The following is a 56,557-nucleotide window of genomic DNA, read 5'->3' as shown; positions in this document are numbered from 1 at the left end:
TGCAGAAATACCCGCAGCAGTTCAAACTCTTTCGGGCTCAGCGCCACCGGCACCCCGGCCCGGGTCACCGTATGGCTGCCCAGATCCTGCTGGATGTCCCGGTAGACCAGCACCTGCCGCCCCTTGCCCCGGCGGCGCAGGGCCACCTCCACCCGGGCCAGCAGTTCCAGCGCCTCAAAGGGCTTGGCTATGTAGTCCTCCGCGCCCAGCTGCAGGCCCCGCACCTTGTCGGTCACCTGCTGCATGGCGGACAGAAAGATCACCGGCACGTCCAGCCCGGCCACCCGTTCCATCACGCCGAAGCCGTCCAGCCCGGGCAGCATCACGTCCAGCAGGATCAGGTCGTATCCGCCGGAAAAGATCTTCTCCACCGCCTCGGCGCCGTCGGCGCAGTTCTCGCAGGTATAGCCGCCCAGCTGCAGGGTGGCTTCGATCATCTGGGCGATATGGGCCTCGTCCTCCACAACCAGGATGTGGGCCGTTTGCTGTGTGTTCTGATTCATGATTCGTACACCTCCGTGCCCCATTATCCCATACAAACCGTATCCAAAACCGCGCAAAGTTGTATCAAAACCGTAAAAACGGCAGGGTTCGTGGTATTCCCCCTTACTATACCACAGATATACGCAGGGTGCAAAGGCGGATATTGGCAGGACAAACCCGTCCGGATGTGATACAATAGGCACAGCAAGGAGGGATATCCATGGATCTGAAAGGCAAGACCGTGGTGCTGGCCCTGACCGGCGGCATCGCGGCATACAAAATCGCCACCCTGGCCAGTATGCTGGTGAAGCAGAAAGCCACGGTGCTGGTGCTGATGACTGAAAACGCCACCCGCTTTATCGCGCCGCTGACCTTTGAGGCGCTGACCGGTACCCGCTGCATGGTGGACACCTTTGACCGCAGCTTCTCCTTTGAGATCGAGCATGTGGCGGTGGCCGACCGGGCCGACCTGGTGCTGGTGGCCCCGGCCAGCGCCAACGTGATCGCCAAGATGGCAAACGGCATTGCCGACGATATGCTCACCACCACCGTGCTGGCCTGCCGGTGCCCCAAGCTGGTGGCCCCGGCCATGAACACCGGCATGTACGAGAATCCGGCCACCCAGGCCAATCTGGCCCGCCTGCGGGGGTACGGCGTGGAGGTGATCGACCCGGCCTGCGGGCGGCTGGCCTGCGGGGCGGTGGGCCCGGGCAAGATGCCCGAGCCCCAGCAGCTGCTGGAGCACATCCAGCGCCATCTGACCTGCCAGAAGGACATGGCGGGGCTGCATCTGCTGGTGACCGCCGGACCCACCCGGGAGGCGCTGGACCCGGTGCGGTTCATCACCAACCATTCCACCGGCCGCATGGGGTACGAGCTGGCCCGGGCGGCGATGCTGCGGGGGGCGCAGGTGACCCTGGTGAGCGGCCCCACCGCGCTGGAACCCCCGCCCTTTGTGGAGCTGGTGCGGGTGGAGAGCGCCCAGCAGATGCACGACGCGGTGATGGCGGCCGCGCCGGCGCAGGACGTGATCATCAAAGCGGCGGCGGTGGCCGACTACCGGCCCGCCCACACCGCCGGGGAAAAGATCAAGAAGAGCGGCGCCGATCTGACGCTGGAACTGACCCGCACCCCGGACATCCTGGCGGAGCTGGGCGCAGCCCGGCGGCCGGGGCAGTTCTTGTGCGGCTTTGCCATGGAGACCCGGGATCTTTTGGACAACGCCCGGGCCAAGCTGGAGAAAAAGGGCGCGGACATGATCGTGGCCAACAGCCTGCGGGAGGCGGGCGCGGGCTTCGGCGGCGCCACCAACCACGTGACCCTGGTGGAGCCCACCGGCTGCACCGATCTGCCGCTGGCGGGCAAGGACGAGGTGGCCCACCGCATTCTGGACCGGATCCTGGCCCGGCGGGCCGGGGCGTAAACGTTCTGTATCGAAACGGTGAAAACCGGCCCCGGGCGGTTGCGGGCCGCCGCGGGGGCGTGGTATACTGAAACACACGGAACGTATGGGGGGATGAGGATGAAACACTATGCGCTGCGCTGCGCCGCCGCAGCGGCGCTCTGCCTGGTGCTGACCGGCTGCGGCAAGCTGTCCGGCAGCTACAGCTGCGGGGAGGACGGCGCGGACATCTTTACCTTTACCGGCTCCAATACCCTGACCCTCACCTGCTACGATATGGTCTACGGCTGCACCTACCAGCGCAAGGGGGATCAGCTGATCGTCACCAGCGAGCTGTTCGGCACCGCCACCTACAGCTTTGAGACCAAGGGCGAGGACCTGATCATCGACGGGGTGACCTACTCGCCGGTAAAGTAACCATGGCCCGCACGCTGTACCTGGTGGGCGGCCCCATGGGGGTGGGCAAAACCACCCTCTGCCGCCTGCTGGAGCACCGGCTGCCCGCCTGCGCTTTTCTGGACGGGGACTGGTGCTGGGAGATGGACCCGTTCGTGGTCAACGAGGAGACCCGCCGCCTGGTGCTGGACAACATCGTGTATCTGCTCAACAGCTTCCTGCACTGTTCGGTGTACGAGAATGTGGTGTTCGGCTGGGTGCTGCACCTGCCCGAAACCTGGGCGGAACTGGAAGCCCGGCTGGACACGGCGGGCTGGCGGGTGGTGCGCACCGTGCTGGTCTGCACGCCGGAGGAACTGCGCGCCCGCCTGGAAACGGACATCGCCGCCGGGCGCCGTCAGCCGGATTGCATCCCCCGCGCCCTGGACCGGCTGGAAAGCTGCCGCCGCCTGCCCGCGGCCTGGCAGCGGGATACCACCGGCCTGTCCCCCGCCCGCGTGGCGGACCGGCTGCTGGCGGATACTTTGGAAAATCGGTAAAACAACGCGCCCGCCCGGGGATTAAGGCCCGGGCGGGCGCGTTTTGTCTTGTGTTATTCCCAGGGCGGCGCGTCGGGGTTCGGCGCGGCCGGGGCGTCCGGCTGGGCGGGCGCTTCGGGCTGGGATGCCGGGGCTGCCGCTTCGGGCGCGGGGGCCGGTTTGGCGGGCGCTGGGGCCGCCGGGGCCGGGGCGGGTTCTTCCGCCGCCTGGGGTTCTTCGGGTTCTTCCGGCTTCACCCAGGGCTCGGAATCCAGGATGTTCCAGCCGATGGCCTTCCAGTGGCGGGGCCGGGCGTAGAACTGATCCTCCACCCAGGCTTTTGCCGCCGCCAGCCCCTCTTCGTCCCGGGAAAAGCTCTCCCGCACTTTCAGTGCGTCGTCGGTCTTTTCCAGGCACCAGGGATTGGGCCACACCACCGCCCCGATGCTCTCGTCATCCATCGTAAAGGCATACCGCATGCCGCTGTGGCTGCCGGTGTAGATCTTGTTGCATTTCAGATACAGAAAGCCCGGCACAAAGGCAAAGGTCTCCCGTTCCATGGCATTTCCCCCTTTTTGCGTGTTCCTTTATTGTAGCGGCTTTTCCGCTTCGGGGCAAGGGCCGAAGGTCACATCCAGCACCAGCACCTCGCTGCGGGTGCCCACCCGCATGGGCGGGCCCCATACCCCCGCCCCGCTGGTGGTGACCAGCCAGCCGCGGCCCCGGCGGCGGATTCCGCCTGGATTGTGCCACAGCAGCCGCATCAGCCAGTTGGCGGGCCACAGCTGCCCGTCGTGGGTGTGGCCGCAGAGCACCAGATCCGCCCCCGCGTCGGCCAGGGCCCGGTCCTCCCGGGGCTGGTGATCCAGCACGAAAATGGGCGCGTCCGCATCCAGACCGGCCAGCAGTTCTTCCGGCGCGGCCCGGCGCAGCCCGGCCCGGCGGGCCATGCCCCGGTCGGCCCGGCCCGCCAGCTGCACCCCGCAGCCCAGACGCGCCGTTTCCTCGCAGAGCATCCGGATACGGGCTTTGTCCAGAAACGCCTCAAACCGGCCGTCCTGTCTGGGCCGCCCCACCGAGAACCCCGCCAGCAGTTCCTCCGGCAGGTCGTGGTTGCCCCAGCAGGCCCACACCCCCCACCGGGGCCGCAGCTGGGCCAGCAGCCGGGCGGCCTCGGCAGACTCTTCAATATCGTCAAAGCAGTTGTCGAACAGATCCCCCGCGATGCACACCAGATCGGGCTTCTCCGCCCGGATCGCCGCGCAGAGCCGCCGCAGCCCGGCCAGCCCCAGGTTGCTGCCCAGATGCAGGTCGGCCACCAGCGCTACCCGCAGCCGGGGCGTTTCGCAGGGTTTTTCTATGTGGATCGCCCGGCGGCGGATCCGCAGCTTCTCCGCCCGCCAGCGGCCCCACAGGCAAAGCAGCAGAGCCGCCGCCAGGGCCAGACTGCCGGCCGCCGCCAGCACCCGGGCGCGCAGGCTGTCCGGCAAAGCGGTGTACCAGGCACAGCGCACCACGGCTTCCCGGCACAGGGTAAACGCCCCCACCAGCAGAAAGCCGTACAGCATAAAGGCCAGCCAGATGCCGCAGGCCCGGTGCAGCCCGCGCCGCAGCGGGCCTTTGCGGGCCAGAAACGCCCACACCGGGCTGACTGCCCACAGCCAGAATACAACCAGCGCCGCCGCCCCCGCTGCCGGGGCGGTGAGCGGCCAGCCCCAGGCGGTGAGCCACCGCAGCAGCCAGACGCTCAGATACAGGTTCCCGGCCAGATAGGCAAGGCCGGCAAAAAACAAAGCCATAGGTTTCCTCTTTCCCGCCCGCGGCCACTGGCGCAGGCGCTGATTCTATGATACCATACTCTATGCAAAGAGCAAAGGAGGGGGAACGAAATGGAACCGACCCTGAGCCCGGCGGCCGCCGGGGTGCTGGCCGGGCTGGAAGCGGCGGGCTTCCGGGCCTGGGTGGTGGGCGGCTGCGTGCGGGACGCGCTGCGGGGCGAATCCCCCCACGACTGGGACGTGTGCACCGACGCCCGCCCCGAACAGGTGGCCGCCTGCTTTGCCCGCACCCTGCCCACCGGCCTTGTGCACGGCACCGTGACGGTGCTGTGGGAGCACACACCGGTAGAGGTGACCACCCTGCGGGCCGAGAGCGGCTATTCCGACGGGCGGCGGCCGGATCATGTGGAGTTTGTCACCGACCTGAACCGGGACCTGGCCCGGCGGGATTTTACCGTAAACGCCATGGCCTGGAACCCCCGCACCGGGCTGGCTGATCCTTTTGACGGCCGGGCCGATCTGGCGGCGGGGGTGCTGCGGGCGGTGGGGCAGCCGGAAGCCCGCTTTGCCGAGGACGCGCTGCGCATCCTGCGGGGGCTGCGGTTTGCCGCCCGGCTGGGCTTTGCCATCGACCCGGCCACCGCCCGGGCCATGGAGCGGCAGGCCCCGCGCCTGCGGGCCATCGCGCCGGAGCGGGTGCAGGCCGAACTGGACGGCCTTGTGCTGGGCGCGGCGGCGGAAGAGGTGCTGGCCCGCTGGCCCGCGGTGCTGGAACCGGTGCTGCCGGAGATCGCCCCGGCGGTGGGCTTTGACCAGCACAACCATCACCATTGCCTGGATGTGTGGGGCCATACCGCCCGGGCGGTGGGGTCGGCCGCGGCGGACCGGGCGGTGCGGCTGACCATGCTGCTGCACGATTTGGGCAAGCCGGATTGCTTTTCCCGGGGGCCGGACGGGGTGGGTCATTTTTACGGCCATGCCCAGTACAGCGCCGAACTGGCCCAGACGATCCTGACCCGCCTGCGGTACGACAACGACACCCGGGACCGGGTGGTGCGGCTGGTGCGGCTGCACGACGCGCCGCTGCCGGTGGAGGAAAAAACCGCCCGGCGGCTGCTGAACCGGCTGGGCGAGCGGGACGCCCGGGCGCTGATTGCGGTGCACCGGGCGGATACCCTGGCCCTGGCCCCCGCCTGGCATGACCGGCTGGCGGAGCTGGGCGCGCTGGAAACCCTGCTGGATGAGCAGCTGGCACAAGATGCCTGCTTTTCCCTGCGTCAGCTGGCGGTGAACGGCCGGGACGTGCTGGCCGCCGGGGCAGCCCCCGGCCCGGCGGTGGGCCGGGCGCTGGACGCGCTGCTGCAGCGGGTGCTGGCGGGCGAAATCCCCAACGACCGGGCAGTGCTGCTGGCGGAACTGAAAAATCTGATTCAATAAAAAACAGGCGTGCCGCCCGGCACGCCTGTTTTTTCTGCGCTGTGCGGAGAAAAAACGAGAATATTGCAAGTGGGAGAGGGCCCTGATGGTCCTCTCCCACACCCTCTCCCCTTTCGGTAAGAAAAGAGAGAAGCTTTTTCTGCACGCCTGTTTTGTATTGTTGGCAAGGGAATCAGCAGGTGGCGCCGCCCTTCAGATGCTTCTGGGCCGCCAGGTTTTCCTGCTTGCGGGCCAGCAGATCGTCGCTCAGCAGCTGTTCCTGCACCGACTCAAAGCCCAGCCGGGCGATGGTGTCGGCAAAGCGCTCGCCGGTGATGCCCTGTTCGCGGAAGAGCAGGATGGCCTTCTCCACCACGTTCAGCACCTCTTCCTTGCTGGTGAATACCTTGTCCAGCGCGTGGCCCTGGGCCACCTTCTTGCCCCAGCGGCCGCCCACGTACACCTTGTAGCCGTTGGTCTCGCTGGTCGGCGCGCCGAAGGGGCACTTGCCCACGCAGCGGCCGCAGTGGTTGCAGGCGTCCGGGTCGATCTGAATCTTGCCGTCCTTCATCTGGGCCACCTGGATGGGGCAGGCGCGCTCCACCTGGCAGACCTTGCAGCCGCGGCACTTGTCCGGATCGATCTGGGGTACCCGCTGGCCGATGATGCCCAGGTCGTTCAGATCGGGTTTGACGCAGTTGTTCGGGCAGCCGCCCACCGCGATCTTGAACTTGTGGGGCAGCTTTACGTCGTGGTAGCCGTGGTAGAACCGCTCGTGGATCTCCTCGGACAGGGCAAAGGTATCGATCAGGCCGTACTGGCAGGTCGTGCCCTTGCAGGACACCACCGGCCGCACCTTGCTGCCGGTGCCGCCGGTTTCCAGCCCGTACTGGGCCAGGTACTCCCGCAGCGGCTCAATGTTGGAGTAGGGCACGCCCTGAATCTCCAGGGTCAGGCGGCTGGTCATGGTGATGGCGCCGCTGCCGTACAGGGCGGCGGCTTCCGAGATGGCCCGGCTCTCCTCGGCGGTGATCTTGCCGTTGCGGGTGATCACGCGGCCGTTGAAGCGGTCCGGGGTGTTCTTGTCATGCAAAAAGCCCAGGGCCTTGACCCGGGTGATGTCCTCGGGGGAAACGGTGGTCTTGACACCCTCCACCTTCACATCGTTGAAGAAGGTGGCGCCCTCCAGCACGCGGGTGTTGGTGTAGCCCGCGGCCATCAGACGGCGCTGCAGCAGATAGGCACGGCGGCCCTTGGCGCAGACCAGCAGCAGCTTTTCGTCCTTGTCCAGCCCCTCCACCGGGCCGTTGACCTTGGTCAGGTCCACCCAGCGGGCGCCGGGGATGACCGGCTGGGCGTTGGCGTCCACCACCGTCCAGCCCTTGGCCTCGCCGGCGGCGTACTGGGCGGGGGTCATGCTGCACATGGCGCCGCACAGCTTGTTGCCCAGCACATACACCGCCTGCACAAAGGGATGGATGGCGGTGGAGAAAGGCGGCGCGTAGGCCAGATCCAGCCCGTCCAGATCCTCCAGCCGGGCGTTCAGGGCAATGCCGGTCACTGCCACGTCGATCATCTTGTCCACCGCGCCGGGGCCCAGCACCTGCGCGCCCAGCAGCTTGTGGGTGGCCTTGTCCGCCACCAGCTTGGTGACGAACCAGGCGGAATCGGGATAATAGTGAGCCTTGTCGTCGCTCACGGCCAGGGCGGTCTCCACATCGTAGCCCGCCTGCTTGGCCTGGGCCTCGGTCAGACCGGTGCGGGCGGCGTTCAGCCCGCCCGGCAGCTTCACCACGCCGGTGCCCAGCACGCCGGGATACCGCCCGGCCTCGCCCGCCAGCACCCGGGCCAGGGTGCGGCCCTCATAGTTGGCAGAGGAGCCCATGGCCGACCACTGGCGCTCGCCGGTGATGCGGTTCTTGACCATCACGCAGTCGCCCGCGGCGTACACGTCCGGCAGGCTGGTGCGCAGCCGCTCGTCCACCAGGATGGTGCCCTTGAACATCTCCAGGCCGGTGTCCGTCAGCCAGGCGGTGTTGGGGCGCACGCCCACGCTCAGCACCACCAGATCGGCGGGCAGGGTTCCGGCGGCGGTGCGCACACCGGTGGCCGCGCCGTCCGCGGTGAGGATCTCCTCCACCTTTACGCCGGTCAGCACCCGCAGCCCGGCCTCCTGCAGCTGTTTGCGGGCAAAGGCGGCCATCTCCGGGTCCAGCACATTGGGCATGATCTGGCCCGCCATCTCGGCCACCGTCACCGACACCTTCTTCTCCATCAGGTTTTCGGCAATCTCCAGGCCGATGAAGCCGCCGCCTACCACAACGGCCCGGCGCACCGGCTTCTCCTCCACGTAGCGGCGCAGGCCCTCCGCGTCGTCGGGGGTGCGCAGGCAGTATACGCCCCGGCTCTCCACGCCGGGCAGCGGCGGCACCGCCGGGGAGGCGCCGGTGGCGATCACGCAGGCGTCATAGGCAAATTCGCTCTCGGAACCGTCGCTCAGATCCCGGGCGGTCACGGTGTGGGCGGCGGCATCCAGACGGATGGCCTCCATGCCGGTGCGCACCTCCACCCCGGTCAGCGCCGAATAGGAGGCGGGGGTGTTCACGATCAGCTGTTCCCGGCTGGGGATGGCCCCGCCCACGTAGTAGGGCAGGCCGCAGCCCGCGTAGGAAATGTCCTTGTCCTTGGCCAGGATGGTTACCCGGGCATCGGGAACCAGGCGCTTGAGCTTCGCGGCCGTTTTGGTGCCGGCCGCTACACCGCCGATAATCAGTACGTTCATGGTCGTTCTCCTTTTTGTTGTATGGATCAGCCGCCGGACAGGCTTGCCCGGCGGCGCAGGGATCATGCCTTTATTATAGCGGATCTGCCGGAAAGTAAAAGGGGGAGTCCGGTTCTTTTGCGTCAAAAAAACGGGCGCGGGGCCGCTTGGGCCCCGCGCCCCGCGCGAGGAATTCAGTTGTCCCGCAGGCAGGCCAGGATGGTCACCGGCGCGCTGTCAATGCCCTCCACAAACAGGGGCATAACGAAAATCTTTTCCAGCCGGGCCGGATCTACCTGGGCCAGCGCCACGTCCTCGATGATCTGCACCGGCTGCCCCCCGTCCAGGCCCAGCATGATCTGATGGGCACGGATGCCGTCGGCCAGGTTCAGCGGCGAGGACAGGGAGATCCAGTCCATCCCCACCGCTTTCAGGTGAGGCCAGCGATCCACAATCAGCCGGGCGGCGGCGGCAGAGACGCAGGGCCCCCGGGAGGAGTAGCGCTGGTTATCCTGGGCGCGCACCGCTTCAAAGCCGCTGCGGATGAACAGCATGTCAGCCTTCTGCAGCGCCTCGTCGTAGGGCAGCAGATCCTCCGGGGTCACAGCCTCCCCTTCTCCTTTCGGGATATCCAGCAGCAGCGGCGCTTCCGACACAAAGGTGCTCAGGGGCAGCTGCCACAGCTGCCGGCCCTGGGGATTGAAATGATTGGGCCCGTCCATGTGGGTGCCGAAATGGTTGAACAGCTCCACCCGCCAGGTATTGCAGGCAGAATCGTTCTCGCCGATCACCTCAAAGGGGGTGAGTTTCAGGGTCGGCGCGCCGGGAAAGGCGTGGTCACGCAGATTGAGCGGATGGGACAAGCACAGATACATGGAACAGGCCTCCTTTACTTATACGAACAGGATCGCGTTGGCGGTGGAAACGCTGACCAGGGTGGAGACAAACGCCATCAGGAATCCGCCCAGCCAGATGGTGCCGGTGCGCTCATAGGCCTTGCGCAGAACCACGGTGCCAATGGCCATCATGGGGATGAACGGAATGATCAGGCAGATGTTGACCCAGGCCCGGTTCATATACCAGGCCGCCACGCCGGTGGAGAAGAGCACAATGAACTGGATGGCCACCAGACCGATCAGGCCCAGGGTATTTACCGCTATACACATTGCGGTGTTGGTCCAGGGGCGCTTGACCTGATACCGGGCGCTCACGTTGACCATGAAGGACGCAGCCAGCCAGAAGACGGTCAGGAAGGGCACATAATGCCACCACAGGCGCAGGATGTTGCCGTCGGCAGCCCGTACGGCAAAGCTCCAGAACCGGAAATCGGTCTTGAAGAACCGGTCAGCAAAGAGCACGGTGCCATAGGCGGCCACCATCACCAGGAAGGCCAGCAGCGCAGCCTTGCCCAGGTCGGCCCAGCGGATGCGCAACCCTTCCCCAAAGAGCTTTTCGCCCTTTTCGCGGCCCGCAATCAGGCGTCCGATCACATAGATCGCAATGGCCAGCACCGCGTTGATCACCGCCCAGACGATAATGGCGTTGGGGCCGGGCTGGGGGAAGAAGTCGGTGGAGTTGTTGGTGGCGGCGTTGGTGAAGATCATGCCGTAGGCGATGTCGGAAAAAGCGGGCATGACCGTCAGGCCGGGAATCACGGTGAGCAGCACCAGGCTGACTGCCATCACCGCCTTGCCGCGGCCGGTGGCGGGCAGGCTGTGGGCCGGGCCGGCAGACCGGGCCAGGCTGGCGAAGAAGGGCGTTTCCATCAGCAGGGTGGCCAGGGGGATCAGCAGCAGGAAGAACCCGGCCAGACCGACGGCATTGAATACCTCTTTCAGGAACCAGAGCTGGTTGTCCGCCGCGATGGGGTTGGGCGCGCCCAGGGTATCCATAAAGAACTGGTTGGTGATGGAGGCGTTGGTCGCCGAGAAGAACTGCCACTGGTGGGAGGTGTTCGGGTTGTACACCACCCGCAGGGTGCCCTCGTCGATGCTGCCGTAGTACTTGCCGATCTCTACCTTTTCGTTGTTGTCCCAGCCGGACAGGGTCACGTCATTGTGGCCGTTGTCCGGGTTGATGGCGCTTTCGGCGGTCAGGGTGAAGGTGTCGGGCGAGGTGGTGTTGATGAAGAACTTGGCCTCGGGCGAAACGGTCATGTCCGGCCACTGATAGCCGTCCACCTTGGTCACCTGTACGGTGGCGCCTTCGTCGTACCGGGCAAAGTTAATGCCCACGTTCACGCCGCTGGGCATATTGTTGAGCAGGTAGTGGTCCGGGAAGAAGGCCAGGATCAGCGCGCTGGAAACCTTGGTTTCGTAATCGCTTGCGTCATCCGGCTGGCCCACATATTCCAGGCCGTGCTCGTTGCGGCCGTAGGCGTCCAGGGTGAAGGCCACGTTGCGGCCGCCGGTGGAGTGACCGGTGATGCCGATGCGATCCGGATCAATGTAGTCGATGTTGTCGTGCACATAGTCCACCAGCTGCAGCATGCCCAGGCCATAGTAGCTGCGGCTGTCATTGTAGGACACCGTGGTGCCGGAGGAACTGCCCGCGCTGTAGGTGTCCATATTGAAGACCACAAAACCCCGGCGGGCCAGCTCGATGGAGGTGATATCCTGCGTCTCCAGCGTGGCATGATAGCCGTGGCTGGTGATGACACAGGGGGCCGGATTGTCCTGGGTGGCGGTGGACGGACGGTGCACCAGCACCCGCAGGGTCTCGCCGTCCGGCATGGGGATACGTACGTCGGTAATGGTCACGTTGCCGAAATCGGTCTGGATCAGGCCGGCGCCGATGCAGCTTACCAGGATGAGCACCAGGGCCAGGGCGATCCACGCCATCGGGCGGTATTTCTTATTCATGGTGGCTCCTTTCATGATCACTCACTCTTTATACGATACACAGAAAAATATTGTTACGGCCCGGTCAGGATCTCCACGGCCCGGCGCAGGGTATCGTCGGCACCCACGTTGCCGGGGAAGATCACATAGGGCATGCCGGGGAACTTGCTTTCCGGGCCGGTCATCCAGACCGGGATGCCGGGGGCGATCTGCCCCATGACCATGGCCTTGCGTACCCGCAGCGCCTTAGTGCCCACGTCGCTGGAGGTGATACCACCCTTGGCGATGATGAACCGGGGCTGCACGCTCAGCCGGGCGATCACGCTGGTCACCGCGTCCGAGATTTTCACCGAAATCTCCAGCTGCCGGTCGGCGTCGTCGGTATCCAGATCCAGCCGATCACGCCGGGTGTAGACCACTACGCTGCGGCCTTCGCGGATCGCCTGGTCCGCCAGTGCCGATACCCGGGCTGCCTCGCCCTCCAGGCCGCCTTCCACCAGCACCAGATGCTGGTCAAACTGGATGAATTCCAGCGGCAGGGCGCTTTGCCGCAGCTGTTCCATCTGGCGGGTGGTCTTGTTTACATGGGAACCGATCAGCACAATCCCGCCGGCGGTGCAGCCCGGCGGCACCAGATCCTCGTGGGTGAGCAGGGACCGGTCGGGTACGCCGCCCAGCACCTTGGTCACGGCGGCGGCGCTGCGGAACAAGAACCGCTTGCCCCGGGCCGCCGCCCGCAGGAACGCCACCGCAAACACCTTTACGTCCACATAGTCGATGCTGTTTACGATCACCTTGCCGAAATCCTGTACCGCCATCAGCTGCTGTTCGATCACGTCGTAGCGGGCCGCGCGCAGATCTTCCAGCGAGATGCAGGTTACCGAGGCCGGATCCACCCGGCCGCCGCTCTTTTCCCGACACCATTCGGTCAGGTCGGAGGCGGTATAGCCGAAACTTTTGTCCCGGGCAAACTCGGTCTGCCCGGCAGGGGTCAGCCGATCCCCTTCCTGTACATAGTGGGTGTTGCCGATGGTGTACCGGCCGCCTTCCCGGAAGAACGGATAGATCACCTCGCCGTCAAAGGCGGGCTCGCCCAGTTCTTCCAGTGTGCGGCGCAGCGTTTCGGTCTCCAGCGGATAATGCCCCCGCAGGGTGGAGTCGCTGCGGCTGATCAGGATATAGTCCCGCCCGGCGGCCGCGGCCGCGTCATGGATGGCGCGGGCCATTCGGATATGTTCCCGCTCGGTCTGCGCGGCGGTCATGCCCCGGGAATTGGTCAGCACAAAGAACATCCGGCCCGGATCATCGAAGGCTTCCCGGATGGTTTCCGGCTCCCAGTTCGTGAACACCGGCACGTCGTGTACTGTCTGTACGCCGGTGGGGTCATCGTCCAGCACCACAACCTTGCGGGTACTGGCGGCCAGTTCCCGGGCCAGCGCCTCGTCTACCGCCCGCTCATCCGGTGCGGGCCAGCGCGTCAATACCTGTGTGCTCAGCGCTTCGCTTTCCCGCATGATTTATTCCTCCGTTTCCCCGCTTTTTACCTCCACCCCGGCCAGGGCTTCAAAATACTGCACATAGCCGGCGTGGTCGTCGTTGAAATGGCCGCTGGCCTTGAGTGCCTGCTGCATCTCGAACAGCTGGGCCGTAAAGGGCAGGGGTACGTCCAACTCATGGGCGGTGGCCAGCACGTTCTTGATATCCTTGTGGTTGATGCTGATCTTGCCGCCGGGCACAAAATTCCGAGCGCACATCATAGGGGCTTTGGCGTCCAGCACCGCGCTGCCGGCCAGCCCGCCCCGGATGGCCTTGTACACCTTCATCGGATCGGCGCCCGCCTTGGCTGCCAGCACCAGCGCTTCGGATACGGCGGTGATGTTCAGGTTCACAATAATCTGGTTGGCCAGTTTGGTCACGCTGCCGCTGCCCGAGGGGCCGATCAGCAGCCAGCTGGAACCCACAGCGGCGAAATAGGGCTCCATCCGGGCGAAGTCCTCCGGTTTGCCGCCGCACATGATGGCCAGGGTGCCGGCCTTGGCCCCCGGCTCTCCGCCGGATACCGGCGCGTCCACAAAGCCTACGCCCTGTGCGGCCAGCTTTTCGGCGCACAGGCGGCTCTCCACCGGGGTGACGCTGGACATGTCGCAGACCAGCTTACCCTCGCTCAGGCCCTCGCTCACGCCGCCCGGCCCAAACAGCACCTGCTGCACGATAGGGCCGCTGGGAAGAATGGTGATCACAACGTCACAGCAGCGCCCGATCTCGGCATAACTGCCGCTCTCGGCCCCTGCCGCCACCAGCTCTTCCACCGCAGCGGGCTGGGTGTCGTTCACCATCAGCTCTGCCCCGGCCTTCAGCAGATTGTGCGCCATGGGCCGGCCCATAATGCCCAATCCAATAAATCCCACTTTTGCCATTTGCCAGTAACCTCCCTTTTCCGGCCGGGTCCGCCGGCCGCCGGTTTGATCGCCACGCTACCGCCGAGGGGAGCACGCCGCCCGCCTCCCTCCGGCGAGGCGCGTGCTGTGCGGTCTGTCAGCTTGCACCTTTAGTATACCGGTATGCCGGTATACGGTTCAAGAGGGAGATTTACTGAACTTTCGACAAATAAATTGTGATTCTGCACAAATACAATTCAAGATAGTTGTGAATATTTTGACGAATATGGCGATACGGAAAGAAGGAATGTTCCGGTCAAGGGATAAAGGACTGTTTCTGCGCCTTGACGGCCTGCCGGAAAAAAGTCTATAATTTAACAGAAAGATCATTTTATGCAGGCCGGCAGGGCGCCGGTGATCAAGACAGACAGAAAGGGTGGAACCATGGCGGGCTATACACCTTTGCAGCAGAAAGCGTATGAATATCTGCTTAACCTGATCCGAACCGGCGGGCTGGAACCGGGCGTAATCTATTCCGAAACCAAGCTGGCCGGGGAAATCGGGATCTCCCGTACGCCGTTCAAGGACGCACTGGTCCGGCTGAGCCAGGACAAATACATCGATATCCTGCCCAGCAAGGGCTTTTGCCTGCATGTGATGTCGCCGGAGGATATCTGGACCACCTACCAGGCACGCACCGCGGTGGAGGGCTACTGCGCCATGGATCTGGCCGCTGCCAAGGACAGCGAAGCCGGCAGGGCCGCGCTGGACCGGCTGGCGGAGAGTCTGCGCTGCATGGAACAGATGATTCGTGAAAAAGCGCCATTGCCGGATATTCTGGCCTGCGACCTGGCGTTTCACCAGACGATTGCGGAGTTTCCCCGCAACGCGGAGCTGATCCGCCTGTACGAGAGCCTGAATCACCGGGTGTCCTACATCGCCCTGGAGAGCTTTGCCAAGCAGGGGCGCCCTGCCCGGGCGCTGGAGGAGCACCGCAGTATCTACCAGGCGGTGTCCGGCGCGGGGGCGCAGGTGGAGATCGGGCCCTATCTGGCGGTGATGCGCCATATGGAGGCCTCCCGGGATATCGTGCTGGAACTGACTGAGAAGAAAAAACCATAAAAAATGCCCGGCGGGGAACGAATCTTCCCCGCCGGGCATTTTTCGGTTTGTGCTCAGTGCCGCTGATCGGTCAGGGAATACATCTCGCAGAAGCGGGCCGCAAAGGAGGGTTCCCGGCCGCCCGCGTACAGGTGGGAGGTATCCCCGAACGCCCCCATCCGGAAATAGGCCTGGCCCTCCCGGCGTTCCTCGGTCACCAGGGTGGTCACCGAGGAGGGGGCGGCGCAGGTGCCGTGCCACAGGATCATGGGCGAAACATTCAGCAGCCGGCTCAGCAGCACGCACTCCACCCCAAAATGGCAGAACAGCACCACCGTGTCGGTGTTCGGGCGTTCGGCCCGGTAGAATTCCCCCTGGCGGGGATAGCCGTGGGCTGCCAGCAGCGCGTCCAGCCCGTCGATGACGGCCTTGTACTTTTCCGCCACGCCGCCCGCCTGCATCACCGCCGGGTCAAACCAGGCATGCCGGTCAAAAAAGCGGGGCTCGGCGGTCCAGTCGGCGGGCATCCAGTCCCAGGTCACGCTGTCCGCGTCCGGCTTGTTGGGTTTGCGGATGGGCGCGTCGAACTCCCGCAGCCAGGGGCACTCGGTGGCGGTGCGGCCCATCTTTTGCAGGGTCAGGGAGGCGGTGTCCTTCGCCCGGCCCAGCGGCGAAACATAAAAGGCCGTCACATCCAGACGGCTCAGCCGGTCGGCCAGCAGGGCGGCCTCCTGCCAGCCGGTGGGGGTCAGCGAGTCGATGGAATAGTCCGGGTCGGCATGGCGCACGATCAGCAGCTTCATGGGGGTACCTCCCTTTTAATAGACGAATTCTTTCTGCAGCAGGTAGTTGACGAAAAACAACAGCACATCCACCGGGATCTTGGCGGCCAGCCGGGGCAGCTGGGGCAGAATGTGCACGGCGGCGGCCACCAGCAGGGCGCTGCACAGGGTCTTGCCCACGGTGATGCCGGTGTACAGCCCGGCGGACCGGGTGTAGGAAGCCTTGCTTTCAAACACAAGGAAATAGTTGATCAGGTAGTTGACCAGCGAGGACAGCACCCGGGCCGCCACAGTGGCCACCAGAATGGCCGCGCCGGTGGGGATCACACTCTCCAGCAGGCGGCAGAGAAGCGCAAAGGCAGCCAGATCCACCCCGGCGGAGAGCAGCGAGGAAACGGTAAACCGGCCGAACCGCCGGGCCGCGGTCTGTTCGTGCATGGAAAAAGACTCCTTTCCGAAAAAAGAACGGCGCGCAAAGCCGCCGTACAAGGGTACTATACCACCGCAAAGCCGGAAAAAGCAAGCGCCGGCGGAAATCCGCCGGCGCCTGGCCGTGTTACTTGTTCTTTTTGGTGAACCGGGGCAGTACAAAGAAGTACAGCCCGCCGCCGATGAAGAAGATCACCAGCAGGCTCAAAATACCCCAGCTGGCGCTGGACTTGTCGATGGCGGCCAGCACCGTTTCGGTGGCGGTGGCCCGGGTCAGCCCCTGAGAAGCCAGCATGGCGTCGGCCGAAAGGGCGGTGGTGAAGCCCACCAGCGCCGGGCCCATGATGGCGCTGAACTTGCCGAAGATGTCGTAGAAGCCGAAGAACTCGCCGCTGCGGGCCTTGTCCGGGATCATCTTGCCGAACATGCTGCGGCTCAGGGCCTGGATGCCGCCCTGGCTGGTGGCCACCATCAGCGCCATGACCCAGAACTGCCACACGCTGTCCAGGAAGAAGGCGAAGATGGTCACCGCCACATAGACGCAGATGCCCGCGCCGATCATGGTGCGCGCGCCGAACTTTTCGCTCAGGCGGATATACAGCAGGCAGAAGGGCAGGCCCAGGATCTGCACCATCAGCAGCGCCAGCATCATCTCGGTGGTGCCCAGGCCCAGGGTGCTGCCGTAGCTGGTGGACATGTGGATGATGGTGTTTACGCCGTCGATGTAGAAGAAGTAGGCGATCAGGAAGATGAACATGGCCTTGTTGCGCCAGATGTCCCGCACGGTGCCGCCCAGGCTGCGCAGGGTGCGGCCCACCGCGCCCTTTTCGCCCTCGCACCAGCTTTTCTGGTGCACGTTGCGCAGCAGGGGAATGCTGAACACCAGCCACCACACGCCGGTAAAGCCGAACGCAAAGGACAGGCAGGTGGTCATGGGAACGCCCACCAGGTTCATCACCAGGAAGATCACCAGCGGAATGGTGGAGCCGCCGATATAGCCCATGCCGTAGCCCATGGTGGACACCTTGTCCATCCGTTCCTCGGTGGTCACGTCGTTCAGGAAGCTGTCATAGTACAGGTTGGCGGCGGCAAAGCCGATGGTGCTGATGATGTACAGCGCCAGCACCGCCAGACCCACCGTCTCGGCGGTTTCCGGCTGCAAAAAATCCATCTGCGGGGTCACCGCCATGAACAGGCAGCTGATCACGCCCACCAGCATAAAGATGGTGAACAGCTTTTTGCGCATGCCCTTGAAGTCGCCAAAGGCGCCCAGTACCGGGGCCAGCAGGGCCACCACCGCCATGGCGATGCTGGTGGCATAGCCCCAGGTGCTCAGGCCGCTGGCCGCGTCGGCCATATAGCTGGCCACCGTGTTGTAGAAGATGGGAAGAATAGTCACCACAATGACCGAGTGGGCGCTGTTGGCCCAGTCGTACATCATCCAGCTTTTTTCTTCCCGGGTGTATCCGCTCAAAAGTTTCATGGTCGGTTCCCCCTGCAAAAAATTGCGCCCGGCGGGCGCGGAATGGTCCACTTCTTTAAGTGTAGCAAAATATTGCTCCATCCACAATGCCCGCCGGGCAAAAAATCCGTAAAATCTTTGCAGGGTGCTCAGCGCAGCCGGGCAGGCGGTTCGCTGCTTACCCGGTACATGGTAAAGGTGCCTTCGGCCATTTCCCTGCCGTCCGGGCCGGTCAGTTCCACCCGTTCCACCAGAACGGTGCGGCCCCGGCGCACCGGGGTGGCGGTGGCGGTTACCATGTCCCCCGGTTTCGCCGCCCGCAGAAAATGAAAGGAGGCGTCCAGGGTCACATAGCTGCACCCGTCTGCCAGCGCCAGCAGACCCGCGCAGTTGTCCGCCAGAGAAAACAAAAATCCGCCGTGGGCGGTGCCGTGGCAGTTCAGGGCGTTGGGGCCCACCTGAGCCTGTACCACAGCCCGGTCTTCCCCACAGTACACCGCCTGTATGCCGTTATGGGTCATAAACCCGCTTTCCTGTTCCAGCCGCTGGAGCTGTTCCCCGGCCATTTGATCCTTTGTCTGCATATTGCTCTGCCTTTCCCGCGGCCGGACGGCCGCGCCTTGTTTCTGTCATTCCACGCAGAGCAGTATACCACGTTTTGCCCGCCGCATCCAGATTTCAGCCGAGCTCCCAGCACCAGCCGCCGAAAGCAGGCAGCAAAAGAACGCCGTTTTGCACTGCCGGGGCCGGGCCGCCGTCGGCGGTAAACAGCGGCCGCAGCCGCATACCGGCCGGACAGCGCCAGGCCAGGGGCCGGCCGCCGAACTGAAACAGCGCCAGCACCCGCTGCCCTGCGCCCCGCCGCTCAAAGGCGAACACGCCCGCTTCGCCCCGGCCGCCCTCCAGCCAGGCAAAGCCTGCCGGATCCCGGTCGGCGGCCCACAGCGCCGGGCAGCCTTTCCAGAAATGATGCAGCGCCCGCCGGTACTCCCAAAGGGCCCGGTGCTCCGGCTGTTCCAGGCAATCCCAGTCCTGGGAGCGGGCCGGATCCCATTCCCGCGCCTGGGCCCATTCGTTGCCCATGAAGTCCAGTTTGGCCCCGGGATGGGCGTACATGTACAGGTACAGCGCCCGCAGCTGGGCCAGCTGCTCCGCGGGGGTGCCGTACATCTTGCGCAGCATGGTGCCCTTGCCGTGCACCGTCTCGTCGTGGGAAAGGGGAAGCAGATACCGCTCCCCGTAATGATAATGCATGGAAAAGGCCAGCAGCTCGCCCCGGCCCGCCCGCTGGTCGGGCGGCAGACGGAAATAGGCCAGCGTATCGTTCATCCAGCCCAGATCCCATTTTCCATCAAAGCCCAGCCCGCCCTCCCGGGTGGGGGCGGTGGTGCCGGGCCGGGCGGTGGAGTCCTCCGCGATCAGCAGCGTCCGGGGAAACCGGGCATGCAGCCCGTCGGTCAGGCTGCGGGCAAAGGCCAGCCCGGGCCCGTTTTCGCCCCGGGCCGGGTCACCCTGCCAGTAGATCAGGTGGGATACCGCATCCAGCCGCAGCCCGTCAAGATGAAACTCCTCCAGCCAGTAGCAGGCCGCCGACTGGAGAAAGCTGCGCACCTCCCCCCGGGACAGACAGAAATTGCAGCTGCCCCACTGGTTGTAGCCCACGTCCGGATGCGGATACTCGTACAGGGCGGTGCCGTCGTAGTTCCACAGGGCATAGTCGTTTACCGCAAAGTGCACCGGCACAAAATCCAGCAGCACCCCGATGCCCGCCCGGTGGCACCGGTCCACCAGATACCGCAGCCCGTCCGGGTGGCCGTAGCGGGCGGTGGGGCTGAAAAAACCGGTGGCCTGGTAGCCCCAGGACTCGTCGCAGGGGTATTCGGTCAGGGGCATCAGTTCCAGATGGGTGTAGCCCATCTCCAGCAGGTAGGGCACCAGCCGGTCGGCCAGTTCGCCGTAGAAGTACCAGCGATCGGGGCCCTCTTCCTCCGGCCGGGTCTGCCAGCTGCCCGCGTGCAGTTCGTAGATGTTCGGCGGGCCGCCCCAGCGCCCCTCCCCTGCCATCCAGGCTTCGTCCCGGAACCGATACAGGCTGTCGCCCCAGTATACCGAGGCGGTGGCGGGCCGCAGCTCCGCGCCGAAGGCATAGGGGTCGGCGTGGTCGGTAACGCCGCCGTCCGGGCGGTGGATGCGGAATTTGTACAGGGAACCGGGCGGAACCGTCTCCGCCTGCACCTCCCAGAAATTGCCGTCCCGGACACGGCGCATGGGTATCTCCTGCCAGTTGCTGAATGTGCCGATCAGGCCCACCTGCACCGCCGCCGGGGCGTAGGTGCGGAACACCGCGCCCTCCCCGTCCGGGTGCGCGCCCAGAAATTTGTGGGCGGCAAATTCCCAGCCCCCGTAAAATGCCGATTCATCCATGCCGGTACCTCGCAAAATAATAGACAGCCGTTGGTTTTCTTTGGTATACTCAAGCATACAGGACAGACGGCACGGCCGCCACCAGCAAATCCGCCGAATCGTTGGAAAACCAACTTACCGGCGGATTGGTCGGAAAAAAGGAGGAGCCATGGATATTCGAGTGGAAAAGACCCGGCGCAGCATCCGGGAGGCGTTTATGCAGCTGCGGGTGCGCAAGGAGCCGGAGGAGATGACGGTCAAGGAGCTGTGCGCCGCGGCCCAGATCAACAAATCCACCTTTTATGTGTACTACCGGGACCTGTACGACCTGGCCGACCGGCTGGAAACCGAGGCGCTGGCCAAGGTGGCGGGCAGCCTGCCCGCGCCGGAGCGGATGCTGCAGGAGCCGGAGTGGTTTCTGCGCTGGCTGTACGAGGCCTACGCCCGGCAGAGCAGCGAGCTGGAACTGCTGTTTTCCGGTCAGCGCAGCGGCCGTCTGGCCGAAAAGCTGACCGCCGAGATCAAGCGGGTGTTCTTTGACGCCCGCCCCGACCTGCGGGAGGACGCCCGGGTCAACGTGCTGCTCAGCTACAGCGTCTACGGCAGCTATTACGCATTCCGGGAGAACCGCCGCTTTGGCGAACAGGCGGTGATGCGGGCACTGCAGACCATCGTGGCCGCCACCATCCCGCCGGGATTCCCCTGCTGAGGGCAAAACAAAAGCAAGGCCGGTGCGCATCTGCGCACCGGCCTTGCCTGTTATAGTTAACGAAACCGATCAGAACCGCCGCTCCCGCACCGCGTAGGTGGTGTGCAGGATGTGGTGGGCCTTTTCGCTGCCGGGCTCGCCCAGGAACTCGGCGTAGACCTTCTTCACCAGCGGGTTCTCGTGGCTCTTGCGCAGACCCATGGCGGCGTCCTCGTCGTAGAGGGCCTTGGCGCGCAGGGCTTTCAGATCCACAAAGTTCCGCACGCTGGCGGGCTGGGTGGGCTGACCGCCGCCGTTCACGCAGCCGCCGGGGCAGGCCATGACCTCGATGAAGTCATACTGCTTTTCGCCCTTGCGCACCGCGTCCAGCACCTTGCCGGCGTTGGCGGTGCCGCTGACCACGCAGACCCGCACGGTCAGGCCCGCCACCTCGTAGGTGGCTTCCTTCACGCCCTCGGTGCCGCGCACGTCGGCAAACTCCAGCTTGTCCAGGGGCTGGCCGGTCAGGGTCTCCACGGCGGTGCGCAGCGCCGCCTCCATCACGCCGCCGGTGGCGCCGAAGATGTGGCCCGCGCCGCTGGCTTCGCCCATGGCGGGATCAAACTCCTCGTCCGGCAGGTCGGCAAACCGCAGACCGGCCCGGCGGATCATGCTGGCCAGCTCGCGGGTGGTCAGGGCCACGTCCACATCGGGGATGCCCTCGCCCGCGGCGCTCTGGCCGTCGCGGCCCACCTCAAACTTCTTGGCGGTGCAGGGCATGATGGACACGCAGAAGATGCTGGCCGGATCCAGGCCCATCTTCTCGGCGTAGTAGGTCTTGCTCAGCGCGCCGAACATCTGCTGCGGGCTCTTGCAGCTGGACAGGTTGGGAATGAAATCCGGGTGGAAGGTCTCGCAGTACTTGACCCAGCCCGGGCTGCAGCTGGTGATCAGGGGCAGCGGGCCGCCCTCCTTCACCCGGTGCAGGAACTCGGTGGCCTCCTCCATGATGGTCATGTCGGCGGCAAAGTCGGTGTCGAACACCCCGTCAAAGCCCAGGCGGCGCAGCGCAGCCACCATCTTGCCCTGTACGTTGGTGCCGATGGGCATACCGAAGCACTCGCCCAGGGTGGCGCGCACGCTGGGGGCAGTCTGCACGATCACGTGCTTGCGGGGATCGCTCAGCGCGTCCCACACCTTGCCGGTCTCGTCCTTCTCATGCAGCGCGCCGGTGGGGCAGACCACGATGCACTGGCCGCAGCTGATGCAGGTGCTCTCATCCAGCGGGGCCTCGAAGGCGCAGCCGATGTGGGTGGCAAAACCGCGCTCCAGCGCGTTGATCACGCCCACGCCCTGGTTCTTGGCACAGGCGGCCACGCAGCGGCGGCACAGGATGCACTTGGAGTTGTCCCGCACCATATGGGCGGCGGAGTCGTCCACGGTGCGCTCGGGCATCTCGCCCTCGAAAGCGTTGGTGCGGTCCACGCCGTACTCACGGCACAGCCGCTGCAGCTCGCAGTCGCCGCTGCGGGCGCAGGCCAGACAGTCCTGGTTGTGGGCGCTCAGCACCAGCTCCAGGTTGGTCTTACGGGCGGCCTGTACCTTGGGGGTGTTGGTGAATACCTCCATCCCCTCCGCCACCGGGTAGACGCAGGCGGTGGCCAGGGTGCGGGCGCCCTTGACCTCCACCACGCAGATACGGCAGGCGCCGATCTCGTTGATGTCCTTCAGGTAGCACAGGGTGGGGATCTCAATGCCGGCGGCATGGGCGGCCTCCAGAATGGTGGAGCCCGCCGGTGCCTGGCAGGGGATGTTGTTGATTTTCAGATTGACCATTTCCATTGTTCGTCCCTTCCTCCTTTAGCCCTTGCTGATGGCGCCGAACTTGCACTTCTCGATACAGGCGCCGCACTTGACGCACTTGAGCACGTCGATGGAGTGGGGATTCTTCACGCTGCCGCTGATGGCGCCGGCCGGGCAGGTGCGGGCGCACAGGGTACAGCCGCGGCACTTGGTGGGATCGATCTTGTAGCTGAGCAGAGCCTTGCAGACCCCGGCGGGGCAGCGCTTGTGCTGGATATGCTCGATGTACTCGTCACGGAAATACCGCAGGGTGCTGAGCACCGGGTTCGGGGCGGTCTGGCCCAGGCCGCACAGGCTGTTGGACTTGATGAAGTCCGCCAGCTCCTCGATGCGGGCCAGGTCCTCCATGGTGCCCTTGCCGTCGGTGATCTTGTTCAGCAGCTCCAGCAGGCGCTTGGTGCCCACACGGCAGGGGGTGCACTTGCCGCAGCTCTCGTCCACGGTGAACTCCAGGAAGAACTTGGCGATGTCCACCATACAGGTGTCCTCGTCCATGACGATCAGGCCGCCGGAACCCATCATGCTGCCGATGGCCACCAGGTTGTCATAGTCGATGGGGGTATCGATCAGGCTGGCCGGGATGCAGCCGCCGGAGGGGCCGCCGGTCTGGGCCGCCTTGAACTTCTTGCCGTTCGGGATGCCGCCGCCGATCTCCTCGATGATCTCCCGCAGGGTGGTGCCCATGGGCACTTCCACCAGGCCGGTGTTCTTGATCTTGCCGCCCAGCGCGAACACCTTGGTGCCCTTGCTCTTTTCGGTGCCCATGGAGGCAAACCAGTCCGCGCCCTTCAGGATGATCTGCGGGATGTTGGCGTAGGTTTCCACGTTGTTCAGGATGGTGGGCTTGCCGAACAGGCCCTTCACCGCCGGGAAAGGCGGACGGGGCCGCGGCTCGCCCCGGTTGCCCTCGATGCTGGTCATCAGGGCGGTTTCCTCGCCGCAGACGAAGGCGCCCGCGCCCAGCTTGATCTCCAGGTCAAAGTTGAAGCCGGTGTCGAAGATGTTCTTGCCCAGCAGGCCGTACTCACGGGCCTGGTCGATGGCCACCTGCAGCCGGTGCACCGCGATGGGATACTCCGCGCGCACATACACGTAGCCCTGGTCTGCGCCGATGGCGTAGGCAGCGATGGCCATGGCCTCGATCACGCTGTGGGGGTCGCCCTCCAGCACGCTGCGGTCCATGAACGCGCCCGGGTCGCCCTCGTCGGCGTTGCAGCAGACGTACTTCTTCACCTGGCCCCGGTTTCCGGAAGCGAACTTCCACTTCAGGCCGGTGGGGAAACCGCCGCCGCCGCGGCCGCGCAGGCCGCTGTCCAGGATGCACTGGATGACCTCGTCGGGGGTCATCTCGGTCAGCACCTTGCCCAAAGCGGCGTAGCCGTCAAAGGCGATGTATTCCTCGATGTTCTCCGGGTTGATCACGCCGCAGTTGCGCAGCGCCACCCGCTTTTGCTTGCGGTAGAAGGCGGTGTCGTCCAGGCTCTTGACCTGGCCGTTCTCCACCGTTTCGTCGTAGAGCAGCCGGGTGACCGGACGGCCCTTGAGCAGGTGCTCGTTCACGATCTCGGCCACGTCCTCTTCCTTCACGCGGCTGTAGAAGCTGCCCTCCGGATAGATGACCACGATGGGGCCCAGGGCGCACAGGCCGAAGCAGCCGGTGCGGATCACCCGCACCTCCTGGTCCAGCCCGTCGGTGCGGATCTGGTTCTCAAACGCCTCGGCGATCTTGTCGCTGCCCGAAGAGGTGCAGCCGGTGCCGCCGCAGACCATTACATGACTTCTGTACATAGTGCTATCTTCCCCCTTTAGTCCCTCAGCGGGCCGCGCCGATGGTGTATTCCGCCACCGGGTTGCCGCCCTTCAGGTGCTGCTGCACGACCCGCTTGACCTTGTCCGGGGTCATCTTTACATAGGTGGTCTTGGCCTGACCGGGCATGTACACCTCCACCACCGGCTCATACTGGCAGATGCCGATGCAGCCGGTCTGGGTCACCAGCACGTCGGTCAGCCCGGCGGCGGCTACTTCTTCGGTAAAAGCGTTCAGCACCGGGCGCGCGCCCGCGGCAATGCCGCAGGTGGCCATGCCCACCACCACGCGCACGGCGTCGTGGGCGGCTTCCCGGGTGCTCACGGTTTGCCGCATCTTATCGCGGATGGCGGCCAGTTCCTGCAAACTCTTCATAGGGCTTCCTCTCCTTTATCTAGTAGTGGGGCGCTGTTTTCTTCGATGAACTGGCGGATGAACAACGCCACCGAGGGCTCGGCCAGGCTTACTTCCCCGCCCAGGATCTGTTTCATCTCCCGGCTGTCTGCCGTGAACGCCTCGCCGTCCACCCGCAGGGTGTAGACGAAATCCTTGTCCGGATTGCACTGCATCAGCCCGGCGATGGTGGCGGCCATGTCCCCCAAAGGCATCAGGTCAATGTGCCCCAGGCGGAACCGGGCGGTCACGGTGGTGCCCACCCCCTCCTGGCTTTCCAGGGTCATCTCCCCGCCGGTCATCTCGGCCGCCATCTTCAGAAACGGCAGCCCCAGCCCCACCTTGCGGCTTTTGCGGCTGGTGCAGAACGGGTCGGTCACCCGGGCGGCCAGCTCGGGGCTCATGCCCTTGCCGTTGTCCGCCACCGTCAGGGTCTGCCAGCCGGCGGCATGGTCGATCTCCAGGGTGATCCGGGTCAGCGGCGCGCCCGCTGCCACCGAGTTCTGGGCGATGTCCAGCACGTTCATCGAAAGTTCCTGCATACGGCGCCCTCCGTATCAGTAGCGAGACAGAATCTCTTCCAGTTCGTCGCCGGTCAGCCGGCCGTACACGTCGTCGTTGATGGTCATGACCGGGGCCAGGCCGCAGGCGCCGATGCAGCGGCAGGCGTCCAGGCTGAACTTGCCGTCGGCGGTGCATTCGCCGCCGGTGATGTTCAGCATCTCCTGCAGCTTTTCATAGATCTTGCCGCTGCCCTTTACGTAGCAGGCGGTGCCCAGGCAGACGCTGATCTTGTACGCCCCCTTGGGGCACAGGCTGAACTGGGAATAGAATGTACTGATGCCGTAGATCTCCGCCAGGGGCTTGCCCAGCCCCTCGGCTACCATCCGCTGCACCTCGATGGGCAGATAGCCGTAAATTTCCTGGGCTTTCTGCAAGGCGGGCATGGCCGCGCCGGGCATGTCCTTGTGCTGTTCCAGCCAGCTGGTAAGCTGCTGTTCCTGCTCCTTTGTGCCGTTGAAGGGCACCGAGGAAAAACGCCTCATATTGTATCCTCCCATAGTTACTCACAAACGCGGGCGGCGGATGGCATTTTTTTAACGAAGCCGCCCGCACCATGTGCCAAGTTATATCAATTATAGCATATCGCCCATTTGTTGACTATATCTGATTTGCCAAACAAAGCGTAATTTTTTTCAGTTCGTTAGGAGTATTTTATCAAAATTGCACAGTGCTTTTGCCGGCGCCGGTCTTGCACAGAGGGCGGGTTTTCGGTATGATAAAGATACACAAAGGGCGCCGCGGCATTCCCCGCCGCCCGCAAAAAGGAGCGAGCCTGCCATGAAGATACGCGAGATCCTGGACGCGCTGGGCGCGCGTCTTCTGACCCCCGACGCCGATCTGGAGGTGGACGTGCACGCCGCCTGCGGCAGCGATATGATGAGCGACGTGCTGGCCTATGTAAAGGACCAGGGCGTGCTGCTGACCGGCCTGAACAACCCGCAGGTGGTGCGCACCGCCGACATGATGGATATGGTGTGCATCGTGTTTGTGCGGGGCAAGGTGCCCGGGGAGGGCATCCTGGAACTGGCCGCCGCCCGGGACATTGCGGTGCTGACCACCGAAAAGACCATGTTCTCGGCCTGCGGGCTGCTGTACGAAAAAGGGCTGCGGGGAGGTACGAGCCATGTCTGAGGCCATTACCCTGCGCTACACCGTGCCCGGGGATGACTTTACCCGGGCCGGGGAAGCCTCCGCCGACGTCAAGCGCAACCTGAAACGGATGGGGGTGGACCGGGAGGCGGTGCGCAAGGCCGCCATCGCCCTGTACGAGGGGGAGATCAACCTGGCCATCCACGCGGGCGGCGGCGAGATCACCGTGACCCTCACGCCGGATACCATCGTGATGCTGCTGGAGGATCACGGGCCCGGCATCCCGGATATCGCCCTGGCCATGAGCGAGGGCTGGAGCACCGCGCCGGACGAGGTGCGCAGCCTGGGATTCGGGGCGGGGATGGGCCTGCCCAACATGAAAAAATATTCCGACCGGTTCGACATCCAGTCCACCGTGGGGGTGGGCACCACCATCCGCATGGAGGTGGACCTGGCATGACCGGCCGCACAGGTGAGCCATGAACAACGAATTTATCCACTCGGTCACCCTGGACCGGGACAAATGTATGGGCTGCATCAACTGCATCAAGCGCTGCCCCACCCAGGCCATCCGGGTGCGGGAGGGCAAGGCGGTGATCAATCCGCTGCGCTGCATCGACTGCGCCGAGTGCATCCGCATCTGCCCCCATCACGCCAAGACCGCCAGCGCCGACCCGCTGGAGGTGCTGCACAACTACGAATACACCATTGCCCTGCCGCCGCCCAGCTTCTACGCCCAGTTCAACAATCTGGAGGACCCGGATCAGGTGGTCAGCGCGCTGCTGGAGCTGGGCTTTGACGAGGTGTTTGAGGTGGCCCGGGCGGCCGAGCTGGTCAGCGAGGCCACCCGCCGCCTTTTGCAGACCGGTCAGGTGCCCCGGCCGGCCATCAGCAGCGCCTGCCCGGCGGTGGTGCGGCTGATCCGGGTGCGGTACCCGGATCTGATCGACCATGTGCTGCCGCTGGCCCCGCCCATCGAGGTGGCGGCCCGCATCGCCAAGAAAAAAGCCGCCGAGACCACCGGCCTTGCGCCGGAGAAGATCGGCTGTATCTTCCTGTCCCCCTGCCCGGCCAAGATCAGCTATGTGCGCAGCCCCATCGGGGTGCAGCGCTGCGCGGTGGACGCGGCGGTGGCCATCAAGGAGATCTACCCGCCCCTGCTGTCGGCGCTGAAAAAGGCCCCCGTGCGGGAGGGCGCCAGCAACACCGGCCGCATCGGCCTGGGCTGGGGCGAAAGCGGCGGCGAGAGCAGCGGCCTGGTGATGGTGGACGACTACCTGGCTGCCGACGGCATCGAGAACGTGATCCGGGTGCTGGAAGACCTGGAGGACGAAAAATACCGGGAACTGGAATTTGTGGAGCTGGACGCCTGCGCGGGCGGCTGCGTGGGGGGCGTGCTGCAGGTGGAGAACCCCTACATCGCCCGGGCCAAGATGAAAAAGCTGCGCCGGTACCTGCCGGTAAGCCGCAACCATCTGTCCAGCACCAGCATCCCGCCCGCCATGCTGTGGGACGCCGATCTGGAATACGCCCCGGTGCTGGAACTTTCCGGTACCCGGAGCGAGCGGTTTGAAAAGTACAACCAGCTGCGGGAGATACAAAAGAGCCTGCCCGGGCTGGATTGCGGCAGCTGCGGCGCGCCCAGCTGCGAGGCCCTGGCCGAGGACGTGGTGCGGGGCCAGGCCAGCGTGGACGACTGTACCGTGCTCATGCGCCGCCGGATGGAGGCGGTGCTGCGGGCGCTGAATCTGAACGGAGAGGAGAAAATGCCATGACCACCGAACTGCTGCGGGAACTGGATTTCACCCCCCTGGTGGACGCGGAGGAGCGGGAGATCACCGGGGGCTTCTGCGGGGATCTGCTCAGCTGGGCCATGGGCCGCTGCACCGAGGGGCAGGTCTGGTTCACCGTGATGGGCAACCTGAACGCGGTGGCGGTGGCCAGCCTGGCGGACGCGGCGGCCATCGTGCTCTGCCACGGGGCCACCCTCATGCCGGATGCCCTGGCCCGGGCCCGCACCGAGGGGATCAACGTATTTGCCACCGATCTGCCGGAATACGAGGCCTGCGTGGCCTTTGCCCGGGAGATGGAGTGAGATGGGGCCGCTGAAATACGACCTGCACATCCACTCCTGCCTGTCCCCCTGCGCGGAGCGGGAGATGGCGCCTTCCACCATTGCGGGGCTGTGCGCGCTGAACGGCGCGGAACTCATCGCCCTGACCGACCACAACAGCGCCCTGAACCTGCCGGCCATGGCGGCCTGCTGCCGGGCCTACGGGCTGCGTCTTTTACCCGGCATCGAGGTGACCACCGCCGAGGAGGTGCATCTGCTGTGCTACTTTGCCACGGTGGAGGCGGCGCTGGAGATGGGGCGGCTGCTGTACGACCATCTGCCGGATTTTCCCTACGATCCGGAAATTTGGGGCGAACAATGGGTGATGGATGAGGAGGACAGAATCGTATATAAGGTAGACAAGCTGCTCACCGGCGCGGTGGACCTGGATCTGTACGCCGCGGCCGACGCCTGCCGGGCGCTGGGCGGCGTGCCGGTGCCCGCCCATGTGGACAACGACAGCTACAGCGTGCTCAGCGCGCTGGGCCTGTGGCCGGAGGACGGGGGCTTTGCCGCCGCCGAGCTGCACATCCCGGCCAAAAAAGCCGGGCTGGAAGCGGCGGGCCTGCTGCCCCCGGGGCTGGAGACCCTGACCGGCAGCGACGCCCACGCGCTGCTCTCCCTGACCGAGGATTTCCCCCGGCTGGGGCCGGACAGCGTGCTCTGGCCGCTGGTGGAACAGCTTCCCGTGCCGGAATGAAACGGAGGGATCTGCCATGAAAAAAAGACTGACCGCCCTGCTCGTTGTTCTGCTGGTGTTCGCGCTGGCGCTGCCCCTGGCCGCCTTTGCGGATATCGGGCCCAAGCCCTCGGTGCGGGTGACCTTTACCGGCGCCGGGGGGCGGGAGTTCTATGCCACCCTGCTGTCCCAGGCCTCCGGCACGGGGCCCTACTCCGCCGAGCCGGGCCGCAGCTGGGGAAACGACCTGGAGGAAAATGAACCGGTACGCCAGGCGATGGCCGCCTACCAGGACCCGGACGGCTTCTATTTCCTGCAGACCGCCTGGCTCTGCAGCGAGACCCGGCCGCTGGCCTGGACCTACTACCCGCCGGTGACCTACAAACTGCTGGTGTACTTCCCGGATACGGGCGAGTTTCTTACCAGCGGGGTCTATTCCCGGTATGCTTTTGACAACTACTATACAGTAGACCTGGCAGATCTGACGAATGGACAGCTGATTTTGCGGAAAAGCTATGACTACACCTGGGAACTGATAAGCCTGCTGGTGCGCATCCTGGCCACCATCGCCCTGGAACTGGTGGTGGCGGTGCCCTTCGGCTTTGCGAAGAAGCCGTTCCTGCGGCCGATCCTGACGGTGAACGTGGTCACCCAGATCCTGCTGAACCTGGGGCTGAACATGATCGCCTACTGGATGGGCGGCCTGGCGTTCATGATCTTCTTCTGGCCGCTGGAGGTGCTGGTGTTCATCCTGGAGGCGGTGGCCTACCGGCCGCTGCTGGGCCGCCGGTGCGGCGCGTCCGCTTCGCGCACCACCTTCTATGCCCTGACCGCCAACGTGGTTTCCTGCGCCGCCGGTTTCTGGCTGGCGCAGGCGGTGCCGGGAATTTTCTGAAGCCGACCATGGGGGGATACCGTCCCCCCATACCCCGGAACACGCGGGCCGGAGCCATCCGGCCCGCACCATTTTTCTTTTGGAGGATAGAACCTATGACACAGAACGAAACCGCCCGCGGGCTGGTACACATCTACTGCGGCGACGGCAAGGGCAAAACCAGCTGCGCCGCCGGGCTGGCGCTGCGCGCGGCCCATTCCGGGATGCAGGTGGTGATCCTGCAGTTTCTGAAGGACGGCACCTCCCACGAGATGCAGGCCCTGGCCGCGCTGCCCAATGTGACGGTGCTGGCGGGCAAGGTGTGCGAGGCGTTTTTCTGGAACATGACAGACCAGGAAAAAACCGCCACCCGCCGCCTGCACGACGAACTGCTGGACAAGGCCGCCGCCCTGCCCTGTGACCTGCTGGTACTGGATGAAGCCTGCGCCGCGGTGAACCTGAAGCTGGTGGATACCGACAAGCTGCGGGCGCTGCTGGACCGGAGCGACCGGCCGGAAACGGTGCTCACCGGCCGGGACCCGGCGGACTTTCTGCTGGACCGGGCGGACTATATCACCGAAATGGTCAAGCGCCGCCATCCCTTTGACAAGGGCATCCCCGCCCGGGAAGGCATTGAGTTCTGACACTCTGTGAAAATTCGCCGAAATCGCGCGGTTTTCGCCTTGCGCCGTACCGTGAAACCTGTTATACTGTAGCTTTGCAGGGCCTTTTTGGGGCCCGCCCGACGCGCAACAGCCTGTAAGAGAGGTTTGAACGGAATGAAAAAGAATTTGAAAACCAACCTGATTTTTGCCGCCGTGCTGCTGGTGGTGGCGTTTGGCCTGCTGATCTGGCAGATGGTCACCGCCGAGCCCGGCATGGAAGCGGTGCTCAGCTACGGCAACAACAAGGTGCAGCGGTTCTCCCTGTCGGAGGACGGGGTCCACGATGTGGATACCGGTACCTACACCGTCCATCTGGAGGTGTCCGACGGGGCCATCCGGTTTGTGGATTCCCCCTGCCCGGATCATAACTGCGAGGGCTTCGGCTGGCTGCGCAACGACGGCGACTGGGCCGCCTGCCTGCCGGCGCAGGCGGTGCTTACGGTAGAGGCCGCCGGCTGATTTCAGACACAGAATAAAAGCAGGCCGTCCGGGGCAGTGCCCCGGGCGGTCTGTTTTGTCTGAAGCGCTCCGGCTGAAACAACTTGGATACAGTTTGATGCTGGATTCCGTGCAGGGGTATGTGGTACGATGTCCATACAGGGCAGGCGTTTGCCTGCCGCAGGACAAAAGCGAGGTGCTGGCTATGAAAAAACAAGCCGCCGCCATACTGCTTGCGCTGACGCTGCTGGCCGGCTGTGCCAGATCCCCGGCACAGAGTTCGCCGGATCTGTTTGATCTGACCGAGCCGGAAGAACAGAGCACGGCGCTCCGGATGGTTGCCGGCGCGGCCAAGGGCAGACAGGGGGCGTATATTCTGCATAACAGCCCGGACGGCAACTTCCGCAGCATCCTGTTTGTGGATGCCGCCACCCACATCGCCGAACCGGTATGCAGCCGGGAGGGCTGTGCCCATAACGACGAGAGCTGTTCCGCTTGGCTGCCCGGTTATCCGCAGAGCCAGTTTCTGTTTACCCTGGGGGGCCGGCTGTATATCGGCCAGACCAGGGAGGAAAGCTGTGTATGGGAGGCAGGTGAAAACGGCGAAGAACGGCGGCTGCTTTTTCAGCTGTCGGAAAATCAGACGCTGCTGGACGCGGAAATGGCTGCGGATGACCAGTATCTGTATTTCCAGGTGGTAGAGGAAAACATGGAACTGGGGGAGTATCGCCGCTTTCTGTACCGGTGCGACCTGCAAACAGGCAGCCTGAAACGGCTGCGCACCATGAAGGAAAATGAGGATCTGATCGGTACGCTGAACGGGCAGCTTCTGATAACGCAGTTTGCGGACGACATCACCGCGTCCCCTTCCGACAATGAAACCTGGCTGGAGGCCTGGCGCCGTGTTGTGGTGGAACTGTACACCGTATCCACCGAGGGCGCGCGTTCCGCCGAGCCGCTCTGCAGTTGGCGGGAGAGCGAACAGCGCGTGGCCATGTCCGGCAGTCTGTTCTACCAGTTCAACGGCGTACAGGGCACCCTGACAGTGACCGATCTGGCCACCGGAGAAGAACAGACTGTGCAGGACGAGCGGCTGCGGGCCGTGTACGACTTCTGGATCGAGGCGCCGGCCGCCGGCGGGGCGGTACTGACCATGGCAAGCAGGGATCAATCCCAGCACTGGTGGTACCTGTACCACGACGGCGAACTGCGGGAAAGCCGGTACGAATACAGAGGCCTTGACAGAGATGTACAGCAAAACCTTATCCTGGCCGATCTGGGGGACTGGTATCTGGTAAACCGTTCCCGAGGCCAGGACTATGTGCTGGTGCGCAGCCAGGATTACTGGGCCGATGCCGGGCCGGAACAGGATGTTCCGGTAACGATTGTGGCTGCCGGCGAATAACCAAAATCTATGCCCCGGGCAGCCGCAAGGCTGCCCGGGGCATTGCTGTAAAAGGAGGTTCAGGCCAGAGGAAGCTCTTCCCGTTCGCCGGTCTCCAAGCCAAAATCGTTCAGGAAATAGCGAGTGCGGATGGACAGTTCGCCGTTGCTGTTGTAGCTGTCCACCACGGCGGCGTTGTCTTCATACTGATACTCCCACCGCGTCTCCTCCTCAATGGAGCCCCAGACAAGCTGCCCGTTTTCATCCTGCCCGGTCACATCCCCATCGCGGAAATAAATCGCCTGCAGGCGGCCATCTTCATAGAGGTACTCGGTGCCGCTGTCGGGCCGGCCGTCGGTGTACTGCATAAAGACCCAGAGCGGCCGCCCGTCCTCGCTGAAGGCGCAGGTCCGCCGGTATCCGTCGTCAGACTGCTGGCCCACCAGCAGCCCGAAGGCGTTGTATTCGTTGAGACTGTCATCGTCCTGCTCCGAATAGGCCGTGGGGCTGTAGTAGGTGTTGCCGGTCAGCTGGAACAGTTCCTCCCGCACCTCCAGCGTCCGGTCCTGCTCACCCAGCAGGTAATACACCTGCATCAGCCGTTTGCCGTCGCTCTCCCAATCGCCGGCCTCCGGGTCGCTGTCCCGATGGTCCCGCATCCAGGCATAGAAATACTCCAGCTGCGGCAGCAGCGGGCGCAGCCGGGCCTGGCGTTCCGCATCGGTCAGATAGTAGTCGTCATACTGCCCCATCCGGATCCTGTCCAGCTGGCCGGTCACCTCCTGCGCCGCGTAATCATCCGGCCGGATAAGGCCATCCTCCCCGATCTTCAGATACCGTTCGGCCAGTAGTGCCAGCAGCCCGTCGGTCTGGCCCTGGGCATCCAGCTGCTGTTGCAGCAGCGCCACCGCGCCCTCCCAGTCGCCCGCGTCAAAACAAGCCTGGACTCCGTTCTCCCAGGCGGCGCGCAGGGTATCGGCCGCCGCGCCGGTCTCATCCTCTCCGGCCAGCTGCCGGGCCATGGCATAGTCTGCCAGCGCGGCCTCCAGGTCGCCCTCGCCGCCCCGGCCCCGGTAGGCGTCGCCCCGGCCCAGATAGGCCTCCGGCCGGTTGGGATCAATGCGGATGGCCTCGCCAAAGGCCAGCACGGCCTCCTCCCAGTTCTGTTCGCTGAGATACCGCATCCCCAGATCGTACTGCTCCTGCCAGCGCTGCGCCTTGCTGCATCCGGCCAGCCCCAGCAGTAGCGCCAACACCAGCAGCCATGCCGCTATTCGTTTCATCGTTTCTTCCTCCCCTGGGCCCCTGCGGGCCGGTTTTCTGCTTTTCAGTGTAATCCGGCTTGCCGCGCACCGCAACGAGCCGGGCACAAACAGCCCGGTTGCAAGCAGAAATTCCGCACCAGGAGATTCCAGGTGCCGTACACAGCCCTTGACAAAAGGCACACACCGGAATATGACTAACAAAGTTAATTAGATTGTGAGGGATTCCCGTGGAGTGGACGGATATGGTGCATTACCAGCAGCAGGTGCAGAAAGTTATGCGCTCGCTGCTGCCGGAACGCCGGTCGGCGCTTACCGCCAGCGAATGCGAACTGCTGGCGCATCTGTATTTGCAGCCCGGGCAGAACACGCCGGTTCTGCTCAGCCAGGGCACCGGCATGAAAAAGGAAGCGGTGAGCCGCTGTTTAAAAACGCTGTATGAAAAGAACTGCATCCGCAAACAGCGCAGCAAAACCGACGAGCGCAGCTATCAGCTGTTCATTACCGAAACCGGCCTGGCGGAACTGAAAAAGGGATACGAGGCCATTCTGCAGCTGTTTTATGATCTGTGGCGCAGCTGCGGCGCAGATTTTGAGGCATTTTTGCAGTACGCGGACAAACTGGCCGCCCAGATCGAGAAAGGACAGGAAATTACCCGTGACCATGAAATTTTATGATGCTTTGCAGCTGGACCCCGCCATTCTGAAACGAAAAATAGCCGCCTGCGATACAAAGCAGGAAAAAGCCCGCGACTGGATCGCCATGGCGGTGCGTTCGGCGCTGATCGTGGCCTTTACCATCGTGTTTATCAGCCTGCTGTCGGGGGTGTTCGGCGCCGACAACACCCCCCCTGGCGGTGGCCCTTTTCTGCATGATGCTGGGGATCCGGTTTGTCAACTTCACATACTGCATCGGGGATTCCCTGGTAACGCTGGCCGCTGTGCTGGCCATCCTGGTGCTGGCGCCCGGTGCGGCGGTGCTGCTTCCGCCGGTGCTGCTGATTCCGCTGCATTTTGCGGCTTTCTTCGCTCTGCTGTACATGACGTCCCAGCAGCCGGAGATGGGCAACGGCGGCCTGTACAGCTTTGCCTATATCTACCTCACCGGCAATCCGGTGCTGGGCGAGGCGCTGGTGCGCCGCGGGCTTCTGGCGCTGGTGGGATACCTGATCTGCGGCGCGATCCTGGTTGCCAAACACCGCGATCAGCACAAAACCACCCGGTTCGTTCATGTGGTGCGCAGGTTCGATCTGTCCACCCCGGTGCATCTGTGGCAGCTTCGCATGGCCCTGGGGGTGAGCCTGGTGCTCACGGCGGGGCAGGTCTTTGGTGTGGAGCGGTTCATGTGGATGGGTTTTGCCTGCGCGTCGCTGCTGTCGGAGTATCCCTATTCCGGCGATACGTCCGTCCGTTTCCGGCAGCGGATCGTGGGGGCGGTGGCGGGCTCCCTGGCATTTTTGGTGCTGTATATGGTCATGCCCGCCAGCCTGTGTCCCCTGCTGGGGCCGCTGGGCGGGCTGTGCCTGGGATTCTGCACCGACTACCGGTATAAAACCGCCATGAACTGCTTCGGCGCGCTGTCGCTGGGAACCGGCCTCTACGGCCTGACCGGCGCGGTGCTGCTGCGCATCACCGACACGCTGCTGGGTGTGCTGTTCGGCCTGGTGTTTGCGGCGGTATTCCACCGCCTGGCGGCAGTCCGCCTGCTGGCCCGCGCCCGGGAGGAGTAATCCAGTTCCCGGCTCCGCTGCCCCAATATTGTACGGCAAAACAAAACCCCCGCACGTTTCCGTTGGGAAACGCGCGGGGGTTTATTGTTTGCTCAGAACCCGTTCACGCACGAATTGAACAGTGGATGTTCAATTACTTGCGGGGGTACTTGATGGCAGCCTGAGCGGCAGCCAGACGAGCGATGGGCACACGGAAGGGAGAGCAGGACACGTAGTCCAGGCCAACCTTGTGGCAGAACTCCACGCTGGCGGGGTCGCCACCGTGCTCGCCGCAGATGCCCAGCTTGATGTCGGGACGGGTGGACTTGCCCAGCTCGCAAGCCATCTTGATCAGCTTGCCCACGCCCACCTGATCCAGCTTGGCGAACGGATCGTTCTCGTAGATCTTGTGGTCGTAGTAGGCGCCCAGGAACTTGCCGGCGTCGTCACGGCTGAAGCCGAAGGTCATCTGGGTCAGGTCGTTGGTGCCGAAGCTGAAGTACTCAGCCTGCTTGGCGATCTCGTCGGCGGTCAGGGCCGCGCGGGGGATCTCGATCATGGTGCCAACCTTGTACTTCATGTCCACGCCAGCCTCAGCGATCAGCTTGTCGGCGGTAGCGGTGACCACGCTCTTCACGAAGGCCAGCTCCTTGACCTCGCCTACCAGCGGGATCATGATCTCGGGAACGATCTTCCAGTCGGGATGCTTGGCGCTGACAGCCAGAGCGGCACGGATGACCGCCTCGGTCTGCATCTCAGCGATCTCCGGGTAGGTGACAGCCAGACGGCAGCCACGGTGACCCATCATCGGGTTGAACTCATGCAGGCCGGCGATGATGGCCTTGACCTGCTCCACGGTCTTGCCGGTGGACTTGGCCAGCAGCTCGATGTCCGCTTCCTCGGTGGGAACGAACTCGTGCAGCGGGGGATCCAGGAAGCGGATGTTGACCGGCTGTTCCGCCATGGTCTCGTACAGCTTCTCGAAGTCGCTCTGCTGCATGGGCTCCAGCTTGGCCAGAGCAGCCTTGCGGCCTTCCACGGTGTCGGCGCAGATCATCTCGCGGATGGCGGCGATACGGTCGCCCTCGAAGAACATATGCTCGGTACGGCACAGGCCGATGCCCTCGGCGCCCAGGTTCTTGGCGTCGATCGCGTTCTGCGGGGTGTCGGCGTTGGTGCGGACCTTCATGTCACGGTACTTGTCGGCCAGGGCCATGATGCGGCCGAAGTAGCCGGAGTTGACAGAAGCGGGAACGGTGGCGATCAGGCCATCGTAGATGTTGCCGGTGGAGCCGTCGATGGAGATGCAGTCGCCCTCATGGAAGGTCTTGCCGCCCAGTTCGAACTTCTTGTTCTCCTCGTCCATGTTGATCTCGGAGCAGCCGGACACGCAGCAGGTGCCCATGCCGCGGGCCACAACGGCGGCGTGGCTGGTCATACCGCCGCGCACGGTCAGGATGCCCTGGGCAGCCTTCATGCCCTCGATGTCCTCGGGGCTGGTCTCCAGACGGACCAGAACGACCTTCTCGCCCTTCTCGCTCCACTCCTTGGCGTCTTCAGCGGTGAAGACGATCTTGCCGCAGGCAGCGCCCGGGGAAGCGGGCAGAGCCTTGCCGATGGGGGAAGCAGCCTTCAGGGCAGCCGCGTCGAACTGGGGATGCAGCAGAGCGTCCAGGTTGCGGGGATCGATCATCAGCACGGCCTGCTTCTCGTCGATCATGCCTTCGTCGATCAGGTCGCAGGCGATCTTCAGGGCCGCGGCCGGGGTACGCTTGCCGTTACGGGTCTGCAGCATATAGAGCTTCTTGTCCTCGATGGTGAACTCCATATCCTGCATATCATGGTAGTGGTTCTCCAGGATGTTGCAGATGTTCACGAACTGCTCGTACACCTCGGGCATGACCTCCTTCAGGTGGTCAATGTGCTGCGGGGTGCGCACGCCGGCAACCACGTCCTCGCCCTGGGCGTTCATCAGGAACTCGCCGGTCAGGACCTTTTCGCCGTTGGAGGGGTTGCGGGTGAAGGCCACGCCGGTGCCGGAATCGTTGTTCTTGTTGCCGAAAGCCATCATCTGCACGTTGACAGCGGTGCCCCAGGAGTAGGGGATGTCGTTGTCACGGCGATAGACGTTGGCGCGGGGGTTGTCCCAGCTGCGGAACACGGCCTTCACGGCGCCGATCAGCTGCTCCTTCGGATCGGAGGGGAAGTCCTCGCCGATCTTGGCCTTGTACTCAGCCTTGAACTGCTCGGCCAGGGTCTTCAGATCCTCGGCGGTCAGGTCCACGTCCTGGGTAACGCCCTTCTCTTCCTTCATCTTGTCGATCAGCTGCTCGAAGTACTTCTTGCCGACCTCCATGACAACGTCAGAGTACATCTGGATGAAGCGGCGGTAGCAGTCGTAGGCCCAGCGGGGGTTGCCCCAGCTGGCGATGGTCTCAACCACTTCCTCGTTCAGGCCCAGGTTCAGGATGGTATCCATCATGCCGGGCATGGAAGCGCGGGCACCGGAACGGACAGAAACCAGCAGAGGATTCTCCTTGTCGCCGAACTTCTTGCCGGTGATCTCTTCCATCTTGCCGATGTACTCCATGATCTCCGCCATGATTTCGTCGTTGATCTTCTTGCCGTCCTCATAGTACTGGGTGCAGGCTTCGGTGGAAATGGTGAAGCCCTGGGGAACCGGCAGGCCGAGGTTGGTCATCTCAGCCAGGTTGGCGCCTTTCCCGCCCAGCAGCTCACGCATGGATGCGTTGCCTTCGCTGAACAGGTAGCAATACTTCTTGCCCATTGTTATTACCTCCAATAAAATTTTGCATCCCGCGCGCACAGTGCGCGGTCTCACAAGACAGACCTAATGAATGCGCAAATATTATACCAAAGAAGCCAACGGAATACCAGTGGTTTTTGCCGCTTTGCGCACTTTTTTTGCTCAAATATACCATCCGGCCGCCAAATTTTTCTTGCAAACGCGGCAAAACGCGATAAACTTAAACTGGGTGAGTTTTTCACTCGTTTCACAACGCAATCGGTGAAGGAGGCTTTATCCATGCAGACAGACGCCGCCGCGGCCTTTGCCGCCGCACAAGCGCAGTATAAACAGACCTTTGAAAAGCACCTGGCCAATGGGGTGAACTTCATGTCCGACCAGGTCTGGATCGACCCGGAGGTGGAGATCGCCCCCGGCGCCACCATCCTGCCCGGCTGCATCCTGCGGGGCAACACCAAAATCGGCGCGGGCTGCGTGGTGGGCCCGAACAGCCTGCTGGAAAACACCGAACTGGGCGAGGGCAGCACCTTCAACGCCAGCCAGGCCTATGACAGCCGCCTGGGCGCGGGCAACAAGATCGGCCCCTATACCCATATCCGGCCGAACACCGTGACCGGCCCGGGGGTGCATCTGGGCGCCTATGTGGAGACCAAGAACTCCGGTCTGGGCCAGGGCACCACCGTGAGCCACCTGACCTATATCGGGGATTCCGATGTGGGCGAGTACTGCAACTTCGGCTGCGGCACCGTCACCAGCAACTACGACGGCGAGGCCAAGCACCGCTGCAAGATCGGGGACTTTGTGTTCCTGGGCTGCAACACCAACCTGATCGCCCCGGTAACGGTGGGCGACGGGGCCTACACCGCCGCGGGCAGCACCATCACCGGCGAAGTGCCCGCCGGGGCGCTGGCCATCGCCCGCAGCCGCCAGACCAACAAGGACGGCTGGGCCGAGAAGAAGCTGGGCGCCTACATCGCCAAGAAGAAAAAGCTCAAGGAACAGCAGCCCAAATAAACCGCGCGCCGCGCATACGCAGGCTGACCCGGCAGGGGGTACCCCCGCGCCGGGCCGGCCCCTTTGCGTCTGTCCGCATATAAATAACAGCAAGGAGAATCACAGCATGTTCTTTCGATCCAACCCCGCCGGCGGGGCCGAGTGGCTCATCGTCGGTCTGGGCAATCCCGGCCCCAAATACGACGGCACCCGCCACAACGCGGGCTTCATGGCGCTGGACTGGCTGTCCGACAAATGGGGCGGCAAGGTCACCCGGGCCAAGTTCCAGGGCCTGTACGATACCGTGACGGTGGACGGCCGCAAGGTCACCCTGCTCAAACCTCAGACCTTCATGAACCTGTCCGGCCACAGCGTGGGCGCCCTGGCGGACTTTTTCAAGATCCCGCCCCAGCGGGTGATTGTGCTCTGCGACGATGTGACCCAGGCCCCCGGCAAGCTGCGCATCCGGCCCTCCGGTTCGGCGGGCGGGCACAACGGCCTCAAGGACATCATCGCCTGCCTGGGCAGCCAGGAATTTCCCCGGGTGCGGATCGGGGTGGGGGAGAAGCCCCATCCCGACTACGACCTGGCCGACTGGGTGCTGGGCCGGTTTTCCGCCGAGGACCGCAAGGCCCTGGAGGGCCGCTTTGCCGACGTGGAGGACGCGGTGCGCCTGATCATGGACGGCCGCCTGAACGAGGCCCAGAACCGCCACAACCGATAAGCCCGCGTATAGGAGGCGCGTTATGCTGCAAGAGGTACTGAAACGCACATCCGAATATACCCGCCTGCGCGCCGCGCTGGATACCCCCGGCGCGGCGGCGCTGTTCGGCCTGCCCCCTGCCGGGCGGGCCCAGCTGCTGGCGCTGCTGGCCCAGGAGACCGGCGCGCCGGTCTGCGTGGTGACCCCCGGCGAGGCGGAGGCCACCCGGTTTGCCTCCGACCTGTGCGCGCTGGGTCTGGCGGCGGAGGTGTTCCCCGCCCGGGACCTGCTGCTGCGCCCGCTGGAGGGCGCGGGCCGCGAGTACGAGTACCGCCGCCTGGCGGTGCTGGGCAGCCTGGTGGGCGGGCGGCTCGGGGCCGTCTGCGTGCCGGCTGAGGGCCTGCTGCAGTATACCGTGCCCAAGGCGGAGTTCTGCGCCAACACCCTGACATTGCGCCCCGGCCAGACCATCCCGCCCAAGGAGCTGGCGGCCCGTCTGCTGGACGCAGGCTACCACCGGCGTGACCGGGTGGACGGCCCGGGCCAGTTCAGCCTGCGGGGCGGCATCCTGGACGTGTACGCCCCGGATATGGCCGCCCCCGCCCGCATTGAGTTCTGGGGGGACGAGATCGACACCCTGAACAGCTTCGACCTGCTGACCCAGCGCCGGGAAGACCCGTTGGAAAAGGTGTATATCTCCCCGGCGCGGGAGGTGCTGTTCGGGGACGCGGCCCAGACCGCCGCGGCGCTGCGCAGCTACGCGGCCGCCGCCCGGGGCCCCAAGCGCACCGCCCTGGAGCGGGCGATGGAGGAGGACCTGACCCAGCTGGACGCGGGCATCATGCCCGAGGCGCTGGACAAGTATTTCCGGGTGCGGTACCCGAACCCGGCCACCCTGCTGGATTATTTTGAGGGCGGGGTGCTGGTGCTGGAGGAGCCCGGCGCCATCCGGGAAGCCCAGCGGGCCACCCGGTTCCGCCGGAATGAAGAACTGGAAAGCCTGCTCCATGACGGGGCCATCTGCGCCGGCCTGGACGGGCTGTATGAGGATATGCCCTATCTGCAGCAGGCGGCGGAGCGGATGCCCGCGCTGCTGTGCGAGAACTTTGCCCGCACCCTGCCGGAGTTTCCTTTAAAAGAGATCGTAAACGCCGCCGGCCATGCCCTGCCCCCCTGGAACGGGGAGGTGGCGGGCCTGGTGAGCGAACTGGAACCGCTGAAAGCCCAGGGGTACAGCGTCACCGTGCTGGCGGGTACCCCCCGCGCCGCCGAGGCCCTGGCCCGGGATCTGCGGGAACGGGGCTTCGGGGCCTCCACCGCCGCCGACCTGCTGCCCGGCCCCGGCGCGGTGCAGGTGCTGCCGGGCCATCTGTCCGGCGGGGCCCAGTTCCCCTTTGCCAAATACGCGGTGTTCACCGGGCGGCGGCAGGCCGCCGGGGCCGCCCGCAAGACAAAACCGAAAAACAAGGACGCCCTGTCCAGCCTGACCGACATCAAGCCCGGGGACTACGTGGTGCACCAGAACCACGGCGTGGGTTTGTATTTAGGTATCCAGCGGCTGGATCTGCAGGGGGTGGTCAAGGACTACCTGAAACTGGCCTACGACAAGGGGGATACCCTGTATGTGCCGGTCACCCAGCTGGACCTGCTCAGCCGGTACACCGCCCCCGGCGACGAGGGCTCGGTGAAGCTGGCCAAGCTGGGCGGCACCGAGTGGACCCGCACCCGCCGCAAGGTGAAAAAGGCCACCCAGGAGATGGCCCGGGAGCTGATCGAGCTGTATGCCCGCCGCCAGCAGGCCAAGGGCAACGCCTTCCCCCCGGACGGGGAGTGGCAGCGGGATTTCGAAACCCGTTTTGCCTACGACGAGACCGAGGACCAGCTGACCGCCTCGGCCGAGATCAAGCAGGATATGGAAAAGCCCTGCCCCATGGACCGGCTGCTCTGCGGCGACGTGGGGGTGGGCAAGACCGAGGTGGCCATCCGGGCGGCCTTCAAGTGTGTGATGGGCGGCAAGCAGTGCGCCATCCTGGCCCCCACCACCATCCTGGCCTGGCAGCACTACAACACCCTGCTTACCCGGATGGAGGCCTTCCCCATCCGGATGGGACTGCTCAGCCGGTTCCGCACCGCCCAGCAGCAGAAGCAGACCATCGAGGGGCTGCGCACCGGCGTGGTGGACATCGTGGTGGGCACCCACCGGCTGCTGAGCAGCGATGTGCAGTTCAACGACCTGGGCCTGGTCATCATCGACGAGGAACAGCGGTTCGGGGTCAAGCACAAGGAAAAGCTGAAATCCGCCTTTCTGGGGGTGGATATGCTCACCCTTTCCGCCACCCCCATCCCCCGCACCCTGAACATGGCCATGAGCGGTATCCGGGATATGTCCACCATCGAGCAGCCCCCGGTGGAGCGCCAGCCCATCGAGACCTACGTGCTGGAATACGACGAGGGCATCCTGTCGGAGGCCATCCGCAAGGAGCTGGCCCGGGGCGGCCAGGTGTACTACCTGCACAACCGGGTGGAGACCCTGGACGCCTGTGCGGCCCACGTGGCCAAGATGGCCCCGGACGCCCGCATCGGCCTGGCCCACGGCAAGATGACCGAGGCGGAACTGAGCCGGGTGTGGCAGCAGCTGCTGGACGCGGAGATCGACATCCTGGTCTGCACCACCCTGATCGAGACCGGGGTGGACGTGCGCAACTGCAATACCCTGATCATCGAGGACTCCGACCGGCTGGGCCTGGCCCAGCTGTACCAGATCCGGGGCCGGGTGGGCCGTTCCGGCCGCAAGGCCTACGCCTACTTCACCTTCCGGCGGGACAAGGTGCTCACCGACGTGGCGGCAAAGCGTCTGTCCGCCATCCGGGAGTTCACCAGCTTCGGTTCCGGCTTCCGCATCGCCATGCGGGACCTGCAGATCCGGGGCGCGGGCAGCCTGCTGGGCCAGAGCCAGCACGGCCATATGGAAGCGGTAGGCTATGACTTATATATGAAGATGCTCAGCCAGGCCATCGCCCTGGAAAAGGGGGAGGACCCGGCGCCGGACAAGTCCGACTGCCTGATCGACATCACGGTGGACGCCTATATCCCGGAGCGGTATATCCCCGACGCGGCGGGCCGGATCGAGGCCTACAAGCGGATCGCCGCCATCCGGGACGCGGAGGACGCCGCCGACGTGCTGGACGAACTGATCGACCGGTACGGCGATGTGCCGCCCAGCGTGTCGGGCCTGGTGGATATCTCCCTGATCCGGATCACCGCCGCCGCCGCGGGCATTTACGAGATCGGCCAGAAAAAGGATCAACTGATTCTGTACTCCGACGCGCTGCGGGCCGACCGGCTGCGCCCGGTACTGGCCCAGATGGGCGGCCGTGTCACCCTGAACGCCGTGCACAAGCCCTATCTGGCGGTGCGGGTGGCCCCGGGCGAAAAGCCCCTGGACCTGCTGCGCATGACCCTGGAGTGCCTGGGCCGGGCCGCCGCGCCCCCGCCCGCCGAAGCCTGAGCCCTTTTGGTTGCAAAACCGGGCCGCAGCGGCTATAATGGTTCTGATACAGACCCGGCCCGCCCGCGGGCCGTTGATATGAAGGAGCAACCGTTTTGAAAAAGCTGACAAAGATCCTGGCGCTGGGCCTGGCAGCGGCGCTGCTGCTGGCCGGCTGCGCCATCAAGACCCCCGACACCGTGGGCACGGTGGGCAGCACTTCCATCCCCGCCGGTGTGTATCTGCTGGCCCAGTACGAGGCCTTTGTGCAGGCCAAGGCCCTGGCCTCTGAGACCGACGTGAACGCGGTGCTGAAAGCCACCATCACCGACGAGGACGGCAACGAGACCACCGGCGCGGACTATGTTTCCGCCAAGACCCTGGAGGGGGTGTACCGCTACGCCGCCGCCGAGCAGAAGTACGCCGAGATGGGCGGTGAGCTCTCCGAGAGCGACCTGGCCCTGATCACCGAGCAGGTGGACACCCAGTGGGAGAGCATGGAGGACACCTACACCGCCAACGGCATCGGGTACCAGAGCCTGATGGCCTGGGCCGAGAACAGCTACAAGCAGGAAGCCCTGCTGGATATGCTCTACGGCCAGGACGGCACCGAGCCGGTGTCCGACGCGGATCTGACCGCCTACGCGGAGGAGAACTTCTTCCGTTTCAGCTATCTGCTGCTGCCCTATTTTGATATGAGCACCTTCTCCACCCTGGACGAAGATCAGCAGGCACAGGTGCTGGAGATGGCCCAGGAGGCCGCCGGCAAGACCACCTCTTCCGAGGATCTGCAGGCCATGGCCGAGGAGTATCTGCCCCAGGTGGGCGAGCTGCTGGGCAACGGCATGGGGGCGGATTCCGCCGCCAACTATATGGTCACCGGCGCGCTGGTGAACTACGACACCCTGACCAGCTACCTGGGTGAGGACGCCGCCGAGCAGGTCAAGGCCATGGCCGAGGGCGAGGTCCGGGCCCTGGAGAGCACCGGCTACAACTACGGCGCGGTGGTTGTGGTCAAGGAGGCGGTGTTCAACGACACCACCACCCTGGACACCCTGCGGGATGATGCGCTGTGGGGCTTTAAGTACGACGAGCTGCAGCAGCAGCTGGCCGACGAGGGCGCCGCCGCGGCCGCCCTGGATCAGAGCGCCATGAATACCTACAGCCCCCGCAAAATCAAGGGGTAAACTGCCGGCCGGACCCCTGCGGGGTGCCCGGCTTTTTTGTTACAGAAAAAAGGAGGATGCCTCATGCTGATCCGGTGTGAAAGCTGCGGCAAAATGTTCGATTATGACAAACAGGATGGCCAGTGCCCCGCCTGCGGGGCGTTCGCGGCCCGTCCCGCGGCACAGGCGGCCCCGGAAGCGGCCCCTGCGCCGGATTTCGGCCCGGAAACCGGCGGGCTGGGCGGGGTGCGGGGCACCCTGCGCCGGCCGTCGGCCGTCCGCACCGCCGCCCGCCGGGGCAGCAGCCTGCTGTGGCTGCGGGTGGCGCTGGCGGGGCTGGGCCTTGTGTTCTTTGCCCTGAGCGGGCTGATGCAGCCGCCCCAGGCCGACAATACACACCTGCCCGATACCATCGCGGCCCAGGCGGGCCAGGCGGTAACGGCGGCGGGCCGAGAGATGACCTTTACCCAGCCCCAGCGGCTTACCGGCCGCACCGCCGGCCTGCCCGAGGGCTGGCAGCTGTACCGGGTGCGGGTAAGCGCCCCCGAACTGGAGGACTGGAACTCCCGCGCGGAGGCGGCGGTCAGCCTGTACGCGGGCGGCGGATACTGGCAGATGCTGGAGGACTACGAGCTGGAGCGGCTCTGGCCGGAACTGGCCGCGGAGTCGGTGGCTTCCTATGACCTGACCAGCTGGGACGCGCTGGACGGCTGGCTGTATCTGGCCGGGCCTGCCGACGAGGCGGCCGTGCTCTGCCTGGAGGATCAGGTTCTGGACGAGGAATACGATCCCCACACCCGCACGGTGATAACCCTGACCCTTGACTGGGAGGAGGCGAGCGAGGCATGAAACATTCGGTGAAATGGTGGGTCAGCCTGCTGGCCTGCGCGGCGGTGTTCTGGGCGGGCCTGATCTGCCTGGTGATGAGCCTGGACAGCGGCGACGCGGTGCCGGTGCAGATGGCGGCGCGGGATCTGACCATAACCCCTGTGGCCTCGCCCGACCGCCCGGACGACTGGCGGGACTGGTACGAGGTGCGCTACACGCTGGAAAACCAGAGCGACCGCAGCCTGTCGCTGGATGCCTATGACCTGGTGTACACCGAGGGCGGCGATACCCTCTATCCCTGGAGCGATGACGCGGATACCGCCCTGTCTGCCCGGCCGGTGCTGCCGGCGGGCTGCAGCGTGGAGGTGTGTCACCTTTTGTATGTGGAAGAGGGGCAGAGCGCCCGGGTAAAACTGCGGTACGACAGCTGGGACGCCCGCAGCGATGTTCTGCTGGAGTTCGAGCTGGGCGAATAAAGGAGGCGCGACAATGGGATTCTGGTTCTTCATGCTCTGTATGGTGCTGCTGATCCCGGGGCTGCTGGCGCTGTTCGGCTGGTTCATGTGGCGGCATACCCCCAAGACCATCCAGTGGGTCTACGGGTACCGCACCACCCTGTCGATGAAAAATGAGTTTACCTGGCAGTTTGCCAACCAGTACGCCGGGCGGCTGATGTGGCGCGGCGGGCTGGTGATGCTGCCCCTGTCGGCGCTGGGCATGCTGCCGGTATGGGGCCGGGACGCCGATACGGTGGGCCTGGTGGGCGGCGCGCTCGCGGTGGTGCAGCTGGTTATCCTGCTGGCGGTCATCCCCGCCACCGAGCACGCTTTGCGCCGCCGCTTCAACAAGGACGGCAGCCCGCGGGGGTAAGCGGGCAGGGGCCAATCTGGGGGACCAGTCCCCCAGCCCCCCATCTGTCGGGCCGAATACTCGGCCCTCAAGACAAAATAAAACAAGGCCGGTGCGTATTCCGTGTACGCACCGGCCTTATCTTTATACTGTTCCCCAGGGCCAAATGTATTTGGCCCTGATTTCCGGGGGGCTGGGGGGAATCGTTGATTCCCCCCAGATCGGCCATTATCGCCGCGTCTCGTCCGCCTCGTCGGGCAGTTCGTCGGCGCCGCGGCGGGCGTCCCGGCATTCCAGGGCGGCCAGCCGCTTTTCCATCCGGCGCAGCTGCTCGTGCAGCACGTCCGGGATATCCCGCTGATCCAGATCGTCGCTGGGCCGCACCTTGGCACCGTCCCGGCGCACCACCACGGCGGGCACCCCCGCCACCGTGCAGTTGGGCGGCACGCAGCTCAGCACCACGCTGCCCGCCGCAATGCGGGCGTTGTCCCCGATCACCACCGGGCCCAGTACCTTGGCCCCCGCGCCGATCAGCACATTGTCCCCCAGGGTGGGATGCCGCTTGCCGGTATCCTTGCCGGTACCGCCCAGGGTCACCTGATGATAGATGGTGCAGTTGGCGCCGATCTCGGCGGTCTCGCCAATCACCACCCCCATGCCGTGGTCAATGAACAGCCCCGGCCCGATGGTAGCCCCGGGATGAATCTCAATGCCGGTGAACCCCCGGCCCCACTGGCTTACCATCCTGGCCAGAAAAAACCGCTTGTGCCGGTACAGCCAGTGCCCCACCTTATAAAAAATCAACACATGAAAACCCGGATACAGCAGCATCACCTGGGCCAGACTGGTGGCCGCCGGGTCCTTGCTCTGCATGTTGCGGGCATCTGCCAAAAGGCCCATACTTTCCCCTCCTGCTGCGCGTATTTGCCACCTATTATACACCACACGCCCCCCGCCGCGCAACCGGAACGCCCCGGCCCCGCGTCCCCCAAAAAACGGATGCCGGCTTCTGTCGTTTTTTGTGGTTGACATCCCCCGCGCGGTATGATAGAATAGACCGAAATGTAAAGGGGGTGGCCGTTTTGTGTAAAGAATTTGCACTGGCTGCCTCCATTTTTCTGCCCCGCCGTTTTCCGCTGCGGGGCCGGTGCCCGTTGTTTTGACTTTTCCTTTCGGGGAAAAGTTTTTTTTTGCCCAAAACCTGTAAGGAGGCCCTGCCATGCTCATTCAGAATGCCCGTTTGTCCGACGGCAGCGCCGTGGATCTGCGCCTTGCCGGCGGCAAGATCGCGGCCATCGGCCTGTCCCTGGCCCCGGAATCCGGCGAGGAGGTGCTCAACGCCGCCGGCCGTACCCTGCTGCCCGGCTTCATCGACCTGCACTGCCACTGGCGCACCCCTGGCTTTGAATACAAGGAGGACATCGCCACTGGCAGCGCTGCCGCCGCCGCGGGCGGGTACACCTTCGTGAACCTGATGCCCAACACAAAACCCGTGTGCTCCAGCGGGGAACAGGCCCACGCCATCATGGCCCAGGCGGAACAGATCGGCCTGGTGGGGGTCAACCAGACCGTCTCCATCACCGAGAACTTTGACGGAAAGACCCTGGACCACCTGAAAACCCTGCCCGAGGACCTGCGCTTTGTCACCGAGGACGGCAACGGCGTGCAGAGCGCCAATGTGATGGCCAAGGCGTTCGCCATCTGCTCCCAGCGGGGCATCACCATCATGAGCCACGCCGAGGACCGGGAGGTCAGCCCCTGGGACTACCGCCTGGCCGAAAACCTGGAAACGGTGCGCAACCTGCACCTGTGCGAGTACTACGGCACCCGGCTGCATATGTGCCATGTGAGCACCCGCGAGGCCATCGAGGCCATCGCCGCCGCCAAGAGCCGGGGCGTGCCGGTGACCTGTGAGGTCACCCCCCACCACCTGTGGTTCGCCGACAGCGACTACCGGGTGAATCCCCCCATCCGCACCGCCGACGACGTGGCTGCCCTGATCGAGGGCATCCGCACCGGCGCGGTAGACGCCATCGCCACCGACCACGCCCCCCACTCCGACGAGGACAAAGAAAAAGGCGCGGCGGGCATGGTGGGGCTGGAGACTGCCTTCGCTGCATGCTATACTAAATTATGTAAGGAACAGGGGCTGGAACTCTACCTGCTGGAAGCCCTTATGAGCCGGTTCCCCGCCGCCATCCTGGGTCTGGACAACAAGGGCCGCATCGCCGTGGGCGCGGACGCGGACCTGACCCTGGTGGACCTGGACGCGGCATGGACGGTGGATAAGGACAAGCTGCACTCCAAGAGCCACAACTGCCCCTACCACGGCCAGACCCTGGCCGGCCGGGTGGTCCTGACCATCCGGGACGGCCGCATCACCTACAAAGCCTGAACAAACACTGCTGCAAGGAGGAAACAATCATGAAAACCAACATGGACAAGCTGTACGACGCGGTGGCCCAGCGCGGCCCTGTCTGCGTGGGGCTGGATACGGACCCCAGCTACCTGCCTGCCGACTTTGTGCGCAGTGAGCTGACCGCCGGCGAGAACCTGGTGCGGTTCAACCGGGCGATCTTTGAGGCCACCAAGGACGTGGCCGGCTGCTTCAAGGTGCAGATCGCCTACTACGAGGCCCTGGGCCTGGACGGCCTGCGCGCCTACGCCGAGACCCTGAAGATGGTGCGGGAAGCCGGTCTGCCGGTCATCGCCGACATCAAGCGGGGCGACATCGCCAAGACCGCCGAGATGTACGCCAAGGCCCATCTGGACGGGGAGTTCGAGGCCGACTACGTGACCCTGGCCCCCTACATGGGCCTGGATTCCATCCGCCCCTACATGCCCTACGTGACCGAAAAGGGCAAGGGCCTGTTCGTGCTGGTGCGCACCTCCAACCCCGGCGCGAAGGATTTTGAGTACGAAAAGCTGGCCGACGGCCGCCACGTCTATGACATGGTGGGCGACAAGCTCAACGCCATGGGCAAAGAGTGCCTGGGCGAGAGCGGCTACTCCAGCCTGGGCCTGGTGATCGGCGGCACCCACATCGAGGAAGCCGCGGAGATCCGCGCCCGCTACCAGGACAGCTTCTTCCTGATCCCCGGCTACGGCGCCCAGGGCGGCACCGCCGCCGACATCGCCCAGTACCTGACCAAGGGCAACGGCGGTGTGGTGAACAGCAGCCGCAGCGTGCTGCTGGCCTGGAAGAAACAGCCCGGCGTGGCCTTTGACCAGGCCGCCCGCAACGAGTGCGAGCACATGCGCGCGGCCATCGCCGCCGAGTGCGCCCGTCTGGAGGGCTAAAGAATGGCGAAACATACCACACAGGCCCCGGTACTGGCCATGACCCGGGTCACCGACACCGTCTGGCAGCTGCGCGCCGGCTGGGACGGGCCGGTGCGGGCCGGGCAGTTCTTCATGCTGCGCGGCTGGCAGGGCAAAGACCCCCTGCTGGGCCGCCCCATCAGCGTCCACGACTGGGGCGAGGATTGGGTGGACTTCCTGTTTGAAGTGCGGGGCGAGGGCACCCGCCTGCTGAGCGCCCTGGAACCCGGCGACACGCTGGAACTCACCGGCGCGCTGGGCAACGGCTTTGACACCGACCTGCCCGCGGGCACCAAGGTGGCCCTGGTGGGCGGCGGCATCGGGGTGGCCCCCCTGCTGGGCACCGCCCGGGCGCTGCGGGCCGCGGGCTGCGCTGTGACCCTGTTTGCCGGTTTCCGGGACGAGCCCTATGTGCTGGACAAGTTCGAGGCCCTGGGCTGCGATGTGCAGCTGGCCACCGACAGCGGCCGCTTCGGCCACAAGGGCTTTGTGACCGAGCTGCTGAACCCCACCGACTTTGACCGGGTGCTGGTCTGCGGGCCGGAAGTGATGATGGAAAAGATCGCCCGCGCCTGCCTGGCGGCAAAGGTTCCGGTCTTTGTCAGCCGGGAAAGCCACATGGCCTGCGGCATCGGGGCGTGTCTCGGCTGCACCTGCCACACCAAGAACGGCCCCAGGAGCACCTGCAAGGACGGGCCGGTATTCCCCGGGGAGGTGCTGTATGAGTAAAGCGGACATTCGGGTGAACCTGTGCGGGGTGGAGCTGAAAAACCCGGTCATCACCGCCAGCGGAACCTTCGGCTACGGCCAGGAATACACCGATTTCATGGACGTGAGCGCCCTGGGCGGCATCTGCAGCAAGGGCGTGACCTACGTGCCCAAGTACGGCAATGAGGGCCGCCGCCTGGTGGAGACCCCCGCCGGGCTGATCAACTCCATCGGCCTGCAGAACCCGGGCGTGCAGCACTTCATCGACCACGAACTGCCCTCCATGCTCAAGCTGGGCCCGGCGGTGCTGGCGAACCTGGGCGGCGCTTCCATCGAGGATTACGAGGCGGGCGCGGCCCTGCTGGACGCCACCGAGGTGCCGATTATTGAACTGAACATCAGCTGCCCCAACGTGAAAGCGGGCGGCATCGCCTACGGCGTGAAGTGCGAGAGCGCCCGGGAGGTGGTGCGCCGGGTGCGCGCCGCCACCAAGAAGCCGCTGATCGTCAAGCTGAGCCCCCAGGCCGAGGACCTGGTGGCCATGGCCCGCACCTGCCAGGAGGCAGGGGCCGACGGGGTGAGCCTGGTGAACACCTTCACCGCCCTGGCCATCGACATCGAGCGCCGCAAACCGGTGTTCAACAATGTGTACGCGGGCCTGTCCGGCCCGGCCATCAAGCCCATCGCCCTGCGGATGGTGCACCAGGTGTGCCACGCGGTACAGATTCCGGTGGTGGGCCTGGGCGGCATCGCCAGCGCCTGTGACGCCATCGAGTTCATCATGGCGGGGGCCACGGCGATCCAGGTGGGCACCGCCAACTTCATCCGGCCGGGTATCGCCGCCGAGATCGCGGCGGGCATCCAGACCTGGTGCGATGACCATGGGGTAAAAGACCTGGACGAAATCCGAGGCTGTGTATAAAGAAAGGGAGAGAAAAATGAGCGAAGCGTTGCAGATCATGAAAGAATGCGAAGCCGTACTGGAGGGCCATTTCCTGCTGAGCAGCGGCCGTCACAGCGGCATCTACTGCCAGTGTGCCAAACTGCAGCAGTGGCCGGACAAGGCCGCGGTTGTGATGGCCCCGGTGGCGGACAAGCTGCGGGAGCTGAACATTGACGTGGTGGTGGGCCCGGCCATGGGCGGCATTGTCTACGCCTACGAACTGGGCCGCCAGCTGGGCCGCCGCGCCATCTTCACCGAGCGTGTGGACAACGTGATGGCCCTGCGCCGCGGTTTTGAGATCCAGCCCGGCGAGCGCTGCATCATTGCCGAGGACGTGGTCACCACCGGCATCTCCAGCCTGGAGACCAAGGCCGTGATCGAGGCCCACGGCGGCGTCTGCGTGGGCATCGCCTGCGTGGTGGACCGCACCAAGGCCGAAGCGCCCAGCCCCATTCCCATCGTGGCCAGCGCCGTGAAGCTGGACCTGCCCAACTACCTGCCGGAGGAGTGCCCCCTGTGCGCCGAGGGCAAGCTGCCGCTGGTGCATCTGGGCAGCCGCAAGATGGCCCAGAAGGCCGAAAACCGCTGAGGGGTGCGCCCATGAAAGCGATCTTACTGCTGGCCAACGGCCAGATTTTTGAGGGCGAAAGCCTGGGCCTGCCCGGCACCACCATCGGCGAGGTGGTTTTTGCCACCGGCATGGTGGGCTTTGAGGAGACCCTCACCGACCCCAGCTACTACGGCCAGATCATCACCCAGACCTACCCCCTGATCGGCAACTACGGCATGAACAGCCAGGACAAGGAGAGCGGCCGGGTATGGGCCCGGGGCTACATCGTGCGGGAAGCCTGCGCCGCCCCCTCCAACTTCCGCTGTGAGATGACCCTGGACGCCTTTTTGAAGGACAACGGGGTTGTGGGCATCCAGGGCCTGGATACCCGCCGCCTGACCCGCGTGCTGCGGGAGAGCGGCGTGATGAACGGCGCCATCACCACCGAGTACGACAAGATGGACGAAGCCGCCCGGGCTGACCTGATGGCCCGCATCCAGGGCTATGCCGTCACCGACGCGGTGGTGTCGGTCACCTGTGAAGAGCGCACCGAGCACAACATCGGCGGCGCGCCTCATGTGGCGCTGCTGGACTTCGGCTGCAAGGCCAACATCCTGCGCTGCCTGGTCAAGCGGGGCTGCCATGTCACCGTGCTGCCCTCCACCACCACCCCGGAGGAGCTGGCCGCCCTGGCGCCGGACGGGCTCATGCTCTCCAACGGCCCCGGCGACCCGGCCGAGAACGTGGACCTGATCGCCCGTCTGCGGGTCATGCTGGACAGCGGCATCCCCACCTTCGGCATCTGCCTGGGCCATCAGCTCACCGCCCTGGCGGCGGGCGCGGCGACCACCAAGCTGAAATACGGCCATCGCGGCGCCAACCAGCCGGTCACCCAGGTGGGCACCCACCGCACCTACATCACCAGCCAGAACCACGGCTATGCGGTGGTGGGCGAGAGCCTGCCCGCCGAAGTGGGCGCGGTGAGCCATGTGAACGCCAACGACGGCACCTGTGAGGGCGTGCAGTATTCCCAGTGGAACTGCTTCACCGTGCAGTTCCATCCGGAAGCCTGCGGCGGCCCCCACGACACCGAATTTTTGTTCGACACCTTTATCCAGCGCATCAACGAGAGCAAGGAGGATCGCCATGCCTAAGGATACATCCATCAAAAAGGTGCTGGTGATCGGTTCCGGCCCCATCATCATTGGCCAGGCGGCGGAGTTTGACTACTCCGGCACCCAGGCCTGCCGCGCCCTCAAGAGCGAGGGCATCGAGGTGGTGCTGGTCAACTCCAACCCGGCCACCATCATGACCGACCCGGACATCGCCGACCGGGTGTATGTGGAGCCGCTGGTGGCCCGGGTGGTGGAACGCATCATCGAAAAGGAAAAGCCGGACGCCATCCTGCCCAACCTGGGCGGCCAGACCGGCCTGAACCTGGCCATGGAACTGGCCCGCAGCGGCTATCTGGAAAAGGCCGGCGTGCGTCTGCTGGGCTGCCGCCCCGAGACCATTGACCGGGCCGAGGACCGGCAGCTGTTCAAGGACACCATGGAGAAGCTGGGCCAGCCCTGCATCCCCAGCAAGGTGGTCAATACCCTGGAGGACGCCCTGGCCTTTGCCGACGAGATCGGCTACCCGGTCATCGTGCGCCCGGCTTTCACCATGGGCGGTACCGGCGGCGGCATCTGCCAGGATAAGGAGCAGCTGCAGGAGATCGGCACCAACGGCCTGCGCCTGTCCCCGATCCATCAGGTGCTGATCGAAAAGTGCATCGCCGGCTGGAAAGAGATCGAGTACGAGGTCATGCGGGACGCCGCCGGCAACGTGATCACCGTCTGTAACATGGAGAACCTGGACCCGGTGGGCGTGCATACCGGCGACTCCATCGTGGTGGCCCCCAGCCAGACCCTCTCCGACAAGGAATACCAGATGCTGCGCACCGCCGCGCTGGATATCATCAGCGAGCTGGGCATCGAGGGCGGCTGCAACTGCCAGTTTGCCCTGAAGCCGGACAGCTTTGAGTACGCGGTCATCGAGGTCAACCCCCGTGTGAGCCGTTCCTCCGCGCTGGCCTCCAAGGCCACCGGCTATCCCATCGCCAAGGTGGCCACCAAGATCGCCATCGGCTACACCCTGGACGAGATCACCAACGACGTGACCGGCGAGACCTGCGCCTGCTTCGAGCCCGCGCTGGACTACGTGGTGGTCAAGTACCCCAAGTGGCCTTTTGACAAGTTCGTCTACGCCAACAAGGCCCTGGGCACCCAGATGATGGCCACCGGCGAGGTCATGGCCATCGGCAACAACTTTGAAACCGCCCTCATGAAGGCCGTCTCCAGCGTGGAGCTGGGCCTGGACAGCATGACCCTGCCCGAACTGGCCGAGCTGACCGACGAGCAGGTGGTGGACAAGCTGCATGTGCAGGACTCCGACCGGGCGTTCGTGGTCTACGAGGCCCTCAAGCGGGGCGTGGCCCACGATGTGATCTACGACATCACCAAGATCGACCACTGGTTCCTGGACAAGATGCAGCACCTGGCCGACCTGGAAAAGGGCCTGGCCGAGGGCGAACTGACCGAGGAGAAGTACCGCACCGCCAAGAAGTTCGGCTTCCTGGACAAGACCATCAAGCGGCTGTCCGGTCAGGAGATTCCCTGCAAAATCAACGCTGTGTATAAAATGGTGGACACCTGCGCCGCGGAATTTGCCGCCCGCACCCCCTATTTCTACTCCACCTACGACGAGGAGAACGAGGCCGCCCAGTTCATCGCCCAGACCAGCGACCCGAACCGGAAAAAGGTGCTGGTATTCGGCTCCGGCCCCATCCGTATCGGCCAGGGCATCGAGTTCGACTACTGCAGCGTGCACGCGGTGTGGACCCTGAAGGAGCACGGCTGCGAAGCGGTGATCGTCAACAACAACCCGGAAACCGTCTCCACCGACTTTGACACCGGCGACCGGCTGTACTTCGACCCGCTGAACCCGGAGAGCGTGGACAACATCATCGCCACCGAGCAGCCCTGGGGCTGCGTGGTGCAGTTCGGCGGCCAGACCGCCATCAAGCTGGTCAAGCATCTGGCGGAAAAAGGCGTGCGCATCCTGGGCACCCCCGCCGACGCCATCGACGAGGCCGAGGACCGGGAGCGGTTCGACGAGCTGCTGGAGCGCTGCCGTATCCCCCGTCCGAAGGGAACCACCGTCTTTACCACCGAGGAAGCCCTGGCGGCCGGTGAGGAGCTGGGCTACCCGGTTCTGCTGCGTCCCAGCTACGTGCTGGGCGGTCAGAACATGATCATCGCCCACAGCCCCGAGGACGTGACCGAGTACATGGCCATCATCACCAGCCATGTGGACATGGCCAACCCGGTGCTGGTGGACAAGTACCTGTCCGGCACCGAGTGTGAGGTGGACGCCATCTGCGACGGCGAGGATTTCCTGATCCCCGGCATGATGGAGCACATCGAGCGGGCGGGCATCCATTCCGGCGACTCGATCAGCGTCTATCCGCCCCAGAACCTGACCCAGCGGGTCCGCGCCACCCTGGTGGACTACACCGGCCGTCTGGCCCGGGCGCTGAAGGTCGTGGGTCTGGTGAACATCCAGTACGTGGTGCAGAACGGCCAGGTGTACGTGATCGAGGTGAACCCCCGGTCCAGCCGCACCGTGCCCTACATCAGCAAGGTGACCGGCGTTCCCATGGTGGAGCTGGCGGTGCGCTGCTGCCTGGGCGAGAAGCTGCGGGAGATGGGTTACGGCATCGGCCTGTACCCGGACGCGGCCAACGTGGCGGTCAAGGTGCCGGTGTTCAGCTTTGAAAAGCTGCACGACGTGGACACCCAGCTGGGCCCCGAGATGAAGAGCACCGGCGAGGTGCTGGGCATCGCGCCCACCTTCCAGGACGCGCTGCTGAAAGGCCTGGTGGCCGCGGGCTACGCCTTCAAGAAGCCCGGCCCCGGCAGCTGCTGCATCATCACCGTCAAGACCAGTGATCAGCCGGAAGTGGCGGACATCGCCTGGCAGCTCAAGCAGATGGGCTACAAGCTGTACGGCACCAGCGGTACGGCGCATTATCTGAACAACCAGATGATCCCCTGCAACGAGGTGCGCAAACTCAGCGAGGCCCGGCCCAACCTGCAGGATCTGCTGGAAAGCGGCCTGGTGGATTACGTCATCAGCACCAGCGCCAAGGGCCGCAGCCCCAAGCTGGACAGCGTGAAGCTGCGCCGCAAGACGGTGGAGCTGAGCATCCCCTGCCTGACCGCCATCGACACCGCCCGCGCCCTGGTGGACTGCCTCAAGAGCGGCCGCACCCTGGACGACGTGGAGCTGGTGGATATCTCCAAGCTGTAAAAGGCCGATATGGGGGGACAGAACCTGTCCCCCCGGCGCTGCGGTCGCAACAACGATGCGCCCGCCCGGCATCGCCGACCGCGCTGCCGGTCCAAAGCCCCACCGGGGCTTTGGCTGCTTCGCAGGCCCGGCCCCCCGAAAATCATGGCCGGAATACTCCGGCCATAGGGAAAAGCAAAAACAAGGCCCGCGCGGACCATTTCGGTCCGCGCG

Annotated in this window: 52 protein-coding genes (1 of these 52 cut by a window edge); 31 read left to right on the top strand and 21 right to left on the bottom strand. The window is 64.8% G+C overall.

Features of this window, described 5'->3' with window-relative positions; genetic code table 11:
* Positions 1 to 503: the 5' portion of a response regulator transcription factor gene (locus B5E65_RS08385; RefSeq protein ID WP_087171325.1), read on the bottom strand. Its footprint begins 172 nt before the window's first position; only the first 503 of its 675 coding nucleotides appear in the window; it begins with the start codon at positions 501 to 503; the stop codon falls past the left edge of the window.
* Positions 504 to 703: 200 nt separating this feature from the next.
* Here B5E65_RS08385 and coaBC point away from each other — a divergent pair, with 200 nt between their 5' ends.
* The 3 genes from coaBC (at position 704) to B5E65_RS08370 (ending at position 2,820) form a co-directional block, all read left to right on the top strand.
* Positions 704 to 1,906: a bifunctional phosphopantothenoylcysteine decarboxylase/phosphopantothenate--cysteine ligase CoaBC gene (gene coaBC, locus B5E65_RS08380; RefSeq protein WP_087171324.1), complete on the top strand. Its 1,203-nt coding sequence runs from the start codon at positions 704 to 706 to the stop codon at positions 1,904 to 1,906.
* Between the two features lie 99 nt (positions 1,907 to 2,005).
* The gene (locus B5E65_RS08375) at positions 2,006 to 2,302 is read left to right on the top strand and encodes a hypothetical protein (RefSeq protein ID WP_087171323.1); all 297 of its coding nucleotides are present in this window, start codon (positions 2,006 to 2,008) and stop codon (positions 2,300 to 2,302) included.
* A gap of 2 nt (positions 2,303 to 2,304) precedes the next feature.
* The gene (locus B5E65_RS08370) at positions 2,305 to 2,820 is read left to right on the top strand and encodes an AAA family ATPase (protein ID WP_087171322.1); all 516 of its coding nucleotides are present in this window, start codon (positions 2,305 to 2,307) and stop codon (positions 2,818 to 2,820) included.
* 53 nt (positions 2,821 to 2,873) lie between these two features.
* On the opposite strand, the gene B5E65_RS08365 is transcribed toward B5E65_RS08370, so the two are convergent.
* Both B5E65_RS08365 and B5E65_RS08360 read right to left on the bottom strand, forming a co-directional pair.
* Complete coding sequence (locus B5E65_RS08365) at positions 2,874 to 3,359, bottom strand: hypothetical protein (RefSeq protein ID WP_087171321.1); 486 nt, start codon at positions 3,357 to 3,359, stop codon at positions 2,874 to 2,876.
* Between the two features lie 27 nt (positions 3,360 to 3,386).
* Positions 3,387 to 4,598: a metallophosphoesterase gene (locus tag B5E65_RS08360; RefSeq protein WP_087171320.1), complete on the bottom strand. Its 1,212-nt coding sequence runs from the start codon at positions 4,596 to 4,598 to the stop codon at positions 3,387 to 3,389.
* 90 nt (positions 4,599 to 4,688) lie between these two features.
* Between B5E65_RS08360 and B5E65_RS08355 the strand changes: the two genes are divergently transcribed.
* Positions 4,689 to 6,014 (top strand): CCA tRNA nucleotidyltransferase, encoded by a 1,326-nt coding sequence (locus tag B5E65_RS08355; RefSeq protein ID WP_087171319.1) that lies wholly within the window; start codon positions 4,689 to 4,691, stop codon positions 6,012 to 6,014.
* A gap of 172 nt (positions 6,015 to 6,186) precedes the next feature.
* Here B5E65_RS08355 and B5E65_RS08350 read toward each other — a convergent pair whose 3' ends face one another.
* The 5 genes from B5E65_RS08350 to garR form a co-directional block, all read right to left on the bottom strand.
* Positions 6,187 to 8,775 (bottom strand): FAD-dependent oxidoreductase, encoded by a 2,589-nt coding sequence (locus tag B5E65_RS08350; RefSeq protein ID WP_087171318.1) that lies wholly within the window; start codon positions 8,773 to 8,775, stop codon positions 6,187 to 6,189.
* 173 nt (positions 8,776 to 8,948) lie between these two features.
* Positions 8,949 to 9,629 (bottom strand): cyclase family protein, encoded by a 681-nt coding sequence (locus B5E65_RS08345; RefSeq protein WP_087171317.1) that lies wholly within the window; start codon positions 9,627 to 9,629, stop codon positions 8,949 to 8,951.
* Positions 9,630 to 9,647: 18 nt separating this feature from the next.
* Complete coding sequence (locus tag B5E65_RS08340; protein ID WP_087171316.1) at positions 9,648 to 11,630, bottom strand: CocE/NonD family hydrolase; 1,983 nt, start codon at positions 11,628 to 11,630, stop codon at positions 9,648 to 9,650.
* 38 nt (positions 11,631 to 11,668) lie between these two features.
* Positions 11,669 to 13,108, bottom strand: a complete 1,440-nt coding sequence (locus B5E65_RS08335; protein ID WP_087171315.1) for a four-carbon acid sugar kinase family protein — start codon at positions 13,106 to 13,108, stop codon at positions 11,669 to 11,671.
* A gap of 3 nt (positions 13,109 to 13,111) precedes the next feature.
* Positions 13,112 to 14,011: a 2-hydroxy-3-oxopropionate reductase gene (garR, locus tag B5E65_RS08330; protein WP_087171314.1), complete on the bottom strand. Its 900-nt coding sequence runs from the start codon at positions 14,009 to 14,011 to the stop codon at positions 13,112 to 13,114.
* 405 nt (positions 14,012 to 14,416) lie between these two features.
* Between garR and B5E65_RS08325 the strand changes: the two genes are divergently transcribed.
* The gene (locus tag B5E65_RS08325) at positions 14,417 to 15,094 is read left to right on the top strand and encodes a GntR family transcriptional regulator (RefSeq protein ID WP_158098547.1); all 678 of its coding nucleotides are present in this window, start codon (positions 14,417 to 14,419) and stop codon (positions 15,092 to 15,094) included.
* Between the two features lie 53 nt (positions 15,095 to 15,147).
* Here the strand turns inward: B5E65_RS08325 and B5E65_RS08320 are convergent, their stop codons facing one another.
* From B5E65_RS08320 to glgB, 5 genes are all read right to left on the bottom strand, one after another.
* Entirely contained in the window at positions 15,148 to 15,876 is a 729-nt protein-coding gene (locus B5E65_RS08320) for a histidine phosphatase family protein (protein ID WP_087171312.1), read from the bottom strand.
* Between the two features lie 15 nt (positions 15,877 to 15,891).
* A complete protein-coding gene (locus B5E65_RS08315; RefSeq protein ID WP_087171311.1) occupies positions 15,892 to 16,293 on the bottom strand; it encodes a GtrA family protein in 402 nt (133 codons plus the stop codon).
* 118 nt (positions 16,294 to 16,411) lie between these two features.
* A complete protein-coding gene (locus tag B5E65_RS08310) occupies positions 16,412 to 17,767 on the bottom strand; it encodes an MFS transporter (RefSeq protein WP_087171310.1) in 1,356 nt (451 codons plus the stop codon).
* A 128-nt stretch (positions 17,768 to 17,895) separates the two neighbouring features.
* A complete protein-coding gene (locus tag B5E65_RS08305) occupies positions 17,896 to 18,330 on the bottom strand; it encodes a PaaI family thioesterase (protein WP_087171309.1) in 435 nt (144 codons plus the stop codon).
* A 94-nt stretch (positions 18,331 to 18,424) separates the two neighbouring features.
* Positions 18,425 to 20,170, bottom strand: coding sequence for a 1,4-alpha-glucan branching protein GlgB (glgB, locus tag B5E65_RS08300; RefSeq protein WP_158098546.1), 1,746 nt, complete (start codon positions 20,168 to 20,170; stop codon positions 18,425 to 18,427).
* A 148-nt stretch (positions 20,171 to 20,318) separates the two neighbouring features.
* Between glgB and B5E65_RS08295 the strand changes: the two genes are divergently transcribed.
* Positions 20,319 to 20,858: a TetR/AcrR family transcriptional regulator gene (locus tag B5E65_RS08295; RefSeq protein ID WP_087171307.1), complete on the top strand. Its 540-nt coding sequence runs from the start codon at positions 20,319 to 20,321 to the stop codon at positions 20,856 to 20,858.
* Between the two features lie 69 nt (positions 20,859 to 20,927).
* Here B5E65_RS08295 and B5E65_RS08290 read toward each other — a convergent pair whose 3' ends face one another.
* The 5 genes from B5E65_RS08290 to B5E65_RS08270 are packed head-to-tail and all read right to left on the bottom strand — an operon-like array spanning position 20,928 to position 25,946.
* Complete coding sequence (locus B5E65_RS08290; protein ID WP_087171306.1) at positions 20,928 to 22,679, bottom strand: NADH-dependent [FeFe] hydrogenase, group A6; 1,752 nt, start codon at positions 22,677 to 22,679, stop codon at positions 20,928 to 20,930.
* 18 nt (positions 22,680 to 22,697) lie between these two features.
* Positions 22,698 to 24,488, bottom strand: coding sequence for an NADH-quinone oxidoreductase subunit NuoF (gene nuoF / locus B5E65_RS08285; protein WP_087171305.1), 1,791 nt, complete (start codon positions 24,486 to 24,488; stop codon positions 22,698 to 22,700).
* Positions 24,489 to 24,513: 25 nt separating this feature from the next.
* Positions 24,514 to 24,882 carry a (2Fe-2S) ferredoxin domain-containing protein gene (locus tag B5E65_RS08280; RefSeq protein ID WP_087171304.1) on the bottom strand — a complete coding sequence of 123 codons (369 nt, stop codon included), beginning with the start codon at positions 24,880 to 24,882 and terminating at the stop codon, positions 24,514 to 24,516.
* Positions 24,879 to 25,442 (bottom strand): ATP-binding protein, encoded by a 564-nt coding sequence (locus tag B5E65_RS08275; RefSeq protein WP_087171303.1) that lies wholly within the window; start codon positions 25,440 to 25,442, stop codon positions 24,879 to 24,881. Before B5E65_RS08275 ends, B5E65_RS08280 begins: the two co-directional genes overlap by 4 nt.
* Positions 25,443 to 25,457: 15 nt before the next feature.
* Positions 25,458 to 25,946 carry an NADH-quinone oxidoreductase subunit NuoE family protein gene (locus tag B5E65_RS08270; protein WP_087171302.1) on the bottom strand — a complete coding sequence of 163 codons (489 nt, stop codon included), beginning with the start codon at positions 25,944 to 25,946 and terminating at the stop codon, positions 25,458 to 25,460.
* A gap of 295 nt (positions 25,947 to 26,241) precedes the next feature.
* On the opposite strand from B5E65_RS08270, the gene B5E65_RS08265 reads away from it, so the two are divergent.
* The 9 genes from B5E65_RS08265 (at position 26,242) to B5E65_RS08225 (ending at position 32,727) form a co-directional block, all read left to right on the top strand.
* Positions 26,242 to 26,595, top strand: coding sequence for a DRTGG domain-containing protein (locus B5E65_RS08265; RefSeq protein ID WP_087171301.1), 354 nt, complete (start codon positions 26,242 to 26,244; stop codon positions 26,593 to 26,595).
* Positions 26,588 to 27,013, top strand: coding sequence for an ATP-binding protein (locus B5E65_RS08260; RefSeq protein ID WP_087171300.1), 426 nt, complete (start codon positions 26,588 to 26,590; stop codon positions 27,011 to 27,013). Before B5E65_RS08265 ends, B5E65_RS08260 begins: the two co-directional genes overlap by 8 nt.
* A 19-nt stretch (positions 27,014 to 27,032) precedes the next feature.
* A complete protein-coding gene (locus B5E65_RS08255; protein ID WP_087171299.1) occupies positions 27,033 to 28,328 on the top strand; it encodes a [Fe-Fe] hydrogenase large subunit C-terminal domain-containing protein in 1,296 nt (431 codons plus the stop codon).
* Positions 28,325 to 28,648, top strand: a complete 324-nt coding sequence (locus B5E65_RS08250) for an alpha/beta hydrolase (RefSeq protein WP_087171298.1) — start codon at positions 28,325 to 28,327, stop codon at positions 28,646 to 28,648. Before B5E65_RS08255 ends, B5E65_RS08250 begins: the two co-directional genes overlap by 4 nt.
* Position 28,649: 1 nt before the next feature.
* Positions 28,650 to 29,366, top strand: coding sequence for a PHP domain-containing protein (locus tag B5E65_RS08245; RefSeq protein ID WP_087171297.1), 717 nt, complete (start codon positions 28,650 to 28,652; stop codon positions 29,364 to 29,366).
* Positions 29,367 to 29,382: 16 nt separating this feature from the next.
* A complete protein-coding gene (locus tag B5E65_RS08240; RefSeq protein ID WP_087171296.1) occupies positions 29,383 to 30,240 on the top strand; it encodes a hypothetical protein in 858 nt (285 codons plus the stop codon).
* A gap of 95 nt (positions 30,241 to 30,335) precedes the next feature.
* Entirely contained in the window at positions 30,336 to 30,863 is a 528-nt protein-coding gene (locus B5E65_RS08235) for a cob(I)yrinic acid a,c-diamide adenosyltransferase (protein ID WP_087171295.1), read from the top strand.
* Between the two features lie 135 nt (positions 30,864 to 30,998).
* On the top strand, positions 30,999 to 31,343 hold the full coding sequence (locus B5E65_RS08230; RefSeq protein WP_087171294.1) for a NusG domain II-containing protein: 345 nt from the start codon (positions 30,999 to 31,001) through the stop codon (positions 31,341 to 31,343).
* A gap of 184 nt (positions 31,344 to 31,527) precedes the next feature.
* Positions 31,528 to 32,727, top strand: a complete 1,200-nt coding sequence (locus B5E65_RS08225) for a hypothetical protein (RefSeq protein ID WP_087171293.1) — start codon at positions 31,528 to 31,530, stop codon at positions 32,725 to 32,727.
* A gap of 59 nt (positions 32,728 to 32,786) precedes the next feature.
* Here the strand turns inward: B5E65_RS08225 and B5E65_RS08220 are convergent, their stop codons facing one another.
* Complete coding sequence (locus B5E65_RS08220) at positions 32,787 to 33,989, bottom strand: tetratricopeptide repeat protein (protein WP_087171292.1); 1,203 nt, start codon at positions 33,987 to 33,989, stop codon at positions 32,787 to 32,789.
* A 209-nt stretch (positions 33,990 to 34,198) separates the two neighbouring features.
* On the opposite strand from B5E65_RS08220, the gene B5E65_RS08215 reads away from it, so the two are divergent.
* Both B5E65_RS08215 and B5E65_RS08210 read left to right on the top strand, forming a co-directional pair.
* Complete coding sequence (locus tag B5E65_RS08215; protein WP_087171291.1) at positions 34,199 to 34,645, top strand: MarR family winged helix-turn-helix transcriptional regulator; 447 nt, start codon at positions 34,199 to 34,201, stop codon at positions 34,643 to 34,645.
* Positions 34,646 to 34,839: 194 nt separating this feature from the next.
* Positions 34,840 to 35,697 (top strand): FUSC family protein, encoded by an 858-nt coding sequence (locus B5E65_RS08210; protein ID WP_242957511.1) that lies wholly within the window; start codon positions 34,840 to 34,842, stop codon positions 35,695 to 35,697.
* 133 nt (positions 35,698 to 35,830) lie between these two features.
* Here the strand turns inward: B5E65_RS08210 and ppdK are convergent, their stop codons facing one another.
* Entirely contained in the window at positions 35,831 to 38,464 is a 2,634-nt protein-coding gene (gene ppdK, locus B5E65_RS08205; protein ID WP_087171290.1) for a pyruvate, phosphate dikinase, read from the bottom strand.
* 258 nt (positions 38,465 to 38,722) lie between these two features.
* On the opposite strand from ppdK, the gene B5E65_RS08200 reads away from it, so the two are divergent.
* From B5E65_RS08200 to B5E65_RS08170, 7 genes are all read left to right on the top strand, one after another.
* Positions 38,723 to 39,457: a UDP-N-acetylglucosamine diphosphorylase gene (locus B5E65_RS08200; protein ID WP_087171289.1), complete on the top strand. Its 735-nt coding sequence runs from the start codon at positions 38,723 to 38,725 to the stop codon at positions 39,455 to 39,457.
* A 106-nt stretch (positions 39,458 to 39,563) separates the two neighbouring features.
* Complete coding sequence (gene pth / locus B5E65_RS08195; RefSeq protein WP_087171288.1) at positions 39,564 to 40,160, top strand: aminoacyl-tRNA hydrolase; 597 nt, start codon at positions 39,564 to 39,566, stop codon at positions 40,158 to 40,160.
* Between the two features lie 22 nt (positions 40,161 to 40,182).
* Complete coding sequence (gene mfd, locus B5E65_RS08190) at positions 40,183 to 43,647, top strand: transcription-repair coupling factor (protein ID WP_087171287.1); 3,465 nt, start codon at positions 40,183 to 40,185, stop codon at positions 43,645 to 43,647.
* A gap of 95 nt (positions 43,648 to 43,742) precedes the next feature.
* Positions 43,743 to 44,813 carry a hypothetical protein gene (locus B5E65_RS08185; RefSeq protein ID WP_087171286.1) on the top strand — a complete coding sequence of 357 codons (1,071 nt, stop codon included), beginning with the start codon at positions 43,743 to 43,745 and terminating at the stop codon, positions 44,811 to 44,813.
* A gap of 63 nt (positions 44,814 to 44,876) precedes the next feature.
* The gene (locus B5E65_RS08180; RefSeq protein ID WP_087171285.1) at positions 44,877 to 45,641 is read left to right on the top strand and encodes a TFIIB-type zinc ribbon-containing protein; all 765 of its coding nucleotides are present in this window, start codon (positions 44,877 to 44,879) and stop codon (positions 45,639 to 45,641) included.
* Complete coding sequence (locus B5E65_RS08175; RefSeq protein ID WP_087171284.1) at positions 45,638 to 46,096, top strand: hypothetical protein; 459 nt, start codon at positions 45,638 to 45,640, stop codon at positions 46,094 to 46,096. Before B5E65_RS08180 ends, B5E65_RS08175 begins: the two co-directional genes overlap by 4 nt.
* A gap of 13 nt (positions 46,097 to 46,109) precedes the next feature.
* Positions 46,110 to 46,490, top strand: coding sequence for an SdpI family protein (locus tag B5E65_RS08170; protein ID WP_158098545.1), 381 nt, complete (start codon positions 46,110 to 46,112; stop codon positions 46,488 to 46,490).
* Between the two features lie 207 nt (positions 46,491 to 46,697).
* On the opposite strand, the gene epsC is transcribed toward B5E65_RS08170, so the two are convergent.
* Positions 46,698 to 47,369, bottom strand: coding sequence for a serine O-acetyltransferase EpsC (gene epsC, locus B5E65_RS08165; protein WP_087171282.1), 672 nt, complete (start codon positions 47,367 to 47,369; stop codon positions 46,698 to 46,700).
* 319 nt (positions 47,370 to 47,688) lie between these two features.
* Between epsC and B5E65_RS08160 the strand changes: the two genes are divergently transcribed.
* The 7 genes from B5E65_RS08160 to carB are packed head-to-tail and all read left to right on the top strand — an operon-like array spanning position 47,689 to position 56,344.
* Positions 47,689 to 48,864: a dihydroorotase gene (locus B5E65_RS08160; RefSeq protein ID WP_087171281.1), complete on the top strand. Its 1,176-nt coding sequence runs from the start codon at positions 47,689 to 47,691 to the stop codon at positions 48,862 to 48,864.
* A gap of 29 nt (positions 48,865 to 48,893) precedes the next feature.
* On the top strand, positions 48,894 to 49,769 hold the full coding sequence (gene pyrF, locus B5E65_RS08155; protein ID WP_087171280.1) for an orotidine-5'-phosphate decarboxylase: 876 nt from the start codon (positions 48,894 to 48,896) through the stop codon (positions 49,767 to 49,769).
* 3 nt (positions 49,770 to 49,772) lie between these two features.
* Positions 49,773 to 50,519, top strand: a complete 747-nt coding sequence (locus B5E65_RS08150; RefSeq protein ID WP_087171279.1) for a dihydroorotate dehydrogenase electron transfer subunit — start codon at positions 49,773 to 49,775, stop codon at positions 50,517 to 50,519.
* Positions 50,512 to 51,420 (top strand): dihydroorotate dehydrogenase, encoded by a 909-nt coding sequence (locus B5E65_RS08145; RefSeq protein ID WP_087171278.1) that lies wholly within the window; start codon positions 50,512 to 50,514, stop codon positions 51,418 to 51,420. The genes B5E65_RS08150 and B5E65_RS08145 overlap by 8 nt, the downstream gene beginning before the upstream one ends.
* Positions 51,421 to 51,436: 16 nt before the next feature.
* Positions 51,437 to 52,030, top strand: coding sequence for an orotate phosphoribosyltransferase (pyrE, locus tag B5E65_RS08140; protein WP_087171277.1), 594 nt, complete (start codon positions 51,437 to 51,439; stop codon positions 52,028 to 52,030).
* An 11-nt stretch (positions 52,031 to 52,041) separates the two neighbouring features.
* A complete protein-coding gene (locus tag B5E65_RS08135) occupies positions 52,042 to 53,145 on the top strand; it encodes a carbamoyl phosphate synthase small subunit (protein ID WP_087171276.1) in 1,104 nt (367 codons plus the stop codon).
* Complete coding sequence (carB, locus tag B5E65_RS08130) at positions 53,138 to 56,344, top strand: carbamoyl-phosphate synthase large subunit (protein WP_087171275.1); 3,207 nt, start codon at positions 53,138 to 53,140, stop codon at positions 56,342 to 56,344. The genes B5E65_RS08135 and carB overlap by 8 nt, the downstream gene beginning before the upstream one ends.
* Positions 56,345 to 56,557: the final 213 nt, after the last annotated feature.

This window comes from Gemmiger sp. An120, from assembly GCF_002160955.1.
Taxonomy (GTDB): domain Bacteria; phylum Bacillota; class Clostridia; order Oscillospirales; family Ruminococcaceae; genus Gemmiger_A; species Gemmiger_A avium.
The sequence above is the reverse complement of the archived record's forward strand: the minus strand, read 5'-3'. Positions and strand labels throughout refer to the sequence as shown.

Coding starts and splice junctions, on each gene's coding strand:
- coaBC (WP_087171324.1), top strand. CDS start 704: ATGGATCTGAAAGGCAAGACCGTGGTGCTGGCCCTGACCGGCGGCATC.
- B5E65_RS08375 (WP_087171323.1), top strand. CDS start 2,006: ATGAAACACTATGCGCTGCGCTGCGCCGCCGCAGCGGCGCTCTGCCTG.
- B5E65_RS08370 (WP_087171322.1), top strand. CDS start 2,305: ATGGCCCGCACGCTGTACCTGGTGGGCGGCCCCATGGGGGTGGGCAAA.
- B5E65_RS08365 (WP_087171321.1), bottom strand. CDS start 3,359: ATGGAACGGGAGACCTTTGCCTTTGTGCCGGGCTTTCTGTATCTGAAA.
- B5E65_RS08360 (WP_087171320.1), bottom strand. CDS start 4,598: ATGGCTTTGTTTTTTGCCGGCCTTGCCTATCTGGCCGGGAACCTGTAT.
- B5E65_RS08355 (WP_087171319.1), top strand. CDS start 4,689: ATGGAACCGACCCTGAGCCCGGCGGCCGCCGGGGTGCTGGCCGGGCTG.
- B5E65_RS08350 (WP_087171318.1), bottom strand. CDS start 8,775: ATGAACGTACTGATTATCGGCGGTGTAGCGGCCGGCACCAAAACGGCC.
- B5E65_RS08345 (WP_087171317.1), bottom strand. CDS start 9,629: ATGTATCTGTGCTTGTCCCATCCGCTCAATCTGCGTGACCACGCCTTT.
- B5E65_RS08340 (WP_087171316.1), bottom strand. CDS start 11,630: ATGAAAGGAGCCACCATGAATAAGAAATACCGCCCGATGGCGTGGATC.
- B5E65_RS08335 (WP_087171315.1), bottom strand. CDS start 13,108: ATGCGGGAAAGCGAAGCGCTGAGCACACAGGTATTGACGCGCTGGCCC.
- garR (WP_087171314.1), bottom strand. CDS start 14,011: ATGGCAAAAGTGGGATTTATTGGATTGGGCATTATGGGCCGGCCCATG.
- B5E65_RS08325 (WP_158098547.1), top strand. CDS start 14,417: ATGGCGGGCTATACACCTTTGCAGCAGAAAGCGTATGAATATCTGCTT.
- B5E65_RS08320 (WP_087171312.1), bottom strand. CDS start 15,876: ATGAAGCTGCTGATCGTGCGCCATGCCGACCCGGACTATTCCATCGAC.
- B5E65_RS08315 (WP_087171311.1), bottom strand. CDS start 16,293: ATGCACGAACAGACCGCGGCCCGGCGGTTCGGCCGGTTTACCGTTTCC.
- B5E65_RS08310 (WP_087171310.1), bottom strand. CDS start 17,767: ATGAAACTTTTGAGCGGATACACCCGGGAAGAAAAAAGCTGGATGATG.
- B5E65_RS08305 (WP_087171309.1), bottom strand. CDS start 18,330: ATGCAGACAAAGGATCAAATGGCCGGGGAACAGCTCCAGCGGCTGGAA.
- glgB (WP_158098546.1), bottom strand. CDS start 20,170: ATGGATGAATCGGCATTTTACGGGGGCTGGGAATTTGCCGCCCACAAA.
- B5E65_RS08295 (WP_087171307.1), top strand. CDS start 20,319: ATGGATATTCGAGTGGAAAAGACCCGGCGCAGCATCCGGGAGGCGTTT.
- B5E65_RS08290 (WP_087171306.1), bottom strand. CDS start 22,679: ATGGAAATGGTCAATCTGAAAATCAACAACATCCCCTGCCAGGCACCG.
- nuoF (WP_087171305.1), bottom strand. CDS start 24,488: ATGTACAGAAGTCATGTAATGGTCTGCGGCGGCACCGGCTGCACCTCT.
- B5E65_RS08280 (WP_087171304.1), bottom strand. CDS start 24,882: ATGAAGAGTTTGCAGGAACTGGCCGCCATCCGCGATAAGATGCGGCAA.
- B5E65_RS08275 (WP_087171303.1), bottom strand. CDS start 25,442: ATGCAGGAACTTTCGATGAACGTGCTGGACATCGCCCAGAACTCGGTG.
- B5E65_RS08270 (WP_087171302.1), bottom strand. CDS start 25,946: ATGAGGCGTTTTTCCTCGGTGCCCTTCAACGGCACAAAGGAGCAGGAA.
- B5E65_RS08265 (WP_087171301.1), top strand. CDS start 26,242: ATGAAGATACGCGAGATCCTGGACGCGCTGGGCGCGCGTCTTCTGACC.
- B5E65_RS08260 (WP_087171300.1), top strand. CDS start 26,588: ATGTCTGAGGCCATTACCCTGCGCTACACCGTGCCCGGGGATGACTTT.
- B5E65_RS08255 (WP_087171299.1), top strand. CDS start 27,033: ATGAACAACGAATTTATCCACTCGGTCACCCTGGACCGGGACAAATGT.
- B5E65_RS08250 (WP_087171298.1), top strand. CDS start 28,325: ATGACCACCGAACTGCTGCGGGAACTGGATTTCACCCCCCTGGTGGAC.
- B5E65_RS08245 (WP_087171297.1), top strand. CDS start 28,650: ATGGGGCCGCTGAAATACGACCTGCACATCCACTCCTGCCTGTCCCCC.
- B5E65_RS08240 (WP_087171296.1), top strand. CDS start 29,383: ATGAAAAAAAGACTGACCGCCCTGCTCGTTGTTCTGCTGGTGTTCGCG.
- B5E65_RS08235 (WP_087171295.1), top strand. CDS start 30,336: ATGACACAGAACGAAACCGCCCGCGGGCTGGTACACATCTACTGCGGC.
- B5E65_RS08230 (WP_087171294.1), top strand. CDS start 30,999: ATGAAAAAGAATTTGAAAACCAACCTGATTTTTGCCGCCGTGCTGCTG.
- B5E65_RS08225 (WP_087171293.1), top strand. CDS start 31,528: ATGAAAAAACAAGCCGCCGCCATACTGCTTGCGCTGACGCTGCTGGCC.
- B5E65_RS08220 (WP_087171292.1), bottom strand. CDS start 33,989: ATGAAACGAATAGCGGCATGGCTGCTGGTGTTGGCGCTACTGCTGGGG.
- B5E65_RS08210 (WP_242957511.1), top strand. CDS start 34,840: ATGATGCTGGGGATCCGGTTTGTCAACTTCACATACTGCATCGGGGAT.
- ppdK (WP_087171290.1), bottom strand. CDS start 38,464: ATGGGCAAGAAGTATTGCTACCTGTTCAGCGAAGGCAACGCATCCATG.
- B5E65_RS08200 (WP_087171289.1), top strand. CDS start 38,723: ATGCAGACAGACGCCGCCGCGGCCTTTGCCGCCGCACAAGCGCAGTAT.
- pth (WP_087171288.1), top strand. CDS start 39,564: ATGTTCTTTCGATCCAACCCCGCCGGCGGGGCCGAGTGGCTCATCGTC.
- mfd (WP_087171287.1), top strand. CDS start 40,183: ATGCTGCAAGAGGTACTGAAACGCACATCCGAATATACCCGCCTGCGC.
- B5E65_RS08180 (WP_087171285.1), top strand. CDS start 44,877: ATGCTGATCCGGTGTGAAAGCTGCGGCAAAATGTTCGATTATGACAAA.
- B5E65_RS08175 (WP_087171284.1), top strand. CDS start 45,638: ATGAAACATTCGGTGAAATGGTGGGTCAGCCTGCTGGCCTGCGCGGCG.
- B5E65_RS08170 (WP_158098545.1), top strand. CDS start 46,110: ATGGGATTCTGGTTCTTCATGCTCTGTATGGTGCTGCTGATCCCGGGG.
- epsC (WP_087171282.1), bottom strand. CDS start 47,369: ATGGGCCTTTTGGCAGATGCCCGCAACATGCAGAGCAAGGACCCGGCG.
- B5E65_RS08160 (WP_087171281.1), top strand. CDS start 47,689: ATGCTCATTCAGAATGCCCGTTTGTCCGACGGCAGCGCCGTGGATCTG.
- pyrF (WP_087171280.1), top strand. CDS start 48,894: ATGAAAACCAACATGGACAAGCTGTACGACGCGGTGGCCCAGCGCGGC.
- B5E65_RS08150 (WP_087171279.1), top strand. CDS start 49,773: ATGGCGAAACATACCACACAGGCCCCGGTACTGGCCATGACCCGGGTC.
- B5E65_RS08145 (WP_087171278.1), top strand. CDS start 50,512: ATGAGTAAAGCGGACATTCGGGTGAACCTGTGCGGGGTGGAGCTGAAA.
- pyrE (WP_087171277.1), top strand. CDS start 51,437: ATGAGCGAAGCGTTGCAGATCATGAAAGAATGCGAAGCCGTACTGGAG.
- B5E65_RS08135 (WP_087171276.1), top strand. CDS start 52,042: ATGAAAGCGATCTTACTGCTGGCCAACGGCCAGATTTTTGAGGGCGAA.
- carB (WP_087171275.1), top strand. CDS start 53,138: ATGCCTAAGGATACATCCATCAAAAAGGTGCTGGTGATCGGTTCCGGC.